The organism is Plantactinospora sp. CNZ320, from assembly GCF_002846275.1.
Genome location: NZ_PJMP01000001.1, coordinates 6436794 through 6494464, shown reverse-complemented (window position 1 = coordinate 6494464; position 57671 = coordinate 6436794). Strand labels below are relative to the sequence as shown.

The window sequence follows — 57671 nt, the reverse complement described above, 5'->3', positions numbered from 1 at the left end:
GCAACGGAATCGACTCCCCGCCGTCGGGCAGTTCGAAGTCGACACCGACGGCCATGGCGGTGGCCGCGACGGCCGTCACGGCGACGGCGGCGGCGGCCGCCGCGGCCAGACCCGGCAGGAACAGCCGGCCGCGTTGCCGGACATGGGTGCGCTGCGAAACGGTGGGGCCGGTGGAGGTCATGGGCATCCTTTCCATCTGTCGGGCGATTCCGGTGCGTCTGTCGGCAATTCCGGTAGCGGCTCAGGCTCGGCCGGGCCGGATGTTGTGGTTGAGGTGGAAGACGTTCCGCGGATCCCAGGCGGTCTTCAGGGCGGTCAGCCTGGCGAGCTTGCCGGCCGAATAGGCACGGCGTAACCCGCGTTCTCCCTCGTCTGCGGCGAGCGAGTTGACGTAGACGCCGTCGGCGTACGGGTCGAGCGCGGCTCCGGCAGCGCGCGCCGCCGCCATCCGGACGTCGTCTTCGGATGGCTCGGTCCAGCGGGAACCGGCACCGAACTCGAACGTGGTGTCACGGTGGCTGAACGCGGTGTCGGTATCCGCGACGTCGGCGATCGCGCCGCCGTACGCCTGTAGGCCGACGTCGGGCAGTTGACTGCCGGCGTGTAGCTCAGCCGCGCCCCGCAGCAGGAAGGCCTCGATCGCGGCGGTGGGAAACTGCCGCAGGTAGTGCGCTCTGGAGTACCGGCGGTAGGCGTGGCCGCCGGTGCTGTCGCCGCGTCGCTGGAGTTCGAGGTACGACGGAGTGGTGACCCGCTCGGCGACCGGGCGCCCGAGCGCACGCATCGCCGGCAGCAGCCACTGACCTTCGGCAGGGTCGCCGACCCAGACGAAGCCGACGGTGGCGACCGGGCCACCGGCCGCGCTGTGCACATCGGCGGTGAAGGTCGCCTGCCGAGGCGCGACGGCGTTGAGGTCCCGCCATCCTTCGAGTACCGGCACGGCGTCCTCGGCGCGGAAGTCGAACTCGGCGACCAGGGTCCGCGTTCCGGTGTGGTGCAGTTGGAATTCGAAGTCGGTGACGATGCCGAAGTTGCCGCCCCCGCCGCGCAGACCCCAGTAGAGGTCGGGGTTCTCGGTGCGGCTGGCGGTCACCACCTCCCCGTCGGCGGTGACCATCGTGTAGGAGACGACGTTGTCGCAGGCGAGCCCGTGTTGGCGGGCGAGCCAGCCCATGCCGCCGCCGAGGGTCAGGCCACCGACCCCGGTGTGCGAGACGTTGCCGGCGGTCGTGGCGAGGCCGTACCGCTGCGACGCCTGGTCGAGTGCGCCGAGCAGGGCGCCGCCCTGGACCCGGGCACGCCGCCGGATCGGGTCGACCCGAACGCCGTTCAACGGGGTCAGGTCGATCATCAGGCCGTTATCGGGTACGGCGAGGCCGGCCACGTTGTGCCCGCCGCAACGTACCCCGATCTCCAGGTCGAGTTCGCGGGCCAGGCGCACCGCGGTCACCACGTCGGTGACGCTGGCGGCCTGCACGATCATCCGGGGGCGGCGGTCGATCATGGCGTTCCAGACGGTGCGGGCCGCGTCGTAACCCGGGTCGCCCGGGGTGAGGAGGCGACCCTCGAACCGAGGGCTGGTCGCTGTCGTCATACCGCAGAGCCTGACGGAAATCGGTACAGCCGGTAAGGTCCGATCGCATGGGCCGAATCAGGACCAATTCGAGTACGGCGGAAGACCTGTTCATCGACGTCGACCGGTCCGCGGCCGAACCGCTGCACCGGCAGATCGCCGCCTCGATCCGAGGCGGCATCCGGGCTGGGCGGCTGCGGCTCGGGACGTCCCTGCCACCCACCCGCACCGTCGCGGCGGATCTGGGAGTGTCCCGCGGGGTCGTGGTAGAGGCCTACCAGCAACTCGTCGCCGAGGGCTACCTCACCAGTCGGGTGGGCGGCTACACCCAGGTTGCGGTCGAGCCGGTCCCGACGCCGACGGGTCGGCGCGGCGAGGATCGGCCGGCGGCCAGGATCGACTTCGGGTACGGCCGCACCGACGTGTCATCGTTCCCCCGGGCCGCCTGGCTGCGTTCGGTACGGACGGTCCTCACCACCACGCCGAACGAACGCTTCGCCTACCTCGACGGACGTGGCGTACCCGAACTGCACGCCGCGCTGGTCGACTACCTCAACCGGGTGCGTGGCACGTCGGCCCGCCCGGAGAACGTCGTGATCTGCAGTGGCTACGGCCAGGGCGTCGGGCTGCTGCTCCAGGTGCTCGCGGCGCGTGGCGCCCGCCGGCTGGCCGTCGAGGACCCGTCCGCGGACGACGACGCCCGCCCGGTCGCGGCCGCCGCCGGCCTGGACGTGGTCGGCGTCCCGGTCGGGCCGGACGGCATCCTCGTCGAGGAACTGGAACGCACCGACGCGGACGCCGTCGTGCTGACCCCCTCACACCAGTGGCCCACCGGCGGGGTGCTGTCGGCCACCGCGCGGGCCCGGGTGATCGGCTGGGCACAGCGGCGCGGCGCCGTGGTGATCGAGGACGACTACGACGCGGAGTACCGCTACGACCGCACGCCCGTCGGCGCGATGCAAGGGCTGGCGCCCGACACCGTCGTGTACTGCGGCACCGCGAGCAAGACCCTGGCGCCAGGGCTGCGCCTCGGCTGGCTGGTGGCGCCGGCACACCTGGTCGACGAGATCACCGCTGCCAAGGTACTTGCCGATCGCGGCTCTCCCGTCATCGACCAACTGACCTTCGCCGACTTCCTCAGCCGAGGCGAGTTCGACCGGCACCTGCGGCGCATGCGCCCGGTCTACCGCCGCCGCCGCGACGCGCTGCTGGCCGCGCTGCGCACCCGGCTGCCCGAACTGGAACCGGTCGGTGTCGCGGCCGGCCAGCACGTCGTGACCTGGCTCCCGCCCGACCTCGACGAGGGGGCGGTGGTGGCTGCCGCCGCCCGGCACGGACTGGCCGTGAAGGGCGTCGCCCGATACCGGCTGAGCAGCACCGGACCCGGCGGGCTGATCTTCGGCTACGCGACCCTCACCGAACGCGCCATCACGGAGGGAGTGGAGGCCCTTGCCGACGCGGTCGCAGAGGTTCGCGGCCGAGATGGGCCCAGGATGGCTTCGGTTCCGGACTCGGATACGGCCTCGGTTCCGGCCACGGCTTCGGTTCCGGCCTCGGCCACGAGCGTGGGCGAGCGCAGAGGCGCCGGCCGTGGCGGGTCAGGTGGGTGCTCGAGTCGCAGTCCGGCCGATTAAAGTCGCCCGGTGACCGCGTACGACGTCGCCGCCGGGCTACCGCCGATCGACCTGCTGCGGCAGCGTTGCAAGGCATTGGCCGTACTCGAACGCATCATCGATGCTGGCGATCCCTACCACGTCTACACCTCCACCTGGGGCACGGACGAGGCGGCGCTGATGAGCAACGGCAGTGGCGACGAATGGGCCGCCGTCTTCACCGCTGACGGCGCGTTCATCCGGATCTTCGATCACGAGTCGGCAATGTCGCCGTACCGCGATCCGGACCGCGAGTTGTGGCCGGGGCTGCTTGACGGCATCCCCCAGGTGTTGCGCCCGCAGGTGGCCGAACCCGCGTTCTGTGACGAGGCTGGGCGGTTGATCGCTACAGCGGTGCTGTGGCGGTTGGTCGGTGACGACCGCTGGTACGCCGGCGAGGGCATCACCTTCCCACCAGCCCGTCCGTACGGCGACACCGGGCCGGACGGGTCCGGAATGCTCGAGATCCTGCTCGACGACATCGTCGACCGGTTCGTCGAGTTCGCCGACGACTACTACGAGATCGAGGTGGACCGGGGGGCGGTCGAGCATGTCGTCGCCCACCGGCCGCTCACCGACCTTGTGGTTCAGGCCCTGAATCCTCAGCTCACCGCCGCCGACCTCAGGGACGATCTCGCCGCCATCGGTTACCCGATCGCCCCGTTCTGATCGATGGCCCTGTGCTGTCCAGGGCCGAGTCGCGCCAGACGTCCGGTGCCCGTACGGCAATGGACACGGACCCCGATGGCAAGTAGTTCATCGGTGATTCGCTTGGCGGCGCGTTCGTGTGGGTCATCGGATCGCCTGACCGACCCGGGGTGCGATGAATCGCAGCAGCGGCAGGGCGATGAGCAGTGCGACCGCGACCAGGAGGCCGCTGACCCACACCGGGCCGAGGTCGCCAGCATCGGCTCTGAGGGTCGCCGCGGCGACGACGGGCCCGCCGGCAGCACCGATGTTGAGCGCAGCGGTCGCATACGACCCGCCCATGGTCGGGGCGCCTGCTGCCTCATGGAGCACCCGGGCGATCAGGGTGCTGCCCAACGCGAAGGAAAGCGTGCCCTGCACGAACACGAGGAGCAGGAGCGCCCCTGGCTGGGCAGCCAGGGCCGCCAACGCGACCCAGCCGAGCAACAGCAACGGGCCACCGACTGCGATCACGATGCCGGGACGCCGATCGGAGAGCCGCCCCGCAAGGGTGACGCCGACGAAGGACCCGACACCAAACAGCACCAGCACAACCGAGACCCACAGCTCGCCCAGGCCGGCGGTGTCAGTCACGATCGGCGCCAGGAAGGTGAACGTGGCGAAGGTGGCAGCGTTGACCAGGGCACCGAGCAGCATGACCAGGAGCAGCCTGGGCATCGCGAGCTGGGCGATCTCGCCCCCGAGAGACGAGCCGGCCTGAGTGCCCTGAGGTGTCTTTCCGGCACGGGCCGGGATGCCCTTCAGGACGCCGAAGGCAGCGGGAAGGCAGAGCAGTGCGATCGCCCAGAAGGTTGAACGCCAGCTGAGCAACGACCCGAGCAGCGCGCCGCCGGGAACTCCGGCGATGGTGGCCACCGTCGTACCCGAGAGCAGCACCGCCAGTGCGCGCCCTCTCTGATCAGGTGCGACGAGCGTGGCGGCCGTGCTCAGTGCCACGGCCAGGAAGCCCGCGTTGGCCAGGGCGGCCAGCACACGGGTGACAAGCAGAACCGTGAAACTCGTCGTGAGTGCGCCCACGACGTGGGCCACGGCGAAGACCAGCACGAAGTTCAACAGGCTGGCCCGGGCCGGCCACCGGCGCGCAAGCGCCGCCATCAGCGGTGCGCCGACGATCATCCCCACAGCGAACGCCGAGGTCAGGAGCCCGGCGGCGCCGACCGACACGTCGAGGCTTGTGGCGATGTCCGGCACCAGGCCGGCGAGCATGAACTCCGAGGTGCCCATGGCGAAGATCGCCACGGCAAGCAGGTAGAGCGGGAGAGGCATCAAGAGCTCCGGGGTGAGCGAGAAGGAGAAGGAGACGTCTCGTCACCGCGGCCAGCGCCCCAAGGCGTACGCGCAGATGTTCCGGGCAGCGAAGGCTGCTGGGAGGCGAACTATGAAATCAGCGGTTCAGGGGGCTGACGGCGTGACCGAAAGCCCCCACCTTGGATGCCTCAGGGCTCGACATGACGCAAACACTACTCACACCCGCCGGTGATGAGGCAACCGGATTCCGGGGCGATCATCGTCAACCTCGTGCCCCGACACAGCTGGTCGAACCAGACGACCAGACGTACGCCGTCGTCGCCGAAGCGTTGCCCGAGCGCGCGCATCACCGCGAAGACGTGTTCCCAGCCGGCCTCCGGGCCGAGGACGTCCCGCCGCGTCCATGAGTCGTGTCGCAGTACGCGCGAAAACGGGCTGGCGTGTGGAACGCGGGCTGGGCGAATCTTGGGTGTGATCGTCATCCAGCGGGTTCGGGTGCGGTGGACGGCTGCGGCACGCGGCGCGCCGGCCGCCAATGTCCGTCGCGGCCTCGACCAGGCGGTGGCCCTGCCTCGGCCGCTGCCGGAAACCGACGTGGTCGTCCATGACGTCCTGGCTGACGAGGCGGTCAACTACGAACGCAATGCCCAGGTACTGGTCGGCGGTGTTGAGTTGGCCCGCGACGTCGGTCTCTGGCTGGAGTGTGACGAGGCGACGGTGACCGTCGACCGGCTACCCGGTGCGGCGGCCTATCCGCGCCCGTATGCGTCGACTCGCCTGTTCGCGCTGACTCCAGGGCAGGTCGGCCGCTTCCGGGCCAACTTCCGGTTCACCGGCTGTGCCTGCGCCCCGAGCTGGTACTACGAGGACTGGCTGGTGCACGTCAGCTACGGCCGGGTGCCCCACGACCACTTCGTACGCGGCCAGCCGGACCGCGACGCCGACCACCGCGTACACCTCTACGGCGGGACCGGGCGCCACTCACGCCCCACCCCTGAGCTGGACATCCACGGTGGGTGTCAAGCACCAGAACTTGCCGATCCGGGAAGCCGCAGCTTACGAATCATCCGCAGGATCCCATGATGAATCAGCACGCCGACGCCGGTGTTGGCTATGGCGAGCCCACTTGCGCCGAGCAGCTCGGGATTGAAACTCATCACGTCGGTAACCACGAGCAAGGCTGGCCATCCCAGAGCAGCGGCGGTGAGCGACGACCGCCACCAGCGGCCGAGCACAAGGCCGAACAGGATCAGGGTAGGAATCACGGCAAGCCCTCTCCGTCGCATCCATCGTATGCTCATCGGCGGTTCCGGGTGGCTGCGGTGCACCGTTCGCCATCACGTTACGTGACGCGCAGAATCGCGGCTCCGCATGGGTGATCTTCGATCACCTTCGCTCCGGCGGCTACCACCATGACGCCTGCTGTTACGAAATGTTCGAGGCACGACCGGAAGCGTGGTCGGCACGTGACGGCACCTCAGGCAGACCAGACAGACCGTTGCGCGGTGTCGCCACTGCGGAGGCGGTCCAATTCGGTGAGGTACATCGCCTGCATGCGCTCGAAGTGCCGGACCAGCAGCATGACCTCCTCGACGCTGTAGCCCTCGATGAGCTGTTCCGCGTGCTCGGCGAACCGCTCGTACGGTCGCTCCAACTCGGCGGTCCGCTCCGGCCGCAGGGTGACGATCACCCGCCGCCGGTCCGCCGGATCGCGTTCGGCCGTGACGTAGCCGGCCTGCTGGAGCCGGCGGAGCATGCTGGTCACCGCTCCGGTGGTGAGGTTGGTCCGCTCGGCGACCTGCCCCGCCGTGGCGGATCCGACGTCCGCCAGATAGTCCAGGCACTCCAGGTCGCTGACGGTGAGGCCCAGCCGCTCCGCGATGGCGTACCGGAAGACCATGGACAGCCGCGACATCTCCCGCCCGGCGCGCATGAGGTCGGCGATCGCGGACACCCGGGCCGACTCGTGGGACATGCCCGCAATCATGCCTCCGGTACGGTGACCCGGTGCAACCGAGGTAACACGCGGGTCAGCACCCAGTGCGGTGCGGCCGCTTCCCCGGTGAGGCGGCGCATCAGCCCGGCGGCGGTGTCGACGGCACGGAAGGCGTAGGGCACCATCTCGTCCTGGTAGCCGGCGATCGCCTCCTCCACCGACGTACCGTTCGACAGGGCCTCGACCAGCCTGCGGCCCAGCAGGGCCGCGTCGCGGAGCGCGGTGTTGCCACCGTGCGCGCCGAACGGCGGCATGACGTGCACGGCGTCGCCCATCATCGTCGCCCGGGGCACCGCCCACCGGCGCGGGCGCCGGCCGGCGGCGAAGAGGTTGAGTACGGTGGCGTCCAGCTCGGCCGTGTCGACCAGCCGCCGGATGAGTGGGTGGAAGTCGCCACTCATCCGGACGGCCAGTTCCCGCAGCGCCAGCAGGTTGCCACGGACGCCGGTGGGCACCTCCTCCTGCCGGAGCAGCAGTCCCCACATGACGTAGTCGTCGCCGGTGGGCGCATAGCTGCCCGGGGCCAGGCGCGCGAACGCCTCCTGCGGGCTTTCACCGAAGCGCATGGAGGTGAAGAAGAAGGCGCGGCCGGGCCGGTCGGCGATGGACAGAACCCCACTGGTACGCAGCGCTTCCGGGATGATGCTTTCGCCGTTGCGCCGCAGGGGTGAGCGGCCGTAGATGCCCGCCATCGGGGTGTTCGCCGGTTCCGCATCCGGCATGAGCTGCGCGCGCAACGCTGAGCCGACGCCGTCCGCGCCGACGACGACTGTTGCCGCGGCGGCCCCGCCGTCGGAGAACCGCAGCCGCAGCCCGGCCGGGCCGCCACTGTCCACCGCGACAGCCAACTTGCCGTAGTGGATGCGCCGCTCCAGCCCGGACTGCAGGATCGACCGCAGGGTCAGCCGGTCGACCTGGCGGGTCGCGTGCGGCTCGTCCTTGAAGTTGATGGTGAATGCGTCCCGCAGCCGGCTGTCGGTGAAGCGCAGGTGCCCGCCGGGCCGGTCACCGGTGGTCATCGCGAGGCGGTACAGCGGGCGGGGCAGGCTCTGGCGCAGCGCCTTCAGCCCGTACCGGTCGAGGATGATCCGGTAGCCCTGCCGCCGGACGAACGGCCCCGGGTCCCGCTCGTAGACGTGCACGTCGATGCCGGCACGCATCAGGTACTGGGCGAGGCAGAGGCCGGAGAGACCGGCCCCGGCGATGGCCACGGAGAAGTCTGTCGATTTGCCCATGCGGTTATCTTAATGACTAAGATGATTTGGGCAAGGCCGCGACTGCAACCAAAGTCTGACAGGTCGACCGAAATTCCCCGAGACCCGCCGAGATCCCTCGCCGACAGCCACCCTGCTTCGAGACAGACCGGCCAACAGGTCACGTACTCGTCGAAGGCGCGACGTCACACGCCTCAAGACGCAACCCGGGCGCGTACCGGTCGGCGAGTAGATCGGCGTAGAGGTCTGCCTCCGCCGGGTGCAGGTGGGGCAGTTCGGCCCGGACTGGACTCGGCTCCCGACCCCAGTGGCCGCGACGGGCCAGCAGTGTCGCCCGGTCCGGATCGCCGGGTAGTGCGCGCCCGGCGCGAGCAGGGACAGGCAGCCGGCATCCAGCTTCGCCGCAGTGTTGCCCCGAAGTTGTCAGATCCGAATATCGGGTTCCAGCTCATGGACGAACTCGCACAGTTGTCGATTGCCGTCCAGGAGTTCGGTGCCCGGACGTCGATGACGCTGGTGCCTGCGATACCCGAGCACGACACGGGCTCAGGGGCGGCAGGCTGGCAACGCGGCCAGGATGACCTCCACCAGTCGTGTCGTGGTGTCGGGGTCGAGGGGTTCCGCGGGTTGCCATGGGGTTCGGGGGCGCAGGTAGGCCAGCCCTACCAGGCAGTCGGTGGCCAATTCGACGTCGAGTTCGGCGGGAAGCTCGCCCCGCTGGACGGCGCGGTGCAGCAGCTGGGCGGCCGCAGCTCGGCGGGGCTGCTCGGCGATGGTGTGCATCGTCTCCGCCAGAGAGGGGTTGCGGGTGGCCTCGGCGGTCAGGTCGGTTAGGACGCGCATGACTCGCATGTCGGCTCGTAGGGCGGAGGTGTGGCGTACGAAGCCGGCGACGTCCTCGCGAAGCGTCCCGGTGTCCGGGAGCGGAACGGCCTGGTTGGCGAGGCCGGTGAGAGCGTCGAGCACCAGAGGTTCCTTGGACGCCCAGCGGCGATAGAGGGCGGCCTTGCCAACGCCGGCGCGACGAGCAAGGGCGTCCATGGACATCCGGGCGTAGCCGGTGTCGGCGAGTTCAGCCAGGGCCGCCTGCAGGATCGCTTCGGTGACCTTCTCGCGGAGCACGGCCGCGCCGGATGGGCGGCGCGGAGGGTGGATGGCGGCGTCGGGCATGCACGCATCCCTATCTGAGACGGAACAGTTGCGTTCCATCGTAGTCGGGTCTACCGTGGCGCGGACGGAACGGAACCATTCCGTCGTCACGAGGTCACATAGGTGGTGGTCCGGATGGCCGCGTCAACTGACGTCCTGGTGGTCGGGGCAGGCCCGGCGGGCCTCGCACTGGCCTGCGGACTGCGACTACAAGGAGTGGGGGTCCGGGTCGTGGACCAGGCACCAGGGCCGGCCACCACCTCGCGCGCCAACCTTCTGCACGCCCGCGGTGCCGAGGTACTCGACCGACTCGGCGCGCTGGGCGACCTGCCCGCCCGGTCCGCCCCAGGGCTCGTCCTCACCACCTACATCAGTGGTCGGCCCGCTATGACGATCCGTTTCGGCGACCCTGGTCTTGGCACCGCCCGCCCCGCGCTGGTGTTGCCGCAGGCCGATATCGAGGCCGAACTACGAAGCCGCCTCGCCGAGCTGGGCGGCACGGTGGAATGGGGTACCGCGCTGGTCGACGTCGCCCAGGACGACGGTGGGGTGACCGCCGTGCTCGGCGGCGGAGAGCAGATCCGCGCCGGGTGGCTGGCCGGCTGCGACGGCGCGCACAGCACGGTTCGCAAGCTCGCCGGCATCGGGTTTCCCGGTACACCGCTCACCGATCAGTGGTTACTGTGCGACGCGCACGCTGACTTCGACCTGAGTCGCGCCGGCGGGCATGACTGGGCCCACCAGGACGGGCCCCTGTTCGCGATGCCGATGCCTGCGGTCGACGGCGTTGACAACGTGTGGCGGCTGATGGCGTACCTGCCGGGCTCCACAGACGCCAAGCCCCGGCAGTCAGAAATTATGGAGTGGTTCCGCCAGCTACTGCCCGAGCGTGCAGGGCTCGCTGGTGGGCAGTTGCAGGATCCGATCTGGACCTCGGTCTACCGCGTCCATCGACGCCTCGCCACGAGCTACCGCAGCGGCCGAATCCTGTTGGCTGGGGACGCTTCCCATATCCACAGTCCGGCTGGCGGGCAGGGCATGGTCACCGGGATCGGCGATGCGGAGAACCTCGGGTGGAAGCTCGCGTTGGTGATCCATCGCCACGCCGTCCAGGCGTTGCTGGACACCTACGAGGCAGAGCGTCGCCCCCTCGCCGCCGAGGTGCTGCGCAACACCAGCGCCGTCGCCCGGCTACAGGTCGGCGATGGCCGGCTGGTGCGTCTGCTCACCAGATGGGTCCTGATGCCCTTCTCTGGCCGGCCGGCGGTGCAGCGCCGGGGCACCCTCGTCGCCTCACAGCTCGCGGTGAGCTATCGCCGCGGCCCGCTGGCCGGGCGCGGTGCCCGGTTCGGGGCACGTCCACGACCTGGCGATCGGGTGGCTGACCGTGCCTGCCGACGCGGCGACGGTACGGTCACCCGGCTGCACGCCGAACTTGGCGGGCGCTGGGCGCTTCTGGCCACCGGTGACCACGCGAAGGCGTGGCACGCGAAGGTCAGCGCACAGCTCGGCGAGCGCGTCGTGCCCCTCACACCGGCCGACTGGCACGTCGGACAGCACCGTGAGATCTGGCTGATCCGCCCTGACGCCCACCTCGCGTGGCGCGGCCGTCCAACGTCGGACGGCCTCCAGCGCTGGCTGCGGGGCGCGCTGGAGCATGGTCACGTGTGAACATCCATCTCAACGGATCGAGCACCTGATCGCGGCCGGACACCCACGGCTTTCTGCGGCGGTACGGGCTATCGACCGTGACTATCGCGAAGCGACCGCGTTCGGCGGGCATCGGGTGGTGGTCGGGGCGGGTAACTCCGCGGTGCAGATCGCCACGGAGTGGCCGGGGTCGCCCGGGTCAGCCTCGCCACCCGTGTTCCCGCGCGGTTCGCGCCGCACCCGCGTCATCCTAGATCAACACCAGGGACCCGGGCGGCGCCGCCGTACTACACGATTCTGCGCCCGACGCGACTATCGACTAGTGCCGATTTGTTGTGATCGTGGGATCCGCTTCGCCTCGGCGAACACTGCTGAAACGCCCGAAGAAGACTGATGCCGATCACCCGCAAAGCCGCAAGGGTGGAGCCGAGGGGACTCGAACCCCTGACCCCCACACTGCCAGTGAACCAGCCAGCCTGTTCGTGTCTGCCAGACCGTGTCGGTTCGTGCCGAACGTACAGGTCAATGACTCCCTGGGAGTTCGAACCATGTCGGCCTCAACCGGGCCTTTCCGAGCCGTCCGTGAAACGGTTGTGAGAAATCGCGGCAGCGGAGCGGGGTGGACGTCAGCCCACTCCGCAATCCGGCCCTCGCAGCGGAGGCATCCTGATCCCGCTGTGGCTCACTCTCAGCTTTGGCGGCCACCTGTCCCCCGATGCCGGGCCCGTGGCACGACGTCACCCATCAGATGCGTCCGCTCGACGGAGTGCCCGCTCGACCGTGCCGAACCGGATACGTTCCTGCTCCAGACGTAGCGCAGGGGCGTACCGGTCGGCAAGCAGGTCGGCGTAGAGGTCGGTCTCCGCCGGGTGCAGATGGGGCAGCTCGGCTCGGACCGGACTCGGCTCCCGACCCCAGTGGTCACGATGGGCGAGCAGTGTGGCCCGGTCCATCAGGATCGACCGGGCGTGCGGAAAGACCTGACGTAGCCGGTGCAGGATGGCGAAGCCGTGCGTGTCGAGGTCGCCCCAGTAGACCAGCTCACGGGAGTTCAGCCAGTTCAGCGGTGCCAGCCCGGACAGCGCGTACCCGCCGCCGAGGACCGCGACGGCATCGTCCACCGGCGGCAGCGCCAGATAGGTGATCTCGTTCTCCACCACGATGACCCGGGACGCCTCGACCGGACTGGCCGCCAACTCCTCCACCCGCACGGTCATCTCCCGGTATGGCCCCGGCGCCGGCGGTTTCCGGCCCAGCGCCCGCAGCCGGACGTACACCGGTTTGGTTCGGAAGCCGTACCGCTGCGCGAACCGGCCCGGCGGTTGGGAGTGGTCGATCCGACCCGGCTCGAGCTGACGGTCGAGCAGCCCGGCGAGCACTCCACGGTGTTGCTCGATGAACTTGGTATCGACGCCCGGCACGTCGACATGCCGCAGGTAGGTCTCCGGCCGCCCGTTGCGGTCGATCCAGAGCACGGTGTCGACCAGCCTGCCCCACCGATCCGCGTGCCCGAGCACCTGCATCGGATGGGCCACCATCCAGTCCAGTAATGCCGGTGCGCTCGCCTGGGTGGCCTCCAGCAGTCGTTCGTACGTCACCACGTGCGCATCGACCTGCAACAGTGCCCAGAGTTGCTGGGGAGTGTCGATCACTGCCCGGGCGGGCACACGGTTGGCGCCGATCAGTCGGCCGCCGACGGTACGCTGCTCAAGCCGTACGAGATCCGTGTCTACCTTCCGCCATCGGCCGATCCACTCCTGAGCCGCGCCGAAATTATCGGCCAGTTCGGCTGCGGTCGGGGCGCGCAGCGGTACGACGACCGGCTGCCACGGCGTACCTCGTCCCAGCGCGGTGAGGAACTCCCCCGTCTCCCACCGACGACGCAGCCTGTCGACCAGATCGTCGGGCCCGGTCCAGCGCGGTTTCCGTGAGGCAGCGCCCATGTCAGGCCTCGGACGCGGACGATGCGCCCAATTCGTGTGCCTGCCGCCGCTCGTGGTACTCCTGGATGGTCAGACTCTGCAGACGCGAGTAGTTGCCGTTCGGGTTGTCCACGAACCCGACCGATGCCACGTACGGCTCGATGACGTGGATCTTCTGCAGTGGGGTCACGATCAGCAGTTGCAGACCGATCCGCTGGAACAGGGCGAGCGCGAACCGGGTCGATGTCTCGGAGCCGCGCCCGAACGCCTCGTCGATCACCACGAACCGAAACGTGTTCGCGCCGCTGGCCGCCGAGTCGAGCTTGAACTGGTACGCCAGCGACGCGGCCAGGATGGTGTACGCCAGTTTCTCCTTCTGCCCGCCGGACTTGCCGCCCGAGTCGGTGTACGTCTCGTGCTCGGCGTCGTCCTCCCGCCACCGCTCCGAGGCGGAGAAGACGAACCAGTTGCGCACGTCGGTCACCCGCCGCGCCCAGATCCGGTCGACGTCGGTGAACCCCTCCCGGCCCTGGAAACGCTCGATGATCCGCTTGACCTGGAGGAACTTCTGTTCCGAGTACTGGTCCGAATCGTCGCCGCCGAGCGAGTTGTCGGTGCACGCCCGCAGGTCGCCGATGAAGTCGCGGATCTCCACGTTCGGCGTCGGGTTGCCGTCCAGCCGGATGTACCGGCCCGGGTTGTAGTCTATGCCGACCAGCGACTGGTTGATCGTCGTTATCCGCTCCCGGATCAGCTCCGCCTGCTTGTTCAGTTGCGAGTGGAAGCTCGCGATGTCCCGGATCGTATTCGTGTTCAGGTAGTTCTTGAACTCCGCCTCGAACCGGGGCAGGTCGTCGCGGATCAGTCGGTCCCGCATCGCCCGGTACTCCCCGGCGGACCCGATGGCGTTGTCCAACTCGGCGGCCTCCAACGGGTACCGGCGCCGGAAGTCCACCATCCGGCCGACGGCACGATTGCTGGCCGCGGTCTGCCGGCGAGCGGCCTCGTCCCGCTCCGACCGGAGTTGGTTCTCGATTTCGTCGCGGAGCCGGTCGTAGCCGGCCGGCTCTACGGGCACCGTGTCACCGGCCCGCTTGCCAAGCGTCTCGAAACACTCCAGCGCCGCGCCGTACCCTGGCTCCTCAAGCAGCCGTCGCGCGTCCCGCAGCCCCTGCTCGGCCCGGTCGAGCTGGCCCCGTACCTGGCCGATCCGGCTCTGCCTGGTGTCCCGCTCGTCTCCGAGTTCGGTGAGTTCCCTGGTGACCCGGTCCAAATCGGCGGTGAGCCGGGCGAGTTCCCCAGAGGCGGCCTCCAGGTCCCGCTTCTCCGAGCGCAGCCGTTCGATGCGCTGCACCGCCGAGCCCCAGTCCAACTCGGTGAAGTCTGTGAACTCGACGAGTTTGCCAAGCGTGCTGTGGCGTTCGGTAAGCCGGTTCAGCCGCTCGACGAGCGCGTCGCGGTCAGCGGTGGCCTGAGAACGCCGTTTGGCCAGCCGCTGTCCTTTTGCCAGCAGCGCGTCGATCTTCTGCTCGACGCTCCAACCGAGCACATAGCGGCTGCGGTCGTCGATGCGGGACCGGTCGTCCTTCTCGTGCCGGCCACCGGCATCCTTGACCTGGCCCGTCCGGGTCAGTGCCCGGTCGGCCCGGCGGAACTCGGCGATCGAGTCGACGCACTCGTAACCGGCACGCCGACGAAGTTCCCGCTCCAGCCAGGGGCGCAACGGCGAATCCGGACGCAGCTCAAGCTTGGCGAAGAGGGTCCGTCGCTCGTCGTAGCCGGGCTCGGGCTGGCGGGGCAGCGTCGCAGGCACCCGGTAGTAGACCAGCCGGCCATCGAGGTGCCGCCGGTCCACCCAGTCCGCGACCGCCGGGTAGTGCGCGTCCGGCACGAGCAGGGACAGGCCGAACCCACGCAGTACGCGTTCGGCCGCGCCCTCCCAGTCGGACTCCTCGGGACGTACCTGGATCAGCTCACCGGCGAACGGTAGTGCGGCCTCGGGCAGGTTCAGCTCGGCACAGATCCGCGCCCGGAGTTCGAGACTGCGACGGGAGATGTTGCTCCGCCGTTCCCGCAGGCTGTGCAGGTCGGCGTTGACCTCCTGTTCCTGGCTTGCGATCTCCTTCACCGCGACCGCGGCCTCGGTCAGTTCGTTCTGCCGGTCGGCGCGGTCCTGGTCGCATCGGGCCAGCTCGTCGGCGATCTCCCCTCGTCGGTCGGTGAACTGTGGCAACGCCTCGACCGGCGCCAGCCCCGCCTCGGCGAGCAGGCCGGCGTACCGTTCGAAGCGCCGCCGCCGCTCGTCCCGCGCCGCCTCCGTCTCGCTGATCTGTCGCTCCAACTCGGCGACCCGGTCACCACCGTGCCCGGCGCGCTCCAACGTCAGCCGGTCCCGTCGCTCGGTCAGCTCGGCGATCCGCCCCCTCACGGCCGCCAACGCGGCCTGCTCGGCCGCCAGCGTCGCGCCGTGGGCGGTGACCTCGGCCTGGAACAACTCCGCCTTGCCCCGGGCACAGAAGTACGGCAACGCCGAACGCTGGGCGTCCAGGGACGCGATCTGGGTCGCGTGCCCGTCGTACGCGTCGCACGCCTCCAGCAGGGGTTTCAGCTCGGCGAGTTGTTCGCGTGCCTTCACCACCGCCTCGTGCGCGCGGGTCAGGTCGTCGAAGTGGGCGACCAGCCGACGAATCCAGTCCGCGGCGTCGAACGGCTCCAGCATGTGGTTGCGGACGAAGTCGTTGAGGTCGCCGACCGCCTTCATCGACACCGTCTGGTGGAACAGGTCCATCGCCTGGTCGGAGGCGATGCCGAGGCGCCGCCGGAAGTCCTTGCCGTACTCCGGGAAGTGGTCGTAGATCTTGGCGCCGGACTGCCTCAGCCGCTTTCTCAGTTGGGCGATCTCGCTGCCGAAGTCGACGAAGTCGGTGGCGACGGCGAGTTCCGCGCCGGCGGTCACGAAGAACCGTTCCGGCTGTCCGGAGTTGCCGTCCCGGATCCAGAAGACCTGCGCCAGCGTGACAGTGGCGCCGGTCGCCGCGTTGCCGAAGACGCCGAGCAGCACCGAGTAGCTGTTGGCGCTACGCAACCCGACCGGCCGGGACGTCCCGGTCGCCTCGTTCCGCTCCGACTTGTAGTAGCCCAGCACGTACGAGCGCAGCGACCGTTCCCGGGTCTCGGCACCGGCGGCCCGGTTGTAGGAAATCTTGTGTGCCGGGAGCAACAGCGTGGTGATGGCGTCGACGACTGTCGACTTACCGGACCCGATGTCGCCGGTGAGCAGCGCGGTGGCGCCGTCCAACCGGAAGGTCCAGACCCGGCTGTCGAAGGTGCCCCAGTTGCGAAGCTCCAGCCGCAGCAGCCGGAATCCGGGCACTGCCGCGACGGCGTCGGCCGGGCTCCGGTCGGTCACCGCGCCCCCGCAGTGGTCCCTGACAGCTCGGCAGCGTACTCGGCGAGCCGGGCGTCGAAGTCGGCCAACCACTGCCCGTCAACGAAGGCCTTGATGATCCGCCGCACCTCGTAGCTCGCTTCCCCGTCGTCGAGCCGACGGAGGAACCCCAGCTCGACGACCTTGTTCAGGTGGGTGTCGATCTGGTCGATCAGCCGGGCTTCACCGACCGTGGTCGGCATGAACGTGGTGAGCAGATCGATCATCTGCTGGCGGGTGAGCACCAGCCGGGTGTCACTGTTGTTCGCGTCGAACTCGGCGAGTTTCTTGCGCAGTAGCGCCAGCAGCAGGCTGACGTGGAACGACAGTGACCGACGTGGGATCAGCCGGGGCACGGCGGGGCCATCCTCGTCGGCATCGTCCGGTCGGGAGCGCAGGAAGGCGTACCCCTCAGCCTCGTCGATCACCACGGTCAGTCCCAGTACTGCGACGTAGTCGCGCACCTGCGTCTGCAACTGCGTCAGGTGAAGCCACGGCACCGGGTGGGCGTCACGATAGACGACGCCCTTCATTAGGTGCGTGACGGCGACCGAGAGATTGGGCTCGGCGGGCCGGGAGGTTCGGGACACCTCACTCACCTCCGGGGAGGGACGATCTGCGCACAAAAGCCACCGCGGGCAGGATCGCCTCCCGCTGCCGGCCATCGATGTCGTGCCAGCGTACGTGCTCCTGCCGCCGCTCATCGAAGACCAACTCGAACGTGGGATCCTTGTCGAGCGACAGGTAGGTGACGAGTTCCGCCAATCCCTGCTCCAGGGGGTGTACGGCCAGCAGCTCGGGCAACGAGACCTGCGTGCCGCCACTGAGCGCTGCCCGTACGGCCTCCCGCAGCCGCGCCGGGTCGACGTGTACCTGCTCGAACAGGGCCGAGACGTCAACCTCCGGCGGGTCGGTGTCGACATCCGGATCGCTGTCAAGCAGCTGCTTCGCCCTGATCTGGTACAGCGGCCGTTCCATCGGAAGGACGATGTGCGGAGCCACGCCGTCGATCTCGTGCCCCAGGTCACCCGTCGGCTGGTCCCGCAGGGCAAGGGCATGAATCTCCACGCTGCGCAGGATGTCCATGACCCGTCGGTTCTCCAGCCAGACCTGGTCGTCGAGGAACCGTCGTAGCTGTTCGGAGAGCAACCGGACGGTGGCCTGGGTGCGCTCCGCCGCGTCCAGCCAGTCGTAGTGGACGCTCCGCATCCGCGGGTCCGGCTCGCCGATCGCCTCCAGCGACTGCACGCGGGCGAGCAGATCGCTGAATTCCTGCTGACGCCGGGGTGAAAGGAGAAAGTCGTAGAAGGCGTGGAAACTGCGACCCTGGTCGGACTCCGCGATGTCGTTACGATTCCCCACGACCTCGTCCAGCAGCTCGCCCTTCGACCCGTCCCAGGTGGCGATCCGCTCCCGCAGCTCCCGATCGAGGGTACGAAAGTTCGCCTCGACCTCCCGGAAGTCGCCCAGCAGCCCACGGGCGGTCGCCACGAACTGCTGGTACCGGTCGCGTTGCGCCGCCGGATCGAGCAGGTCGACCTCGCCGGCAGAGACCCGGGCGATCTCGGCGTCCAGCTCCGCACGTCGTTGCCGCAACTCCGCCAGCCGGACCTCCGGATCGGTCTCGGCGCCGAACGCCATCTGCCGCAGCAGCTCCAACGCAATGTTCAGCCGAGACTCAGTACCCACGAAGGAACGGGCGCGCAGCGACTGCACCCAGGCGAGCGCGCGCTCCACCGCAGGCGTGGCGTCGAAGTGCACCTGGTCCGAGCCGGGCGGATAGTACTTGCGCAGCCAGCCGACGTCGGGCTGTGCCCACTCGTCCAGGTACGCCTTTGCGGTACGCGGATACGTGCCCTCCCCGAAGCGTTCGTTGAGCGCGAAGAGCTCGTCCTCCAGCCGCGCCGTCAACTCGGGCGCGGATATCGAGCGGACGTTCTCGTCAACGAAGACTCGCCCCAGGAACGACAGCACCAGCGCGGCGTGGTCCGCCCGGAGCAGGCGCCAGGCTGGACTGTTTCGACGCAGCCAGTCAAGGCTGTCGAAGTCCATCCCGCTGCCCCTGTCCGCTCCGCACCTGGCGCCCGCCCAGATACTACGTGTCTGCCGCGTCGCCCAGTACTGCTGCGGCATCCACGCCCGCTGCGGCGTGGCGTTTCAGATCGCTAGGTGGTCAGGTCGTCAGTTCTCTCATCAGCATGCTCGCCATTCAGCAGCTCATCTCGCAGCGCCGCCAACGACCGCAGGCCCGCCGCTGTGTCGGCCAGCCAGTAGATCCAGCCGTTGGTACTGCCGCCGTGCGCGGCGTCGCTGGCCCCTGACGGCGAGTCGTACCCGGTCCCGTCGAACTCGATTCGCCCATCGGCCTGAACGACCGCCTCGGCGCCATCCGCTGGATTGATCAGGACCGCGCCAGCGGCAAGCAGGCCGGCGTCCAGCAGGTCGGCCACCCGCACGGCATAGTTGACCCGGGTGGCGCTCGGCGGGGCATCGGGGGTGCCGGCCTGCGGATACTCCGGGGCGTAGTGCTGGTCGGCGAGCCGCTCGAAGGCAGTCCGGGTCACCTCGGCCATGAGCCGGCGGCGCTTCGCGAGGAACGCTTCGTACGACAGCTCGGTCCAGTCCTCCGGCAGCGCGTGCCAGCGCATCTGCTTGGCCAGCTCAGCCGTCGGGATGCCCTTCTTGGCCACCTGACCAGGCCAGTACACGGCCGGCGGCTGGTCGGATATCTCAATGTTGTCGTACCACTCCACCAGCGCCATGTTGGCGATCTGGTTGATCTGCTTGGTGCCGGTGATCTTCTGCTTCCGCAGGTAGGCACGTGGGAAGAGGTGGTGGCGCTCGATCCCTTTCTTCGCCGTGACTGCCGGGTCGAGCCGGGCCCGCACGCTGACCGTGGCAAGCAGGGCACGGGCGTCCAGGATGTTCAGCGCCGCGATGTACGCCAGCAGCGCCGGGGATTTCGACGCCGAGCTAGACAACTCGTTCGGCAGGGTGATCTCCCAGAAGTCCGTGGTCAGGGTCCGGTCGACGATGGCCGACAAGACACCGACGAAGCCATCGGCGTCACCGGACTGCACCTCGGCGAGCTGGGCCAGGTCCCGTTCCACCTGTGTCTCGAACGAGCCGGAGTAGCGCGAGGTGGTGTGCGCCATGAAGAACCAGCGGGCGATCACCTCGCGGAGGCGGCCGATCGGGACGTTGTAGTCCACCCGACCGATGAGCCACATCGCGTACGCGAAGATGATCGCGTTATCGCTGGAGATCATCTTCTTGCCGCGGAAGCCAGCCCGCTCCAGACAGAGCAGGAACTCGTGCCAGTGCGTCAGGTTCAGCACATGCTGCTGCGCCTGCGCCAGCCGTTCGAACTGCTCCTGCCGCCGTTCCGGCGATGGCTTGCCGGTCTCCAGGTCGCGGCCACGCAGCAGGGAGTAGATGTTCTTTAGCACCGCCCGGCGGAACGCCACAGCCACGGACGCCCTCAGCATCTGGGGAGGCTGAGGCTGGATGTACCAGTTGAACGGCGACGGCCCACTCAACTCTGGCACCCGGCAGGCACGGCAGAATTCCTCCAGGTCCCGCCGGCCCTTCTCCCAGAAGACCGACATCAGGGTGAGGATGAAATCCGCCTGGATCAATGTGACGCCTTCGCTGTTGATCCGCACGAAGATCTCCGCCACCTGCTCCTCGTCCGCACTCGCGGACAGCTCCACGACCTTGAACGGATAATGATGCAGCTCGTAGAGCCGGTCGATCGCCTCGCGCAGCCGCTCCTCCTCAGCGTCGTCGATGTCGCGTCGAGCGCTGAGCGCCTTCAGGTAGGACTTGGTTGTCGCCCACTTGCCGCCCGGCTGCCAGAGTGCGCTGATGTCCGGGATGTACTCCGAGTCCTTCTCGATGGCGGCGTCAGTGACCGCGAACGTGGCATCGGTTGGGCGGAAGGCGATCCTGATGCGGGTCTCGGAGTAGTCGTCACGAAGCACCCTGCTGCCGGTCATCACGGCGAACAACGAGGTCAGGCGCTGCTGTCCATCGACGATCAACAGGTTCGGGACCGCCTTTGCCGTATCGACGCCGATCTGCCGTGCTCCCGCATCAGCTCCGGTCTCCCACAACAGCAGGTACCCGACCGGGAATCCTTTGTACATCGAGTCGAAAAGCGCCCGAACCTTCGCCGCCTGCCAGACGAACGGACGCTGAATGTCCGGCAGGGCTACCTTGCCCAACCCGATCGACTGCACCAGCAGCGAGACCGTGTAGGTGGCGTCCTTGTACAGCGTCTCGGCCATCAGCGGCTTCACCTGTCCCTGTCACACCGGTCGTTGTCTGCTAACGGCCCTGCCCTCGGGCTCCCGGTCCGTCACTCTATGCCACAGGTTCAGCACTGGCCCCTCCGCAGTACGGCTCTTCCCGATGCCCGTTCGTCCTGTCCATACCAGACAACCCGTCTGCTCGATGCTCGTGCCTCAGGGCTTCGGATGGTGGAGCAAACGAGCTGGGATTGCGACGTACGAGAGGTAAAGCAAGTCGCGGGCCGCGGGGCACGTTACGACATGCAGGCAGGGCTCCCGATGCAGGTTGTGCTCATGGCGACCGGGGCCTCGCGCACGTCGCCCAGATCCTCGTGCGCGTGGCGCAGCGCCTCTCGGTGCCTTGAACGCCACAGGCGGCTACCGCATCACCTCGGCGTCAACATTGAGTTCGCTGGCGACGCCACCACCCTCGATAACGACCCGCACCAGCCCCGGATCGCTGCCTATTACCATGGGTCTACCTTTCGACTCCCCGCGCAATGCCTCGCCATACCGTCAATGGAAGTTCAATTGGAGGTCGCGAATGGATATATCACCCGAGGCTCGATCGACAATCCGGACTCGTCCTGCCGGTCACGCATCCTGCTCGGCGCTCGGTCGAGGCATGGAATTCGCCGGCGCCACGCTGCTGGCCGCGTCGACCGCCGTCGCGATCAGCGCCGTCGTGCTGCTCGGCATCCGGTGGGTGTCCACGGACGACCTACGATCCGCCACCAGCCTGTTCCTCTGGGCCGGCCGGGGAATCTGCGTCGCCGCGCCACTGATGTTCGTCGGCAGGTACCTCCGTCACCAGGCCGCGCTGCTCAGAGACTTCACGTTGGTGTTGGACGACGCCGGGGCGCGCTGGTCCGGCGTTGTCACCGGGTCCGTGGCCTGGACGGAACTGGACCACGTCGTCGTCACGGCCCGACCGCGCAGGTCACGTCGGCTGATCTTCACGAGGCGGATGTCCGGACGGGCCGGTCCGACCGATGCGACCGTTCAAGCCTCTCCCGTGACACATCTCGTCCAACGCCTGGTCAACCCGTCCCGCTGGATCCTCGACGTACCCCTCGACCGCTTCGATCAGCCACCGGAGGCGCTGGTGCGGGCCATACGTTCAGCGTCCGGCGGCCGATTTCCCGATCTCTACCCGATCGAGCAGTTTCCCTGGACCGAGGAGACCCCATGAGATGGCAGGCCGCAGGGTCGGTACGGCACACGCCCTGCTCGTCCTCGACACCGAAGAAGCGATCATCCGAAATCTGATACTCGCCAACCGCACGCCCCTGACGGGCGACAGGGCATCAGCGTCGCCTCGCATCCGTGGTGTGCGCTCGTTCAATAAGGACTCGCGCATCTTCGGCCCGCCCTCCCAGACGCGCCGCCTCTCGAATCTGCTCCGGAGACATCAGCGCTGCGATGCGAACGACCTCATCCACTCCGCGTGTATCCCCTCTGTCCAACATGCGAAGAAACCAGCGAACCGCCTGTACCCGATCGACGGGCCCGCCAATACCGTTGCAATATGATTTCGCCAGGGCGTACATGGCTGGCACCGAACCGGCCTCGGCGCCCCGGAGATTCCACTCTCGAGCCTGTTCGTACAGGCCATCGGCGGCAAGGTACTCGGCGAACACCGCCGCACCCGCCCCAAGCCCCAACGTACCTGCCAGCTGAAATGACGCCCTGGCCCGAGCCTCATCCGCCGCTACAAGCTCTCCCTTGCGGAACAGCATGCCAAGGTTGTAGGCAGCGAACGCATCTCCATCCTGCGCAGCGGACGTCAAGAGTGCCACTGCCCGGTCGACCTCAAGCCTCTCGCCACTGCGGAGAAGCATGAACCCAAGACCTCTGCGCCCCGCGACATGTCCCTGCTTCGCCGCCATCTCAAAGTATCGGCGCGCCTCCGCCGGGCGCTTGAACTGCTCGGCGAACAAGCCTCCAGCCAACGCCTGCGCGTCGACGTCACCCCCGTCAGCCAGTCTCAGCAGTTCTGGGAGGCGTCGCTGCATCTCGGCACGAGCAGCGAGGTCACCGGCTGTCATCCGCCGGTGGATCCCCTCAAACTCGGCGACCCGTGAATCCTCTGACCTGGCAGCCATCGACACTGTCTCCACCCTTTTGTCGGCCTACCTGCGGGCACGTACAAACCGGTCAACCTTCGCCCGCTCGAGCAACTGCTGAACGAACTCAACCCTCCGCCGCCGACGGCTGCGGAAGCGGGGCAGCGTTCTTCTTGTCTGCCATGACGTGATCCTTCCTGGACATGATCAATTCCTGCCCAGCGGACCACAGCGGTCGACAACGGAAATGTACGCAGTCCCTGGGCGAAGCTCCGACGGTGGCCTGGTCGCCATCGGGATAGAGGTCGCCCCGTTTGCGATCCTCGCCCGCCGAGAGCACTCGGGCACAGCCCGCGTCATCCTAGATCAACACCAGGGACCCGGGCGGCACCGCCGTACTACACGATTCTGCGCCCGACGCGGCTTCTTCGGGCGTTTCAGCAGTGTTCGCCGAGGCGAAGCGGACCCCACGATCACAAGAAATCGACTAACCCAGGGACGCAGTTGGGAAACGGATCGTCTTTGCGATGCTCGCACCAGCGAAGCCGTCCGCTGCGCCAGAGAGGCCGCAGACCTGAGCCACCGAACAATCGGAAGTGGGCCCCCTGGCCAGGTTCGGCCGAGCTGTCACTGTTTCCTTGGACGTCTTCAACCCGTTGCCAGGCACGAGGGGCGGGCCACGGGGCGTGGCGGCTGCCATCTGGGTGGTTCGCGGTGGCTGCGCGACCCTGCCGGCGCAGTGATCGATGGTGATGATGGTGTGCTGTACTGCCAGGCATGAGGCAGCGGGCAGGTTGGTCATCGGTGTGGTGGTGCTGCTCATCGGGGTAGGCGGTCTGGCCGGCTGGCGGTGGTGGCGTAGCCTGCCGCCGTACGGGCCGGAGGTGCTGGCGGCGACCCTGTGAATCTAGTCGACCAGGCCACCGCGGACGCCGCATCCACCCCTGCTAGGCGGTAACGAGACCCCTGACGGAACGGGCCTTGGACTCGCATCGGTTGGCCCGTGCTGTGGATCAGGGCTGGGACGCCATGGTGAGCTTTGCGAGGTCGGGAGCATAGACGGTCATCCAGTGCGGATGCAGCCGGTAGTAGACGACGTCGTTGTCCCAGTCGAAGAGGTCGTCGCCGTAGAAGTCCTTCAAGTACGCAAGCACGTCCGGCCAGTCCCTGGCCCGGTCGCCGTTCTGGGGGTTGAGGATCTCCACCTTGCCGTGCGTGAAGACGCCGAGGTCCTCACCGCGCATGTGCGCGGCACTGACGGCGGGCCGCGCCGCGAGGTGGCGCGCCTTGGCGGCGTCGCGCGCCGTGCCGAAGTACCACTTGCCTCGCAGGAAGTGCCCGTCCACACCGCTGATCCGCGGCTCACCCTTCGCCGTCACGCTGGACAGAGCGAGGGTGCACATGCCGGTGAGGACCTGGGTGAGCTGCTCCGCGTTCAGTGTGCGCGCGGTGTTGATGATCGAGCGGAGATGGGAGGTGGAGCGAGCGAGGGAGGCGTCAAGAAGGGTTTGGAGCTTCTCGAGATCTTCTGGGGTTTCGCGCATGGCGTCCTCGTCTTTCCGCATCTGCATGTGCCGCCCGGTCCGCGCCAATCACCGGCGCCGACCGATGAAGCTATGCTCCACCTAAAACCTGACACCTTGCGTCATATTTCTCCAACTGGGTTGCGGACGCCAGCGGGCCGCACGACAGCCGGCGCGAGAGGCCGGCGGCGCGACGTGAACGGGCTCCCGACTGGCGACGCGCATGCTCTGCGGCAGATCCGGATGGGTGCCAGCGAACTCGGTTGCCGCTTTGTCGATGCCTGTGACACGGTGCAGATCCCCCACCCCCGCCCCGAGGCCCAGATGACGATCTACTTCTACGGTGCCGACGAGATTCCGTACGGCTGCTTCTCCAACTTCTCCGGCCACGGCTTCGACCTCGACGGCCACTGGTGGACGACCTCCGAGCACTATTTCCAGGCCCAGAAGTTCCCCGGTACCCGCCACGCCGAACTCATCCGGCGGACGGCGACCCCGCTGCGGGCCGCCGAGCTGGGCCGCGACCGGTCCCGGCCACTGCGCCGCGACTGGGAACGTGTCAAAGACGACGTGATGCGCCGGGCCGTGACGGCCAAGTTCACCGCCCACGCCGACATCCGCGTCATCCTGTTGGACACCGGCGACGAGGAGATCATCGAGGACACCAGCACCGACCACTACTGGGGACGCGGCCGGAGCGGCACCGGCAAGAACATGCTCGGACGGATCCTGATGCGCACCCGCACCCAACTACGCCTCGACCTCACCCAGAACGCCAACACCCAAGGCCGCCGACAGCGGCGACAGCACTGAGCGCAATCATCGCGAACGCGCTGTCCGCGGCATGAGCGGGCGTCTACCGCTGGAGGTACAAGAAGGCGCCACGATGACCCACTACACGAAGCGGCGCCTCCGGCCACACCACCCGACGTTGGTGCATCATGGTTCTCATGTTCGTGGACCAGCGGCGGTTTCCCTTCCTGGCCGACCTTCGGGCGCGGTGGGGGGCCATCCGGGATGAATGCCTTGCTCTCCCGCAGGAGACCTACCAGCCGTGGGTACAACGCGAGATGTACGGACAGGGCTGGAGTGTCTACGGACTTGTCGCTTTCGGAGAACGGATTGAGGACGCGCTCGAAGCATGCCCGGCCACCGCCTCCGCGTTAAGGAACGTCCCTCACCTGACGACCGCCGGATTCTCTCGGATGGCTCCTGGCACCCACATCAAGCCACATCAGGGATGGGTCACCACCGTCTACCGCGCACATCTCGGACTCGTCGTGCCGGACGACTGCGCGCTGCGAGTGGGCGACGAGACCCGACAGTGGCGCGAAGGCGAAACCTTCGTCTTCGACGACACCGTCACGCATGAGGCGTGGAACTACAGCACCAGCGACCGCGTCGTGCTTCTGTTCGACTTCGCCCGTCCCGGCTGCGAGGACATGGCGCAGGACGAACTGCCGGCCTCGGTGGCAGGCTTCGTACGGCGCGGCGGATGAGCCAGACCACACCAGAGCACTTCCACGGCCCCGTCTCATCCTGCCGTCCTGAAATCCCGCCGACCGTCGGGCGTGCGTACTCCAGCAGGAGATCCGTTTCAAGGCTTGGTGATGGCTTGTCGGGGGCGTAGTGGCTGATCTTGGCTACGGTGCGTCGTTACCCTGGACAAGGACGGCAGCATCTCCGGCGGCTTCCCCGTCAGCGGCGAGGGCGTCACCACCAACCCGCCGGCCTAACCACCGAACCCACCGGAGTCCCATGGAAGTCATCGATTTCTACCGGCTCAGCCGCCGGATCACCGACCAGCTCGCCCCGAAGATCAGCCCGAAGTACCGGCCGATCGTCTTGGAGTCCGGAGGCGCCGGGGCCTGGGACCTGGCGATCCCGACGCTCGTCGGCGCCCTGTCGGAGGAGGACGTTGTGATCACCACGGCGGAGAAGGACGCGCTGCGGGAGCTCATGGAGTTCCGCCGGGAACCTCTGACGTACCTGGAGCAGATCCGGACCTCGGACTGACGGCCGAAGCGTAGATCGGGCCCCTCGAACCCTGCATCGTGTCGACCAGCGGGCGTCCCAGACCTGGCCCGATCTCGGCGAGCATGTCGATGGCGACATTCACCGAACGGTAAATCTTGACACAGAGGGGAAGACGGACCAGGCGATGACGTCGCCGGCGCGGCGGGGGCTCGATGGTCAGGGCGTGGAACAGCCATCGGAGTTCGTAGACGGTGATCGGGATCAGGCCGTCCTGGGTGGTGGTCCAAGACCCTGCCTCCCGGCTCGCCCCTCCCGTCTGAGACGGACGTCGTCAAGCGGTGGGGCGTTGCCCGCGTCACCGCACGACGCGTGTTAGCCGCGCTGGAAGCAGAAAACCTGATCGAGACCGTCCACGGGCGAGGGCGGTTCGTGCGTGGTGCGGGAGGCACCTCAGACGAGCGCACGGGGGCGAAGTTCGAGGCGGTTGCCGCTGCTGTTCGACAGTCGATCGAAAGCGGCGCGTTTCCGCCCGGAGCCCCGCTACCGCCTCATGGTGCTACTCGCAGCCTTCGCGCAACTCCGATTCGGGGAACTGGTCGCGCTGCAACACCGAAACATCGACCTCGACACCATGGAGCTTCGAGTACGCCGAGCGACAGCCGAGATGGAAGATGGTACGCAGATCGATGACGACCCGAAGTCGGAAGCGGGCAAGCGACCGATCAGCCTGCCGAACGGACTACGGGCCGACATCGAATCGCACTTCAAGACCTACGCCCAGCCCGGGGCACACGGCCGGCTATTCCTCGTGTCGCAGGGTGGGATCCCGCGACGGAGGAACGTCAATCGGGTCTGGCACAAGGCGCTCAAGGACGCCGGCATTCCAGCGGACACAGGCCTGCACCTACACGACCTCCGGCACACGGGCAGCACGTGGTCAGCGCAGAGCGGAGCGACGCTGAAGGAATTGATGGCCCGGATCGGCCACTCAAGCACCCGGGCCGCGATGATCTATCAGCACGCGACTCGTGACTGCGATCACACCATCGCGGCGGCGCTGGACGCCCTGATCAAGGAGGCAAGAAGCACAGTCGTCGCCTGATCTGGCACAGATCTGGCACGTAGCGGAATTCGACGCCTTAAAACAGTGATAGCCCTGGTTCCTGGGATCGCTCCCGACCAGGGCTATCGCCATGTCTTACGCAAGGGTGGAGCCGAGGGGACTCGAACCCCTGACCCCCACACTGCCAGTGTGGTGCGCTACCAGCTGCGCCACGGCCCCTTGCTCTACTGCCTGCCCGGTCTCCCGGGCACCCGCGCAATAGTACACACCCTCGCGGCCCCGGTCATCCGAGGGGGCACCGTGCCGCCCGGCGGTCAGTTGAGCAGTACGTCCGGCGGGAAGTGCGCGACCGCCGCCATGATCCCGCCCTGCCGGCGCAGCACCATCGGCCACAGGTCGTCGGGGCGCTCCATGAACGCGTCGCCGGGCAGGGCGTCCAGGACGAACCAGGAGCCCCGGGCCACCTCCTCCTCGACCTGCCCCGGGGACCAGCCCGAGTAGCCGGCGAAGACGCGGATTCCGGTGACCGCGTCCCGGAGCCGGTCGGGGTCGACCGAGAGGTCCACCGTGCCGACCGCTCCGGTGACCTGGTGGATGCCCTTCACCCGCTGGTTCGGGGTACGCATCCGGGCCAGGCAGATCGCCGACTCCGGCTGTACCGGACCGCCCTCGAAGAGCACCGCCGGATCCCGGGCCAGCCCGCCCCAGGCACCGAGTACCTCGGAGACCGGCACCTCGGTCGCCCGGTTGAGCACCACGCCGAGTGCGCCGCCCGCCTCGTGCGCGACCAACAGCACCACGGTCCGGTCGAAATTCGGGTCCTTCAGTGCAGGGGTCGCGACCAGCAACTGCCCGGTCATCGACTCCATTGACCGTCCCCCGATCGCCTGCCCCTCGCCGTACACGCCAGCCACCGCTACTCGGCCGGCCCGAGGACCAGGAACCACTCCCCGGGCCGCCGCGCCTCGTCGTCGCTTTCGACCCGGCCCTTCACCGGCCTCGCCGGGTCCACAGGATCGATGGTGATCCTGCGCGCAGTAAACGCCATGCCACGCACCATAGCTTGCGGCACTGGCCCTGGTTAAGGTCTGTAGGGCTAGTCCACAGAGCGCTTTGGCGACAATCGGCAGCCCGGACAAGCGTTGAGCAGGAGAGGCGGGGGCATGGGTCCGCAGGCGGAACTCGCGGTGATCGGCGGATCCGGGCTCTACGCCCTGCTGGAGAACGCCACCGAGCACCGGGTCGAGACACCGTACGGGCCGCCGTCCGATCCGATAACTGTGGCGCAGGTGGCAGGCCGGGCGGTCGCCTTCCTACCCCGACACGGGCGCGATCACCGGTTCCCGCCGCACCTGATCCCGTACCGGGCGAACCTGTGGGCGTTGCGGTCGCTCGGCGTACGCCAGATTCTCGCCCCCTGTGCCGTCGGCGGGCTGCGCCCGGAACTCGGCCCGGGAACGTTCGTGGTGCCGGATCAGCTCGTCGACCGGACGAGTGGCCGGGCACAGACCTACTACGACAGCGGCGCGGTGCACGTCTCGTTCGCCGATCCGTACTGCCCTCGGGGCCGCCGCACGGCGCTGGATGCCACAGCCGCGCACGGGATCGAGGCACACGACGGCGGCACGATGGTGGTGGTGGAGGGGCCGAGGTTCTCCACCCGCGCCGAGTCCCGCTGGTACTCCGCGATGGGTGGCGCGGTCATCAACATGACCGGACATCCCGAGGCGGTCCTCGCCCGCGAACTCGCGCTCTGCTACACCGCCGTGGCGCTGGTCACCGATCTCGACGCCGGAGTGGAGGGTGGATCCGCGGTGACCCAGGAGGAGGTGTTCCGGGTCTTCGGCGAGAACACCGCACGGCTGCGCGAGGTGTTGCTCGACGCGGTCGGCCGGCTCTCCACCGACCGCGACTGCCCGTGCCCGCACAGCCTCGACGGCATCAGGTTGCCGGTCGAGCTGCCCTGAGGACAGAGCTGCCAGGGTACGGAACCAACCGGTCAGGTCTCGCCACCGATGTCCGTCTGGTAGGCCTCGTAGACCAGGTCGGCGCCGCGCTGCCGGTGCCGCGAGAGTTCCCGGAGCAGATCGGTGGCCCAGTTTCGCAGTTCGGTGACGCCGATCTCCGGCAGGTCGACCCGGCGTTGCAGGGCGGCCATCGTGTCGACCACCGCCGCGTGTTCCCGGATCAGCACGTGTACGCCCCGAGCCAGTCGCGGCGCGTGGTCCAGCAGCTCGGCGTAGAGACCGTCCGGTCCCTCGGTGCTCACGATGTGCTCGGCGAAGGCGCAGCGCAGCCCGCCGAGGCTGCTCCGGACCCGGGGCCGCCAGCCGGGGTCCCGGGCCGGGGCGGCGAGCGCCTGCTCCAGGACATGGATCTCGCCCAGCAGTGCCGCCCGGCGACGGCGGACCATCCGCAGCGCGGCCGACGCGCTCGGGCTCCCCGCGACAGACGACACGCTCGGGGTCCCCTCGACGGATGACGCGGTCGGGCTCCCCGCCACGGCTGACGCGGGCGGAACGGAGATCGATAGTTGTTGGTGCTGGTTCGGGTCGGTCGGCATGACCACCTCCCGCGGAGCGCGGCACCTGTTGTATCCCCGATGGTGCGGCTCAGCGCGTACGGATGTCGACCCTTGCGACCCGGCTCATCTGTCCCGTATGTCTCACTGACCCCAGCCACCCCACCAGCCCCGGCCACCATCACCAGTAACGGCTGCGCCCCGGTCCTGTCGTGGACCGGGGCGCAGCCGTTGTCGTGGAGGTGCCGGGAATCGAACCCGGGTCCTTCGTCGCCTTGCCAGGGCTTCTCCGAGCGCAGCTCGCTGTGCCTCTACTCGGCCCCTCCGATCACGCGAGCGAGTCGGTGTGACGGGCCCAGTCGCTGATTAATCTCGCCGCACGGACCCCGCGACCGGGTCCGGTTGGCCAGCCTCCTAGCTGATGCCGGCTAACTGGGTCGAAGGCACTCCCAGGCCGACAGACTCACTACTCGCCTCAGGCGGCGAGAGCGAAGTCAGCGCGATTGTACTTGGCGCTTATTGGTTTCCGACGAACGATTCTCGAGACGACGTCGGCTTCCTCGGCTCGCTTCCCCTGCCGCAACGTACGAAGTCGAAACCAGTCACCCCCTGTGTCCTACCGGCCCGGGTGGACCGGTGGAGTTTTTTCCGCACCGCCTCTCGGCGGCCACCCCAAGCCTAACGCCTCGCCCCGCAGACTTCATTCCAGATACCGGCCCGCCACACGGGCTGACCGGACAACCCGACCGTAACATCCGTCACAGCCGTCCCAGCGCCGCCAAGGCAGGCGCCTGACGAGCCGGGTCAGTCAGCCCATGCCCTTGCCACGCCGGCCGGCAACCTTGGCGATCTCCCGGTCGGCGTCCCGCTTGGCCAGATCCTGCCGCTTGTCGTACGACTTCTTGCCCTTGGCCAGGCCGATCTCGACCTTGGCCCAGCCGTCCGAGAAGTAGACCGAGAGCGGCACCAGGGTCAGGCCACTCTCCTTCAACTTCCCGATCAGCCGGCTGATCTCCTGACGGTTCAGCAGCAGTTTGCGGGTACGCCGGGGTTCGTGGTTGGTCCACGTCCCCTGGGCGTACTCCGGGATGTGCATGCCGTGCAGGTAGATCTCGCCGTCCCGCTCCTGCGCGAAGGCGTCGACCAGGGACGCCCGGCCGGCACGCAGCGACTTGACCTCGGTACCGGTCAGCGCCATGCCCGCCTCGTAGGTGTCGAGGATGGCGTAGTCGTGCCGCGCCTTGCGGTTGGAGGCGACGACCTTCCGCCCCTTCTCCCGTGGCATCGGCGCACACCCCTTCCTCGTCGTTCCCGTGCGTTGTCCTCGGCGTACCCGTGGACAACCGCGCAATGCTACCTCGCGACACAGGGCCCCTGGCTCGCGCTTTTCGCGCTGCGCCAGAGGCCCTGCGGTCGATCGACGGCCGCCGCGGCGGCGGAGAGCTAGACCCTCAGGTAGAACCGGAGCGTCACCCAGGCGGTGATGGCGCTGACCAGACCACCGACCCCGGCCATGAACGGGAACATCAGCAGCACCGTGCTCCACTCGATCGGCGTGAGCAGGTCGGTCAGGTCCCGCAGCGAGCCGTCGAGCAGGAAGATCTTGCCGAGCACGAGCGCGCCGAACCCGATGATCGCGCCAAGCATGCCGGCGACCACGGCCTCCAGCACGAACGGCGCCTGGATGAACCAGTTGGAGGCGCCGACCAGCTTCATCACCGCGACCTCACGACGCTTGCTGTACGCGGCCACCTGGATCGTGTTCGCGACCAGCAGCAGCGCGGCGATCGCCATCACCGAGGCGGAGACCAGTGCCATGTTCTGGATCGCGCCGAGGATGTTGAAGATCTGTTCGAGCAGCCGGCGCTGGTCGATGATGTCGTCGATCCCCTCGCGGTCCTTGTAGTTGTCGAGGATCTGCTCGTACTGCTCGGGGTTGACCAGGTTGACCCGGAACGACTCGGGAAGCTTCTCCGCCTGCACCGCCTCGACCAGGTCCGGCGAGTCCGCGAAGAGCTTCCTGAACCGCTCGTAGGCCTCCTGCTTGGACTCGTACTTGACCTCGCGGACGAGCGGGTCGCCCTCCAGGGCTGTCTGCAACTCGGTCCGCTGCGCCTCGGTCACCCCGGCATCGAGGAAGATCGACACCTCGATGTCCTTGTAGTACGCGTCTTTCATGGCGTCGACCTGGAGGTACATCAGGCCACTGGCGCCGAGCATGGTGAGTGAGACCGCCATCGTGATGATCATCGCGATGGTCATGGTCACGTTGCGCCACAGCCCGACCAACACCTCGGACAGGACGTATTTCAAGCGCATCGGGGGTTCCTTCCGGATCTCCGCAGGGGGTCGTTCATCGTCGATTCAGGGCCGGCGCCGGGCGGGACGGGGGTTGGCCGCGCCGTGCGTCGGGGGCACGGTCAGCCGTAGACGCCCCGGGCCTGGTCACGCACGATGCGACCACTCTCGATCTCGATGACGCGACGGCGCATCTGGTTGACGATGTTGGAGTCGTGGGTGACCATCACGACCGTGGTACCGGTGCGGTTGATCCGGTCCAGCAGGCGCATGATCTCGATCGAGGTGTCCGGGTCGAGGTTTCCGGTGGGCTCGTCGGCCAGCAGGATCAGCGGCCGGTTGACGAAGGCCCGTGCCACCGCGACACGCTGCTGCTCACCGCCGGAGAGTTCGTGCGGGTACCGGTGCTCCTTGCCACCGAGCCCGACCAGCTCCAGCACCTCGGGCACGACCCGGCGGGCGACCGCCTTGGTCTTGCCGATGACCTCCAGGGCGAACGCGACGTTCTCGTACGCGGTGCGGTTGGGCAGCAGCCGGAAGTCCTGGAAGACGCAACCGATCGAGCGCCGGAAGTTCGGAATCTTCCACGAGCGCATCGAGGTGACGTCCTTGTTGTTGACCATCACCCGACCCTTGTTCGGGGTCACCTCGTGCAGCAGCAGCTTGATGATTGTCGACTTGCCGGAACCGGAGGGACCGATGAAGAAGACGAACTCACCCTTCTCGATCGAGACCGACACGCTGTCGAGCGACGGCCGGGACGCCTTCGGGTACGTCTTCGTCACTTGCTCAAGCTGAATCACGGGTGGTGAGTCTACGCGTCGTAACGAAAAGGCCAAGTCCGCAGCCCGGCCTGTCCGAGCGACATTTGTCGTGAAACTGCACTGCGTTCGGCGTCCCTCACGCCCCGCACATGGAAACGATCACCGATCTCGACGCAACGCAGCGAGATGGACGCGAGTCGTGTTCACGCGGCGTCACCGGCGAGCTGGCGCTGCTTGCGCCACCGGATGCCAGCCTCGATAAATCCGTCCAAATCACCATCGAACACCGATGCCGGGTTGCCCGTCTCCTGCTCGGTACGCAGATCCTTCACCATCTGATACGGGTGCAGGACGTACGAGCGCATCTGGTCGCCCCACGACCCGGCGGCGTCGGTCTTCAGGCCCTCCAGTTTGGCCTGCTCCTCCTGACGCTTGCGCTCCAGCAGCCGGGCCTGGAGCACGCGCAGCGCGGACGCCTTGTTCTGGAGTTGGGACTTCTCGTTCTGGCAGGTGACCACGATCCCGGTGGGAATGTGCGTGATCCGCACCGCCGAGTCGGTGGTGTTCACGCTCTGCCCACCGGGACCCGACGAACGGTAGACGTCGAACCGTAGTTCGTTTTCCGGAATGTCGATATGGTCGGTCTGTTCGGTGACCGGCAGCACCTCGACCCCGGCGAAACTGGTCTGCCGTCGCCCCTGGTTGTCGAAGGGGCTGATCCGGACCAGCCGGTGCGTGCCGGCCTCGACACTGAGCGTCCCGTACGCGTACGGCACCTTGACCGCGAAGGTGGCCGACTTCAGGCCAGCCTCCTCGGCGTACGAGGTCTCGTAGACCTCGGTCGGGTAACCGTGCCGCTCGGCCCAGCGCAGGTACATCCGGAGCAGCATCTCCGCGAAGTCTGCCGCGTCCACCCCGCCCGCGCCGGCCCGGATCGCGACCAGCGCCTCCCGGGAGTCGTACTCCCCGGACAGCAGGGTACGAACCTCCATCTCCTGGATGGCCTTGGTCAGCCCGCCGATCTCCGTCTCGACCTCGCCGAGCACGCCCGCGTCGGCCTCCGCCTCGGCAAGCTCCAGCAGCACCCGGGCGTCGTCGAGCCGGGCGCGCAGGCTCTCCAGCTTGGCGATCTCTCCGTTGACGTACGAAAGCCTGGAGGTCACCTCCTGCGCGCGGGCCTGGTCGTCCCACAGGTCCGGCGCGGAGGCCGCCTCCTCCAGCTCCGCCTTGGCCTGACGCAGGCGATCAACATCGAGGACGGCCTCGATGTTGCGGAGCGTGGCGTCAAGATCCTTGAGTTGGTCGGCGTAATCGGCAGCGGTCACGACAGTCAAGAGTACTGGTCGCTCGCAGGACCGGGTCGCCGCCGGCAACGACGCGCTCCGGCGCGTCCGTCGCCCGGACCGGTCAGCCGGGCCGGGGACGGATCAGACGGGCGCGCTCTTCAGCCAGGACAGGGCCGCCTTGTGGTACGCCACGGCGAACTCCAGGGCAGCGGCACCGTACGAGTCGCCCGCCTTCTTGGCGTCCCGGGCCTGTTCCCGGGCTGCCGCGAGCGCCTCGGTGTGGTACTCGTTGGCGTTGGTCACCAGGTTGCGCAACTGGGTGGCCGAGTGCTGTGGGCCGAAGGCGACCCGGAGCGCGGTCGGGTTACGTACCGTGTCCCGCCCCGGCGTCTCGGTCAGCCAGCGGGAGAAGGTACGTTTGCCGGCCGCGGTGATCGCGTACGGCTGACTGGACCGGGGGCCGGGCTTGCCGAGCCGGACCAGTCCCTGCTCGGCCAGGGCCGGCAACTCCCGGTAGACCTGGCTCCGGGTCATCGACCAGTACGGCGCGAGGCGCCGCTCGGCGGCGGCCATCAACTGGCCGCCTGTCATCGGTCCTTCATGGAGCAGCCCGAGCAGGGCTGCCGCCGTGGGATTGATTGCAACATCCGCCATGCCCTCCACGCTGCCACTTTGTGGGCGCGGCGTCCAGGATTTGGCACAACCCGCTGGTTCCCGTCTCCACTGTGCACTGTTCTGGGACGACAGTCGGATGAGGACGATCGATGGATCGGGGTCACCCGGGCACGGCGGAGCCGCCCACCCGGCGGGCGTCCGCCGCCGTGGCGGGCCGCTTCCTGCGGTCGCGGCGGCCCGGCACCTGCGGTTACGGCGCACATGGTGCCAGACCACCGACCGCCCCAACGGCCCCGTACGGTCACGCCCGGCCCGATCCGTTCGGATCAAGCGTTCACTCCGGGTGACTTCCGTCCGGGCCAGCGCCGTCGCCGCCATCTCGACGGTGGACGGCACTCTGATCAGGGCAAGTGTCAATTTGGGAGGTTAGTAAACTTTCATCGCTTATGTAGGCTTTTGCCGGAAGGCCACCGTCGTCTGTGCCTCCGTCGTCCCGGCCAACGCCGACGGGGCCGGCCGTTGCGGGGTACCCGGGCAGGTCGGCTCCGGCCCGGAGCGCTCCGGCCGGAGGGTGGACTCGGCCGGCGGTGGCAGGCCGCCGAACGGTGGCCCGGGGCCCTCCGGCGCCGATCCGGCGAGACTCGGTACGACCGGCACGGCTCCCCGGTGCCGATCCGGCACCCTCCCCACCTCACTCAGTACGCTCGCCAGCACCGTCGCGGCGACGAGCGCACCGGCACCGGCCAGCGCGGCCGCCGCCGCGGGAGGCCGGCAGCGGCGGTCGCCGAACCGCCGCTCCCCGGGCGGCGTGCCGCCGGGCGTGCCGGCCGGCCCGGTCGGCAGCCGGCCCGGCGGGCGGCACACTGCGCTCCCGGCCACCGGACCGGCGGCCCGGGGCCACCAGGTGACCTGGTCGGCGGCGGGCCTGGGCAGCGCGGTCAGGCCGTCCAGGGCCGGCTCCATGCCCCGCAGCCGGGCGGCGGCCCGTACCGCGTCGGGGCGGTCGGCCGGATCCTCCGCCAGGCAGTCCTCGATGAACCGCCAGACCACCGGAGGCAGTCCGGGCGGCGGCACCGGACGGCAGGTGCGGTGCCGGTCGAGTACCTCGGCCGGCGATCCGCCCCGGTACGGGCTGCCCCCGTTCACCAGTTCGAAGAGCAGGATGCCGAGTGCGTAGACGTCGCTGGCCGGGGTGGGCCTGCCGCCGCCGACCACCTCCGGAGCCACGTACTCCGGGGTGGCCTGGGTGTCCGGCCAGGCCGGTCCGGCACCCACCCGGCGGGCCGCGCCGAAGTCGACCAGCCGGACCGGGCCGCCGTCTGCCGGCACGACCAGGTTACCCGGCTTCACGTCGCCGTGCACGATCCTCCGGGTGTGCAGGTACGCCAGCGCGCCGGCGAGTTGTGCCGACACCTCGGCCGCGACCGCAGGCGGGACCGGCCCGTCCCGGTGCAGTCTCCGCCGCAGGTCCTCCCCCTCGACCAGTTCCATCACCAGCACCCGCTCCGCGCCCTGCCCCAGTACGTCGCGCGGACGTACCAGGCAGGGGTGGTCGAGGCCGGCGACGAGTTCCGTCTCGGCGACGAACGCGGCCACCAGGTCCGGCCGGCCGGCGGCTCGCGGCCGCAGCGTCTTGACCGCCACCGGTCCGCCGGCGTGCAGGTCCACGGCCCGCCAGACAATCCCGGTCGCGCCCGAGGCGACCTCTCGGGTGATTCGGTAGCGGCCGCCGAGCACGCGATCGATCACGTGTCCTCCCCTGACCCGGGTCGCCGTCCGCCCCACCGCCACTGGTTGACGGACGGTCACCTTCCGCTGTCTGGAAGTGACGCTAGGTCGATCGGGTCGGGCGGCGAGCCGGGCGTGGCCGGGCTGGCACGAACCGGGGAGCCCGGGCGGGGAGTCAGCCCATGTGCGGGTACCGGTGGTCGGTCGGCGGGGCGAAGGTCTCCTTCACGGTGCGCGGCGACATCCACCGGGCCAGGTTGTGCCAGGAGCCGGCCTTGTCGTTGGTACCGCTGGCCCGGGCACCGCCGAACGGCTGCTGCCCGACCACCGCACCGGTCGGCTTGTCGTTGATGTAGAAGTTGCCGGCCGCGTACCGCAGGGTCCCGGTGGCCCAGTCGACCACCCGACGGTCGGTGGCGAAGATCGAGCCGGTCAAGGCGTACGGGGCGACCGACTCGGCCTGCCGCACGGTCTCCTCGAACCGGGCGTCCTCGTAGACGTGCACGCCGAGGATCGGCCCGAAGTACTCGGTGGTGAACGACTTGTGCCCGGGATCGTCGCACTCGAAGAGGGTCGGCCGGACGAACCAGCCGACCGAGTCGTCGGCGGTGCCGCCGGCCACGACCCGGCAGGCGGGGTCACTTCCGATCATGTCGAGTGCGGCGGTGTGCCTGGCGAACGCCTTGGCGTCGATCACCGCACCGCCGAAGTTGGTGAAGTCGGTGACGTCGCCGTACGCCAGCCCGTCGGCGGTGCCGGCCAGCCGGTCGCGCAGGCCGGCCTCCCAGAGCGAGCGGGGCACGTACGCCCGGGACGCGGCCGAGCACTTCTGCCCCTGGTACTCGTACGCCCCGCGGATCAGCGCGGTGTGCAGCGCGTCCACGTCGGCGCTCGGGTGCGCGACCACGAAGTCCTTGCCGCCGGTCTCGCCGACGAGTCGGGGGTACCCCCGGTAGTTCGCGATGTTCTCCCCGACGCCCTGCCACAGCTTCTGGAAGACCTTCGTCGACCCGGTGAAGTGGATGCCGGCCAGGTCGGGGTCGGCGAGGGTGACCTCGGAGACCGCGATGCCGTCCCCGGTGACCATGTTGATCACGCCGGGCGGCAGGCCGGCCGCCTCGAAGAGTCGCATCGTGTAGTGCGCGGCGAGCTGCTGGGTCGGTGCCGGCTTCCAGACCACCGTGTTGCCGACCAGCGCGGGCGCGGCCGGCAGGTTGCCGGCGATCGCCGTGAAGTTGAACGGCGTGACGGCGTAGACGAAGCCCTCCAGCGGCCGGTGGTCGAAGCGGTTCCACACCCCGCTCGACGACAGCGGCTGCTCGGCGAGGAGCTTGCGGGCGAAGGCGACGTTGAAGCGCAGGAAGTCGATCAGCTCACAGGCGGAGTCGATCTCGGCCTGGATCGCCGTCTTGGACTGGCCGAGCATCGTCGCCGCGTTCAGGGTGTCCCGCCAGGGTCCGGCTAGCAGGTCGGCGGCCCGGAGGAATACCGCAGCCCGGTCTGCAAAGGACAAATCACGCCACATCGGGGCGGCTTGCTTCGCAGCCGTCACCGCCGCCTGCGCATCCGCGTTGGTTGCGTTGTGGGTGACCCCCAGCACATGCTGGTGCCGGTGCGGCGCTACGACGTCGATCGCGGCGCCCGCGCCCATCCGTTGGGTACCGCCGATGGTCATCGGCAGTTCGAGCCGATCGGCGGCCATCTCGGTGAGCCGGCGTTGCAGGCTGGCCCGCTCCGCACTGCCGGGCGCGTAGTCGCGGACCGGTTCGTTGCGCGGCTCGGGTACGGAGAGCACGGCGTCCATGGGATTCTCCTGGGCGATCTCGACAGCGATGGCGAAACCGGACCCGCTGGCGCCGACCGGTCGGCCGGACACCTCGACCCCGAGCCCCGGGTGATGCCGGGAGTACGGGGGCGGGACCTGCGCCAATCCTTGCATGGGCGGCACCGCCGACCCGCCCGCCGGGGCACGACCGCCGGCGGCTCCGGACCGGCTCAGAGCCGTGGGGTACTTCCGGGTGACGCAGCCAGGTCCGCGGGATCCGTGCGGGGAAGCGGGCAGCTCCGCCCGCCCGCGGACCGGAACCGGGCCGCGCCGCTCCGGCCGTACCGGGACCTGCACCGGGTCACCGCTCCGGGCGGACCGGCGCCGGGTCGGCGCACCAGCCGGTCCGCGTACGCTGAGGGACCGGCGGCCCGGCCACACCGCCACAGCCCCGTCGCCGCCGCCGGCCACCTGCTGAGGGGGAGATGATGACAGACGAGCCCGGCACCACCACGGCCTCGGCTCCCGACCAACCGGTCGAGTCGGAGGCGCCGGCGACGGTCACCCCGTCCCCGGTGCCGGCGCCCGGCGCGCTCCTCCTCGGGCTGCTCGCCGTCGGCTGGCTGGCCGCGATGCTCTGGTCGGCCAGGGCCGAGATCTCCTCGGCCGGGCTCAGCTCGATGGCGACCGTCCAGACGGCGTACGCACTGCCCGGGCTGGTCTCGGCAAGCCTGCTCGGCGGGGCTGCGGTAAGCCTCGTCCTGGGCAACCTGATGACCCGGCTCGGAATCTGGCGCAGCACCCCCCGGTTCGCCGTGTCGCTGGCCATCGGCGTCTCCGTCGGGTTCCTCGCCGCGCTGGTGGTCACCCTCAGCTACGGCGACGGTTCGGCGATCATGGTCCTGGCCGGTACCGTCGCGGCGGCCGCCACTGTCGGTGCCATCGCCGGCGGGCTGCGCAACACGCTGGTGATGGCCGCCATCGTCGCCGCCGGGCTGGCCGTCTTCGCGGTCGGCTACGCACTGAACTACGTCAAGGACCCGTTGCTCGACCTCTACGGTTTCGGCGACACCGAGGCGTCGCAGCTCACCGCGTACCGCTGGTTCGGCCGGACCGTCTCGCTGGCCAGCGGCCTGGCCGCCGGTCTGCTGGTGTTCGGCTACCTCCGGACGGCCGGACGACGGGCCGTCGAGCGGGTCACCGGCACCGTGCCGCGGCTGCGCTGGCCGGCGTACCTGATCGCGGGTGCCGGGCCAGGTTTGCTGCTGCTCACCACGGAGATGCTCATCCGGACCGCCGGGGCGGAGGTGGTCAGGCTGGCCGGCGCGATCAGCCAGGCCGACCAGATCGTGCAGGACGACCTCGGCCGGTCCCGGGCCAACCACCTGCTGCTGGTGCTCTTCGTCGGCGCGCTCACCGCGCTGATCGCCTTCGGCCGTACGCTCCGGCCCTCCGGGGAGTCGGATGGGATGCCGCCTGAGCACCGTGACTCCGACCAGGACGGCGCCGCGGCGACGGACGGGAACGAGGACGACGCGCCGGACGCAGACCCGAAGGCGGAGTCCGACGGGCCTGCCGCACCGGCCACGGACGGCCATGAGGCCGATGACGGAAACGACCAGAAGCCGGCCGACCGTCCCGAGGCGGTGGCCGGACGCTGACCGGCCCGCCGACCGGCCCGCAGCCCTCCGGGGGCGAGCGCCTCGGGACACCGGTTCAGGTCGCCTCGATCATCGCGCGCCCCAGGTAGTCGCCGGCGCCGGTGCCGCCGGGCAGCAGGAAGTAGTAGCCGCCGCCGAACGGCAGGGTGTAGCGCTCCAGCGCCTCGCCGGCCAGCCGGCGCTGGATGGCGGCGAAGCCGCGCTCCACGTCCCGCTGGAAGCAGACGAAGATCTGCCCGACGTCCTCGCCACCGGCACCTGTCCCGGTACGCCGGTAGGAGTAGCCGCGCCGCAGGATGCGGTGCCGTTCGCTCTCCGGGGTACGCGGGTTCGCCCGGCGGATGTGCGCGTCCAGCGAGATCACCCGGCCGTCCGGGTCCGCCGCGAAGTCGGGCTCGTCCGCCTCGTGGTTCCGGCCGAGCGGCGCCCCGCCGACCTTCGCCCGGCCGAAAACGCGTTCCTGTTCGGCGACCGGTTCGGCGTCCCAGGTCGGCATCGCCAGCCGGATCAGCCGGACCACCTGGTAACTGCCGCCGACGCACCAGGCCGGCTCGTCGTCGCCCGGTTGCACCCAGACGAGCCGGTCCATCAGCCCCGCGTCGGTCGGGTCGGGGTTGCCGGCACCCTCCCGGAAACCGAAGAGGTTGCGCACCCCGGAGCCGCCCGGCGGATGGAAGCCCTCGACCCGCCAGCGTTCCCGCAAGCCCGGGACCGGCCGGCCGAGCAACACGGCCGGCGGCTCGGGGTCGTCCGCCGAGACCTGCACCAGCAGGTCGCCGTGGCACCAGTCCGGGTCGAGCACGTCGGCCCGGAACGCCGGCATCGGGGTGAGCAGCCGGGGTGCCGCCAGCCCGTACCGCTCGTCGAACAGGGACGCCCCGACCGCCACGGTCGCCGCGGCACCACCGACCCGGGCGGTGACGGCGTGGAGCACCTCGGCCAGCCCGGCCCGGTCCGGCGCCTCGACGTCGTACGCGACCAGCAGCGTGCTGGCCGGCGCCGGCCGGACGATCGTGGCCTGCCGGACCACGGCGGGCCCCGGGGCGGCCGGCGCCGGCGCGGCGGCCGGGGCACCGGAGCTGCCACAGCCGGCGACCCCGGTCAGGCCGGCCGCGCCGACGGTGCCGAGGAAGGCCCGCCGGCTGACCACGCCGGACGGTTCCGCCCGGGTCCCCAGCACCTCGACATCGGCACCCGGGACGCCGGTCGGGCCGACCACTTCCATCAGCGGGCCGGACTCGCCGGCGGGTCGATGACCTCCGGGGCGTAGAGGAACCGGTTCGGCGAGCCGCGCAGGCTGGCGGCGCTGATCGCCCCCGGGGTCGACCGGTTCACCAGTACGGCGGCCACCTGGGCCGGCGTGGCGGTGGGGTGTTCGGAGAGCACCAGGGCGGCGGCGCCGGCGACGTGCGGCGAGGCCATCGAGGTGCCCCGGAGTACCCGGGAGGCGAGGTCGGTGGCGTTGTGCGCCGACCGGATGCTCTCCCCCGGTGCGAAGAGGTCCACGCAGCTGCCCCAGTTGGACCCGGGCTGGTCACCGCCCCAGCCGGTGGCCCGGTCCCCGTTCGGGTTGCTCGCCGCCACCGTGATCGCGGCGGGCGCCCCGGCCGGACTGTAGCCGCAGGCGTCCTGGTCCCAGTTGCCCGCCGCCACCACGTAGGTGACGCCGGACGCGATAGAGGTCTGCACCGCGTTCTCCAACGGCGGGTACTCCTGGCCGCCGAGGCTCATGTTCGCCACGGCCGGACGCTGGGCGTTCTGCGTCACCCAGTCGACGCCCGCGATGATGTGGCTCATCTGACCGAGGTTGTTGCAGGCCAGCACCCGCACCGAGACCAGGGCGACCCGATTGGCCAGGCCGTACGTCGCGCCGCCGATCGTGCCCGCCACGTGGGTGCCGTGCCCCTGCTCGTTGCAGTCCTGGCCGTTCCAGCCGTCGCCGATCGGATCGAACCCGACCGTGGCCCGCCCGCCGAACTGGGCATGACTGGTCCGGATCCCGGTGTCGAGCACATACGCCGTCACCCCCGCCCCGGCACTGGTCGGGTAGGTGTAGGCGTCATCCAGCACCGACGACCGCTGGTCGACCCGGTCCAGGTGCCACAGCGGATACCACCGGGTGTCCTGACCGGAGACCAGGATGTCGGCGTCTACCCGGGCGACCCGGGGGTCCGCAGCCAGCCGACGGGCCTGCGCCTCGGTCGCGGTGAGTACGAAGCCGTGCAGCGCCCTCTGGTACGTCCGCTCCACCTTGCCGCCGTAGCGGTTCGCCACCGTGCCGGCGGCGGACTGGATCGGCACGCCGGCCGATGCCTTGAGCGTCACGATATAGCGACCCTCCACCACCGTCGCGCCGGCCGGCACCTGGATCGGCCCCTCGGCTGGAGGAGCGGCCCGCGCCACCTCGGCGCCGCCGAACAGCACCATCCCCGTCACGCTGGCGAGCACTCCCGCCAGCAACCGCCGTCCCCCGTCGGCTACGTCCACTGCCCGTCTCCTCACGCTCGCCGGTCACTGCGGCGCTCTGGTGCGCACCACTCGACAACGACCCTTTCCTGGCCTTCTGCCCATGCGGTTGTCACCAGAGTGCAGCTGGATCTCCTGACAACTCTCCCGAAAGAACCGTCCGCAATTGGTTCAACATCGACCTGAACGACCGATCATCGAGATCGTGGCCGAACCACCACTCGGTGTCCGATCTCTCGTCGAGTAGGACCAGGACGGCCTGCTCTGCGATCTCAACAAGTTCGTCAGTGGGAGGCGGGATGGGATTTGCCGGACCACAGACAACGGACCTGAAGTCCTCACCACCTTCCAACTCGCGGGCCACCAGGGCGGCTGCGGCAACGGCCTGGACGCCATCCTGGTCGTCGAAGCGATGCCCCTTCTCGACAACCACCTCAAGCGCGGACCTCAAGCAGGCAACCCGATCCTCCTCACCCAGTTCATCAAGTTGAAAGGAAAAGTTGGCCGCGTCGTCATCGTCGAATATCCGCTCGCCCCAGCCATCCATCGCATCACCCTACAATGTCGACATAATCCCCGGTCAGCGATCGGCTCTACTCTTCCGGCAAGCGGAAGAGGGGTCTCTGGTCGTACCGGCGAAGCCTGTTGTAGACGTTCCTGGTATTTGACTCGATCGGACTGCTTAGCTTGAGTCCAAATTTCTGCAGTTGATCCTTGATGATGTACTCCATGACCTTGAGATCGTCCACGCCGCCGCATACGTGAATGCAGATGGCATCCTCGCGAGCTCTTATTCGCCCCTTGCCCACATGGTGATAGAAGCGCGTGGTGAAGTTCGTCGTTTGTCCCACATACAGGTGGCCAGGCCTAGTGAGGTCATCGAAAATGTAAACGCCCTGATTCTTGTTGCAGTTGTGCACCAGGACCGGTGCGTCACCTGCCAGCACATAGTACGTGTGGAGGGCGTCCACGGTGAGGTTGTGCACCCGCTGCACCGCGCTGCGTTGCGCCACCGCGGTGACCTGGACATACGTCCCGGCAGCGGTACGGAGCAGATCACCGGCCGCAAGGTCCTTTGCGTCACGCCACTGCCGTGGGCCGGCCACCCAGAACGGATGCCCATCGGTGGCGGTCACCTGACCATCGGAGATACCGTCGCCATCGTCGTCGATCCAGACGTCGACCAGTTGTTTCCGGCCCTCTCCGACGATGGTCGCGGTGACCTTCCGGGTGGCGGTGCGACCTGTCTCCGGGTCGGTGGCCAACACTGTGTCACCGAGCTTGACGTCGGCGATCCGCTGCTGCGAACCGTCCGCCATCCGCACCCGGGTGTCCGGGGTGAAGCTGTTACCGCCCAAGCAGTTACCACCGGTCGACGCCGGCTTGGTGCCCATCGGGTCGGTCAGCGCGGTCGGGTGGTTGAAAACGTAGGCGTACGGGTTCGCGTCACCGGAGGCGATGCCGATCGGGTCCTCGCTGATAAACCGTTGCAGGCTCGGGCTGTAGTAACGGTTGCGGTAGTGGTAGAGCCCGGTGCCGTCGTCCTCCCGGCCGGTGTACCGGTACGGGTTGCCGCCGTCGTCGCCGGTCACGGTCGTCGCGCCGAACGGCTCGTACGCGTACGTCGCGCCGGCTCCGGCGTTGTCGACCAACCCGAGGGTGCTGCCCAGCGCGTCGGTCAGGTAGCGCTTCGTCGTGCCGCCGGACTCGCGCAGTTGCCAGCCGTCCACCCCGGCGCTGGTCATCGTCGCGGTGACCGCCCCGTTCACCTTCTCCTGCACCGGGTTCAGCCCGTCGTACAGGTAGTTGACCGTGGCACCGTTGACGGTCCGATCCAGCCGCCGACCATCGGTCGAGTAGCCGAAGCTGGCCGACAGCCCGGTCCGGGACAGCCCGGAGAGTTCGCCCCGGGCATTCCAGGTGTAGCTGGTGGTGCCGTCGGAGGTCAGGTTGCCGTCGGCGTCGTACCGGATGGCGGTGCCGGCGATCGTCTCGATCCGGTTCGCCGCGTCGTAGGTGGCCGGCCCGAACGGCGCCGACAACTGCGTCCGGGAGTACGCCCCGGTGGTCCGGACCGGTTGCCCGGCGGAGTCGTACTCGTAACCGAGGTCGCCCAGCACCGTCGTGCCGGCCCGGTAGGTGATCAGCCTGATCTGGCCCGCGTCGGTGTAGGCGTAGGTCTGGCTGACTCCGGAGCCCGGTGCGCCGACCCGCTCGGCACGGCCGACCACGTCACGGGTCACCGCGGTCACCACGGTCCCGCCCTGCTGGATCTCGGCGAGTTGTCCGTTGGCGTCGTACAGGTGCCGGGTCGGCGTCCGCCCGGCGATCGTCATGGTCCGGTCCCGGACCGTGGGACTGTACTGGTAGGACACCGTGCCGTGCGGAGTCGTTTCGCCGATGATCCGATCGAGGTCGTCGTAGTCGGTCGTGGCGACCCCGGCCACCGAGTCCTCGGTACGCCGCAGTCGGTTACCCGCGTCGTAGGTGTAGCTGACGGTTGCCTCGGCGCCGATCACGCTGGTCTTCAGCCGGTCCAACTCGTCGTGGTCCCGGTCGGTGAGGATGTCCCGGCGGCTGGTGTGCTTGTCCGGGTTGCCGTTCAGGTCGTAGGTGAAAGACTCGGACGCGCCCTTCGGATCGGTGATCGACTTGACCCGGTCCATGTTGTCGTAGTCGAAGACGGTCGAACCCTGGCGCGGGTCGATGATCTCCGTCTGGTTGCCGTTCGGGTCGAATTCGAAGCGGGTGGTGCGGCCCAGTCCGTCGGTCACCGAACGGAGCTGGTCGACGTTGTCGTAAGTGGTCTCGACGGCCGCGCCTCGGCCGTCCACCGTCCGGACCTGCCGGCCCAGGGCGTCGAACCCGGCCCGGCTGATTCGACCGAGCTGGTCGGTGACCCGCACCGGATCGGCACCGACGAAGTCGATGGTCACCGACTTCGTGGCCGGATCGGTGATCCTGGTGATCTGCCCGCTGCCGCTGACCGTGTACGTCGTCTTGCGGTTCATCGGGTCGGTGACGCTCTTCAGCGCGCCACGCGAATCGATCTCGTAGATCGTCGACTTGTTGTAGGAGTCGGTGCTCTTGGTCAGCTCGGCGTACGGGCCGTTGAACTCGAACGTCTCGGTGCGGGCCGCTGCCGTGTCGGCCAGTGTGACGACCCTGTCGACCTGGCCCCTGGCGTTGTAGCCGAAGGTGGTACGCCGGTTCAGCGCGTCGACCGTCGCCTTCCTGCGGATCCCGTCGGCCTCGTACTCGTGCGCGGTGGCCTGCGCCAGTGGCGTGCCGTACGCCCGGGTGTCGGTGAGCACCGAACCCTGGGCGTTGAAGGTGAACCGCCGGACGTGCCCGCGCGGGTCGGTCATCCTCGTCTCGGTGATCACGTTGTTGACGGCGGTGTAGTCGAACTTGGTGATGCCGCCGTCGGCCGCCTTCTGGGTGAAGACCCGGCCGGCGCTGTCGTACTCGTTGTCCAGGTAGGTGATCTCCCGGGGGTCGGTGATGGTGTCCAACCGCCCGCTGCTGTCCCAGGTGTACGCGGTGACCCCCTGCTCCGCGTTGGTCACGAAGCGGAGCCGGTTCGTCGAGTCGTAGGTGTAACTGACCTTGCGACCGAGGTTGTCCTCGATGCCGACCACCTTGGGCGGGCTGGCCGCGTCGTAGCTGAACTTGACCCAGCGGCCGCTCGGCGAGGTGATCTGGGTGATCGCGCCGTTCTGCCGCACCTTGCCGTCGGTGCCCGGCGCGGCGGTGGCCCGGGTGATCGTGGTGGTGTTGCCGTACTTGTCGCGGATCTCCTGCACCGGCGCCTCGTCGCCGAGCACGTAGACGGTGCCGTCCCGCAGTTTCACGTCCCAGCCGTCGCCGTTCCAGGCCACCGTGGAGCCGGCGTACCTGGTCGGGGTCGGGTCGGCGGCGAAGATCGCCCCGGCGTAGTCGTTGCCCGGCGAGGTCCGCTGATAGTGGATCTTGCTGCCGTCCGGCTGGATGAAGTCGAACTGCTGGAAGTCGAAGTTGCCGATCTGCCCCGGCGACCACGGGAACATGCCGTACTCGAAGTTCATCCCGACACCGAAGGCGCGGACGTCCTGGTCACCCTGCTGGTAGGTGCGCTTGATCTCGATCGGCATCAGGTCGTCGACCACCAGGTCGACCTGCTCGTCCACCAGCAGGCCGGTGGCCGGGTCGACCGGGTCGGCCACCCGCATCCCGTTGGCCCGGGGCGCCAGCAGGGGCGGGTTCATCCCGGGTACCGCGGTCATCGCGCCGGTCAGCCGGTAGAACCTGACCTCCGGGTCCGGGATGATCTGCTTGCCGTCCCCGGAGACCCGGCCCAGGCCGTAGACGTGCCAACCCTTGCCGTCCGGGTCGTAGTTCCAGAACTGGGTCCGGGTGCCCGGCGCTTCCCTGGTGTAGTTCGGGTAGATGATCCGGGCGCCCTCCGGGAAGAGCACCCCGCCGCCCGGCTGCACTGTGAAGTAGACCGGGACCTTGGTCGGCGGCAGCGGGAACGGCGGCCGGTCGATCGGGATCGGGGTCAGGTTCAGCTCGGTGGCGACCTTGCCGTCGGCGTCCCTGATCACCGTGCCGGCCGGGACGTGCACCTCCAGCCCGGGGATCGCCCGGGTGGTGAGCACCACCTCCCGGGTGGTCGGGCTGGCCACCGACACCGTGTTCGCGGTGTCCAGCCTGGGCAGGAAGACCGTGTACGGGAGTACCAGCACCTCGCCCCGGGTCAGCTCGACCCCGATGTCGAAGACGCCGTACCGCCGCTGGGCGCTGCTCGCCGAGCGGCCGTCGACGCGCAGTGACAGATGCCCGCCGGGTACGCCGGCCAGCGCGAAGAGCCCCTGCGCGTCGGTGGTGGTCGACTTCCCGGCGGCGCTGACCGTCACGTTTGCCAGCGGCTGGTCGGTGGTGTCCAGTACCCGGCCGACCACTCCGGTCAGCCCGATCGGGAACTGGAGCGCACGCTCCCGGGGCGGCACCGGCTTGCGGCGGGTCGTCCAGTCCGCGCCGCCCAGGTTCCGCTCGTCCGGCGCCCAGCCGGCGTCCACGCAGCCGGGGACCGGGTTGACCGCCGCCTCCGGCTCCGGCTCACCGGCCCGCTGGCCGAGTGCGGGTGCGGTCGGCGCGGTCACCCGGGCCGGCTCGGTGTCGCAGGCGGGTCGGACCGGCTCGGCCGGTTCCGCCGTCTTCCGGCCGGTTGGGGCGGTCCGGGGTTTGACGGTGATGTCGAACTCGCCGGTGGCGCCCTGCGGCGGGTCCATCACCAGGGTGTGCGTGCCGGTGGCGGTCAGGGTCGGCAGGATCTCCCGGTCGCGGCTCATCCACCACCGGGTGGCCAGGGCCCGGCCGTCCGGGCCGTACAGGGTGAAGTAGAACCGGTTGTTGCCGGTCAGCGCCCAGCGGGTGACCTGGATGTCGAGCCGTTCGCTGGCGTTGCCGACGAAGGTGAGCCGGCCGTTCTGCGCCGGTCGGAGGATGCTCACCGTCAGCGCCGGACCGCCGACCGTGGCCAGCCCGGCGTCCGACTCGGTGGAGAGATAGAGCGTCAGGTCCCCGGTCTCCCGGTTGAGCGCGCTGACCTCGATCCGGTGCTCGCCGGCCACCGTGAACGCCGGCAGGTCCTGACCCCAGAGCGGGTCGACGTTGCCGCTCCAGAAGTAGCCGCCGGTAGGCGTCGTCACCCGGACGGAGAGGCCGGCGAGCGCGGTGCTGCTGCCCAGGCTGAGCCGCTGCCCCAGCTGCGCGTTGATCCGCCCGACCACCTTCTGGCCGGGCAGGTTGATCGGCGCCGGTATCGCGGTGTCCAGGGTGATCAGGCCGAGGTCGACCGGTTCGGCCGCGTACACGTTGACGGCGCCGGTACCGGAGGCCTCCGGATCGACCTGCAACCGGTACCGGCCGGTGTCCGGCAGCGACGTCACGTCGATGGTCCGGCCGACGCCGAGGCTGACCAGGTTGCCGTTCGGCCGGTAGAGCCGGAGCGTCACCTCGCCCGGCACCGAGTTGTTGATCGTGCCGAGGGCCAGTGGTCGGCCCTGTACGCCGTCGATGTCCAGCCAGGCGTCGCGGCCGGGTCGGTCGATGGTCACCGTCTTGCGGGTGTTCACCGCGAGCGGGCCGCCCTCGATCGCGCTGGAGAGCCAGGTCCGGATCGTGCCGACCGCCTGCCAGCCGGTGATCAGCAGCGAGTGCTGGCCGTTCTTGCGCAACGTCGGCAGGTTGCGCGCCTCCGGATAGCCGCCGCTGAGCAGCTCCCGCTGCACCTCGTCCGGCTCGATCAGCAGCGCCCCCGGGTACGCCGGACGGTCGTTCTGCTGAAGGGTGTTCTCGGAGTAGCCGAGTTGCAGTACCTGCCCGGTGGTACCGGCGAACGGCAGCCGTACCGACTGGCCGGGCCGGTCGATCCGGATCCGGGCGTCGGCGCCGTTGATTCCGAGCGTCGGGCCGTTGATCACGGCGGAGAGCCAGACCTTGCCGAAGCCCAGTTCGTTCGGTCCGAAGGTGACGGCGAGCCGGTGCGTACCGGTGAGCGTCGCCTTGAAGATCATCGTCGGGATGTACTGCGAGAGCGGGTAGTCCCAGGTCTGCGACCGGTTGTTCGGGTCGGTGATGGTGACCACGAACCGGTTGCCCGGCTCGCTCAGCTCGGTCAGGCCGAGGCTCAGCCACTCGCCGGCGGTCGCGGTGAACGGGAAGACCGTGGTCTGCTGCGGCACCGTGATCTGGAACGGCACCCCGGCGCCGTCCTTGGTCAGTGAGAGCCCGGCCAGGGTGTTCGAGGCGGTGACCCGCAGCGTGCCGCCGGCGTCGTCGTTCGGCTTGATCACCATGGCGTACGTGCCGGTGGTGGGCAGCGCGGGCAGGTCCTGGGTGAGCCGGCCACCGGCCCAGACGTCGATCGGGTCGCCGAGCGAACCGCGCCCGAAGTTCCCGCCGTACGGGGTGAACAGCCACAGCGCCGAGCGGACCGGCACGGTGTTGTTGTCCACTGTGATGTTGAGCCGCTCACCGGCGGTACCGTCGAGGAGCAGCAGCGCGGCCTTGCCGGCCGGGATGGTGGCGGTGACCGCCGGCCGACCGGCGGCGACCGTCCCGGCGGAGGCCAGGTTGCCCATCACGAATCCGCGCGGCGCGACCAGGAAGTCGGTGGCGCTCTGCGCGGTGCCGCCCGGGGTACGCACCGAGACCCGACCGGACGAGGCGGCCGCCGGGATCCGGACGGTCAGGCTCGTCGGCGTCGCCGCCTGTACCTGGGCGACAGTGCGGTGGAACATCACCACGTTGCGGGCCCGGTCCGGGTCGAAGCCGGTGCCGGTGATGGTGACCAGCTCGTTGCGGTTGCCCCGGTCCGTGGAAAGGGCGGTGATGGTCGGCACCGGAGTGCCGGCCTCCACCCGGAACGGTCGCGGGCTCTGCGCCGAACGGCCGTCCACGGTGACCGCGACGACTCCGTCGGTCGCACCGGCCGGCACCGCCACGGTGAGCCGGTTCGCGGTGGCGGCGGTGACCGGTGCGGCGACGCCGTCGACGGTCACCGTGTTGGCGGCGGCGGTGGCGGAGAAGCCCACGCCGCTGATCTCCACGGTGGTCCCGACCGGTCCGCGCTCGGGCACCAGCGCGAACACCGCGAGCGCGTCCGTGGCGAGACGCTTGGTCTCCAGCAGGTTCCCGGACTCGTCGTACGAGTACGTCGCCGCCCCGGTGGCCGGATCGGCGACCCCGACGAGCTGCCCGGCGGCGTCGTAGAAGTGTTCCCGCGGACCGGCCGCGGCGGGTGCGGCGGCGGATGCCGGCCGTTCGGACCGCTCCACGGGCAGGTCCGGCCGTTTGGCAGCGGCCGACCCGGTGGGCAGGCCGGAGACGACGACCATCGCCGCGATCGAGGCTGCGATCACTCGTGCGGGCACACGGACAAGAGGCTTCACGCGCATTGATCCCCCCGTAGATCATTTGCGGCGACAGCGGTCGGTGGCGGAATATTTCGCCACGACATTGACGGAAGGGAGTGTATTCGGCGCACACAGTGATCGGAACCCGTATATGTCAGTACGGCGGGACCGGCACCGCGCCGCACCGCCCCAGCCGGCCAGGCCTCGGGTGGACGCCCCCACCCGGGCTGGACAGCCCGAACGCCGTCCCACCACAATGGAAGCCGGAAACATGAATGTCGGTTGTCCAGAAATACCGATTTAACAATCTCCGACCGCACTCCCGCCCGGTCGCGGGCGCCGGGGCCGCCACTGCCGCCAGACCGTCGCATAGACTGTCGTCGTGGTCAGAATTCTCAGATCGGCTGCGGCCGGCTTCGCCGCGTTGGGACTCGCACTCACCGTGGCTGCCTGCTCGGGCGACGCCGTCGACCGGGACGACGTGGTGGCGAAGATCCGCACCGACCCGCGCATGGCGGGTACCCCGGACAAGGCGGTCGACTGCCTGGCCGACTGGTACATGGAGAGCGCCTCGGTGGAGCAGCGCGAGGCGTTCGTGGCGGGCAGGACAAGCACGAATCCGGACGAGATCGCAGCCGTCGACGGCGCCGTGCTCAACTGCCTCAAACTGGCGGCCGGCACGCCCTGAACCGGCGCCCCCTGAACTGGCGTCCCCTGGACCGACACGCCCTGAACCGGCGTCCCCGGATACCGGCTCCGGGTCGCAGGTCCCGGGTCAGCCGGTGACGCCGGAGAGGGCGTCGAGTTCCGAGGGGTCGTACCACTCCAGCTCGTGATCCTCAGCGCTGTCCACTGTGAACTGCGCGTCCGGGTCACCGGCCAGCGCCTGCTCGACCGCCTCGACCGCCGCCTCGACGTCCTCGGTGGCGTCGTCGCCGTCCACGTGGATCGCGGCGACCGCGTCGATCCCGATCCGCCCGCCCAGCCGTACGGTGCTGGAGCCGAGTTCCGGGTCGGCACGACGTACTGACCCCGGGGGCAGGTCGACGGCGACGACGACCCGACGCCGGTGCGCCTGCGGGTCGGCCCGGAGCAGCCGCAACGCCTCCTGGGCGGCTCGGGTGAAGGCGACGTACTCCAACTCCTCCTCGTCGCCCTCGGCGTACCACTCGCGCAGCTCGGGGGTGACCGCGTGCCCCTGGGCTGCCATGATCCAGCCCTCCTGGCGCAACTCGGCGAGCATCGGCAGGGTGGCCGGGACGTACACCCGGACGAGCTGCTCTGTCACCGTAGGTCTCCCCCGCTCGACGCCGACCCGCGACGGCGCCCCGGGTCCGGGACACGGCGTCGCGTCACTCACCCGCGACGGTAGTACACCGGCGGCGTGCGCAGCGGCAGCGGACCCGGGATCGGGTCGGGTGGCACCGCCGGGTGCCGCCCCGGAGCGGTCAGCGGGACACCGCAGCCGCTCGCACCGGAGCGGTCAGCGGATCGGCGGCCCGGGTCACCAGGCCCTCCTCGGCTACCCGGACCGGGAAGCCCTCCCGGATCCAGTACTCGATGCCGCCGATCATCTCCTTGACCCGGTAGCCCCGGCTGCTCAGCGCGAACGCCGCCTTGGTGGCGCCGTCGCAGCCCGGCCCCCAGCAGTAGGTGACCACCGGGACCTCCGGGTCGAGCAGCCGGGCCGCGCGCATCGGGATCATCCGGGTGGGCAGGTGGATCGCGCCGGGGATGTGGCCCTGCCGCCAGGCGGCGAGATCGCGGGTGTCGAGCAGGACGAAACCGGGGTCGCCGGTGTCGAGCGCGGCCTGCACGTCGGAGACGTCCGTCTGCACGGCGAGCTTGGCGGCGTACCAGGCGGCGGCCTGGTCGGGCGCGGCCGGCGGCACCGCCAGCACCGGGTTCGAGGTCGTGGTCATGCCGAAACGGTACGGCCGCAGCCGTCCCGCCAGAAGACAGATTCCCCCGCGCTGGGCTCGGAACGCCGTCGAAACGCCGGTATCGTGCGTTGGTGACCGCTGATTCCCCGAGACTCGACGCGACCGACTGGCGAATCCTCGCGGAGCTCCAGCGGGACGGCCGGGCCAGCTTCGCCGAGCTCGCCCGGATGGTGTCGATGTCGCCGAGCGCGGTCACCGAACGGGTACGCCGACTCGAGGAGGCCGGGGTGGTCGCCGGCTACCGGGCGGTGGTGGTGCCGGAGCGGATCGGGCTGGACATCCTCGCCTTCGTCCGGCTCCGCTATCCGACCGGCAACTACCGGCCGTTCCACGCGCTGCTCGACAGCACTCCGGAGATCGTGGAGGCGCACCACGTCACCGGCGAGGACTGTTTCGTGCTCAAGGTCGTGGCCCGGTCGATGCGCCACCTGGAGCAGGTGGCGGGCCGGATCGCCGGTCTCGGTGCGGTCACCACAAGCGTGGTCTACTCCAGCCCGCTGCCGGGGCGGGACATGACGCCGGAGGCGACGACACCGCAGTCGATGGCAAACTAAGGCGGCCACCGACTATCGGAGGTTCTGCTGTGGAACCCAGGTTCCTGCTCCTGTCCGACGTCGCCGCCGAGCTGAACGTCTCGGACTCGCAGGTCTACCACATGGTGCGCAGCGGTGAACTTCCGGCGATCAAGATCGGTGGGCGGGGCCAGTGGCGGGTGGAGCGTGCTCGCCTGGAGGACTACATCGAGCGCAAGTACGCCGAGACCGCCGAGTGGGTGGCCGAGAATCCGCTCGTGGAGCGCCCTCCCGAGGAGTAGCCGAGCGCCTCCCGAGGAGTAGCCGCCGGTCGCTTCCGGAGGGCTGTCGGACCGTTGGGCTAACGTCCGTCTCCGACCCGGCCGCCATTGCCGTGTCCAGTGCTGCCGCGCTCTCGCGGAGTCTCGTCGTGCCCAGCCGCTGGGTTGATGGGTCGTGATCGCTACCGCCGGGCCCAGCCGCCGGACCGGCCACGGCGGACACAATTCTGACAATTGACGCAACTGTCGAGATGGAGTCATTGACGACCGAGAGTATATGGACTAGGAATTACTCCGTCGGAGGCAAACGAAAGCAAACGCAAGATCAAGAAGGGAGTGAGAATGCCCCTCGCCCGCACCCGGCCGCCCAGCCGGCCCACCGTGCGTCTGCGCCCCGTGCCGCCCCTTGATCCACCCTTCGACGACGAATACGTCCCGGAAACCTGGATCGACCCGATACCCACACCTCGAATCGACCCGGCCCACCCGGCTCGGCTCGACCCGGTCCACCCGGCCCACTCGGCTGGGCTCGATCCGGTCCACCCCACTCGGTTCGACTCGGCCCACTCGGCTGGGCTCGACCCGGCCCACCCGGCTCGGCTCGACCCGACCCGCTCACCTCGGGTCGGTCCGGCCCAGTCACCTCGGTTCGCCCCGGTCCCGCTGCCTCGGGTCGGTCCGGCAACGGCGTCCCGGGTCGATCCACCTACGGTCGAACAGCTCCGTTCGGCCGCCGTCGGGAGCCGCCGTCCCGGCCGGACAACCCGCCCGGTCGCCGTACCGAAAATCTCCAGCTCATCCGCCGCAGAGCCGCCGGCCGGGTCGGATCTCCATCCCGGCTCGCTCGCGTTCCCCGGTGCGAGCGCGACCCGGCCGGACGCCGTGCCACCGGTCGCGGACGCGCTCGCCGGCGCGACCCCCGAGGCGAAACGGGCGGCGAAACGCTTCCTGGACACCTGCCTGGAAATCGTCAACGGCTACCGACCAGCCGGGCACGTGCGGGCGCTGGCCAGTCCGTCCGACGCGGCCGGGATGGTCGCGCAGCTCGCCTCGGCCGCGAGCCGGATCTCCGGCCGGCGCCGGCCCGGACAGCCGGTCCGCACCGTGCGGCTGCGCCGGCTCAGGATCTGCGAACCCCGCCCCGGCGTCGTCGAGGCGGCCGCCGTGGTCGGGGTCGCCGGACGCACCTGGGCGATGGCGTTCCGGATCGAGCGGCGTCGGGGAAGCTGGGTCGGTACCTCGGTCGCCCTGCTCTGACCGGCCGTCCCGAACTGTCCACCCACTGAGGCGCCGGGCTATGGGAGCGGAAAGGGAAAGTCCCGCCGCTCTCCGTGCTGTCAGGCACCGGTGCCGGAGACAGTGGTGCCCGGAGACAGCGGTGCCCCCGACCGCCGAGACGGAGGTCGGGGGCACCGCGACGATAAGACGCCGCCAGGGACCGTGCGGATCAGGCGCCGCCGGGCGCCCCGTGGCAGCGCTTGTACTTACGACCCGAGCCGCACGGGCAGGGGGCGTTCCGGGACGGGGCGTTGGCACCGACCGCCTGGCCCTGAGGCGCCCGTCGGGTCGTCGACGGCGGAGGCGGGCCACCGACACCGAGCGCCGGGGCCTGCGGGCGCTCGACCGCCACCCCGCCGGTCGCCGGAGCCTCACCGTCGATGGTCGGTGCGGAGTACTGGAGACCCTGGGTCCGGGGTGCCCGGCCCAGGCCCTTGGCGCGGATCTCCACGGGTGAGTCCGTCGGCACCGGCATCGGGGCCGGCCCGGCGTCGGCCTCGGCCGGGGCGGGCTTCGCCTCCTCGACCTGGACCTCCAGGTTGTAGAGGAAGCCGACCGTCTCCTCCTTGATCCCGTCCATCATCGTGGCGAACATGTCGAAGCCCTCGCGCTGGTATTCCACCACCGGGTCACGCTGGGCGTAGGCGCGCAGGCTGATGCCCTCCTGGAGGTAGTCCATCTCGTAGAGGTGCTCGCGCCACTTGCGGTCGATGACCTGGAGCAGCACCATCCGCTCCAACTGCCGCATCGCCTCGCTGCCGAGCTCCTCCTCGCGCCGCTGGTACGCCGCGAAGGCGTCCTGCTTGAGCTGCTCCAGCAGGAAGTCGGCGTCGAGGCTGGTCCGCTCGCCGCCGGACTCCTCGACGATGTCGTCGATGGTGACACCGATCGGGTAGAGCTGCTTGAGGCTGGTCCAGAGCTGATCGAGGTCCCAGTCCTCGGCGTAGCCGTCCGAGGTCGCACCCGTGACGTACGCGGTGATCACGTCGTCGATCATGTGCCGGATCTGGTCGTTCAGATCCTCGCCGTCGAGCACCCGCTTGCGCTCGGCGTAGACCACCTGGCGCTGCTTGTTCATCACCTCGTCGTACTTGAGGACGTTCTTGCGGATCTCGGCGTTCTGGCCCTCGATCTGGGCCTGGGCGCTCTTGATCTGCCGGGTCACCATCTTGGACTCGATGGGGACGTCCTCCGGAATGTTGAACCGCTCCATCACGGCCTCGACCGCGCCGGCCCGGAACCGCTTCATCAACTCGTCCTGGAGCGAGAGATAGAAGCGGGACTCGCCGGGGTCACCCTGCCGGCCGGAGCGGCCCCGTAGCTGGTTGTCGATCCGCCGGGACTCGTGCCGTTCGGTGCCGAGCACGTAGAGGCCGCCGACCGAGGAAACCTCCTCGGCCTCGGCGTCGCAGGCCTCCTTCCACCGGGGAAGGATCTCCTCGAGCGCCTTGGCGTAGTCGTCGCCGTGTTCGACCGGGTCCAGCCCGCGTTGCCGCAGCTCGGTGTTGGCCAGGTATTCCGGGTTGCCGCCGAGCAGGATGTCGGTGCCCCGGCCGGCCATGTTGGTGGCCACCGTGACCCCGCCCTTGCGCCCGGCCTGGGCGATGATCTCCGCCTCCTTGGCGTGGAACTTCGCGTTCAGGACGGCGTGCGGGATCCCCCGACGGCGCAGGAGTTGGGAGAGCACCTCGGAGTTCTCCACCGACACCGTGCCGACCAGCACCGGCTGGCCGAGGGCGTGCCGCTCGGCGATGTCCTCGACGACCGCGTTGAACTTGGCCCGCTCGGTCTTGTAGATCACGTCCGGCCGGTCGATCCGGACCATCGGGCGGTGCGTCGGGATCGTGACGACGCCGACCTTGTAGACCTTGTTGAACTCGCCGGCCTCGGTCTGGGCCGTACCGGTCATGCCGGAGAGCTTGTTGTAGAGCCGGAAGTAGTTCTGCAGGGTGATCGTGGCAAGAGTCTGGTTCTCCTGCTTGATCTCCACGCCTTCCTTGGCCTCGATCGCCTGGTGCATTCCCTCGTTGTAGCGGCGGCCGTGCAGGATCCGGCCGGTGAACTCGTCGACGATCAGGACCTCGCCCTCGTTGACGATGTAGTCCTTGTCGCGCTTGTAGAGCTCCTTGGCCTTGATCGCGTTGTTCAGGTAGCCGACCAGCGGGGTGTTCACCGACTCGTAGAGGTTGTCGATGCCGAGCCGGTCCTCCACCTTGGCGACGCCGCGCTCGGTCACCGCGATGGTCCGCTTGGCGTAGTCGACCTCGTAGTCGCCCTCGCCGTCCTTGCCGGGCTGGAGCCTGGCCACCACCCCGGCGAACTCGGAGTACCACCGCGCGGAGTGCTCGGCCGGGCCGGAGATGATCAGCGGGGTCCGGGCCTCGTCGATCAGGATCGAGTCGACCTCGTCGACGATCGCGAAGTTGTGCCCGCGCTGGACCAGGTCATCCTTGCTCCAGGCCATGTTGTCCCGGAGGTAGTCGAACCCGAACTCGTTGTTGGTGCCGTAGGTGATGTCGGCCTGGTACGCGGCCCGGTGCTCGGTGGCCGGCCGGTTGGGCAGGATCACCCCGACGGTCAGGCCGAGGAACTCGTGCACCCGCCCCATCCAGGCCGCGTCCCGCTCGGCGAGGTAGTCGTTCACCGTGACGATGTGCACACCCTTGCCAGAGAGCGCGTTGAGATAGGCCGGCAGCACCGAGGTCAGGGTCTTGCCCTCACCGGTCTTCATCTCGGCGATGTTGCCGAAGTGCAGGGCCGCGCCACCCATGATCTGCACGTCGTAGTGCCGCTGGCCGAGCACCCGCGACGCCGCCTCGCGCACCGTGGCGAACGCCTCGGGCAGCAGGTCGTCGAGGGTCTCGCCGTCGGCCAACCGCTCCCGGAACTGGTCGGTGAGCGCCCGCAGTTCCTCGTCGGTGAGGTTGACGTAGTCGTCCTCGATCGAGTTGACGGCGTTGGCGATCGCCTTGAGGCGACGCACCATGCGCCCCTCGCCCGCGCGTAGGACCTTTTCCAGAATCGACACGGATCAACGCTCCCCTAGACAGTCTGCCGAACCATCGTAGGCGCATCACCGGCCCTGTCGTCAGTCGCGCCGCCCCTCCCGTTCAGCAGACCGGACATTCTGTCCGATACTAGCCTTGAGGGCCGGTAAATCCGGTTACGCCCAGCGCGAACCCTCCGGCACGA

The 57671-nt window shown here is 69.2% G+C and carries 47 protein-coding genes, 1 tRNA gene, 1 other RNA gene and 1 pseudogene (1 of these 50 only partly in view); 17 read left to right on the top strand and 33 right to left on the bottom strand.

Features of this window, described 5'->3' with window-relative positions; all coding sequences use genetic code 11:
• Together CLT71_RS29130 and CLT71_RS29125 are read right to left on the bottom strand one after the other, a co-directional pair.
• Positions 1 to 181, bottom strand: partial view of a DUF6069 family protein gene (locus CLT71_RS29130; RefSeq protein ID WP_101369913.1) — the beginning only. It extends 245 nt beyond the left edge of the window; only the first 181 of its 426 coding nucleotides appear in the window; its start codon is at positions 179 to 181; its stop codon lies beyond the left edge, outside the window.
• A 60-nt stretch (positions 182 to 241) separates the two neighbouring features.
• Positions 242 to 1594 carry an FAD-binding oxidoreductase gene (locus CLT71_RS29125; protein WP_101369912.1) on the bottom strand — a complete coding sequence of 451 codons (1353 nt, stop codon included), beginning with the start codon at positions 1592 to 1594 and terminating at the stop codon, positions 242 to 244.
• 47 nt (positions 1595 to 1641) lie between these two features.
• On the opposite strand from CLT71_RS29125, the gene pdxR reads away from it, so the two are divergent.
• Both pdxR and CLT71_RS29115 read left to right on the top strand, forming a co-directional pair.
• On the top strand, positions 1642 to 3207 hold the full coding sequence (gene pdxR, locus CLT71_RS29120; protein ID WP_486483513.1) for an aminotransferase-like domain-containing protein: 1566 nt from the start codon (positions 1642 to 1644) through the stop codon (positions 3205 to 3207).
• A 9-nt stretch (positions 3208 to 3216) separates the two neighbouring features.
• The gene (locus CLT71_RS29115; protein ID WP_101369911.1) at positions 3217 to 3894 is read left to right on the top strand and encodes a hypothetical protein; all 678 of its coding nucleotides are present in this window, start codon (positions 3217 to 3219) and stop codon (positions 3892 to 3894) included.
• Between the two features lie 123 nt (positions 3895 to 4017).
• Here CLT71_RS29115 and CLT71_RS29110 read toward each other — a convergent pair whose 3' ends face one another.
• Positions 4018 to 5199, bottom strand: coding sequence for a Cmx/CmrA family chloramphenicol efflux MFS transporter (locus CLT71_RS29110; RefSeq protein ID WP_101369910.1), 1182 nt, complete (start codon positions 5197 to 5199; stop codon positions 4018 to 4020).
• 453 nt (positions 5200 to 5652) lie between these two features.
• Here CLT71_RS29110 and CLT71_RS29105 point away from each other — a divergent pair, with 453 nt between their 5' ends.
• Positions 5653 to 6264: a hypothetical protein gene (locus CLT71_RS29105; protein WP_199187757.1), complete on the top strand. Its 612-nt coding sequence runs from the start codon at positions 5653 to 5655 to the stop codon at positions 6262 to 6264.
• Here the strand turns inward: CLT71_RS29105 and CLT71_RS29100 are convergent.
• From CLT71_RS29100 to CLT71_RS29085, 4 genes are all read right to left on the bottom strand, one after another.
• Positions 6201 to 6446, bottom strand: coding sequence for a hypothetical protein (locus CLT71_RS29100; RefSeq protein WP_101369909.1), 246 nt, complete (start codon positions 6444 to 6446; stop codon positions 6201 to 6203). The two genes, CLT71_RS29105 and CLT71_RS29100, sit on opposite strands and share 64 nt — an antisense overlap.
• A 212-nt stretch (positions 6447 to 6658) precedes the next feature.
• A complete protein-coding gene (locus CLT71_RS29095) occupies positions 6659 to 7156 on the bottom strand; it encodes a MarR family winged helix-turn-helix transcriptional regulator (RefSeq protein ID WP_486483512.1) in 498 nt (165 codons plus the stop codon).
• 8 nt (positions 7157 to 7164) lie between these two features.
• Entirely contained in the window at positions 7165 to 8412 is a 1248-nt protein-coding gene (locus CLT71_RS29090) for an FAD-dependent oxidoreductase (protein WP_101369907.1), read from the bottom strand.
• Positions 8413 to 8937: 525 nt separating this feature from the next.
• Positions 8938 to 9561, bottom strand: coding sequence for a TetR/AcrR family transcriptional regulator (locus CLT71_RS29085; protein ID WP_199187756.1), 624 nt, complete (start codon positions 9559 to 9561; stop codon positions 8938 to 8940).
• Positions 9562 to 9675: 114 nt separating this feature from the next.
• Here CLT71_RS29085 and CLT71_RS29080 point away from each other — a divergent pair, with 114 nt between their 5' ends.
• Positions 9676 to 11211: an FAD-dependent monooxygenase gene (locus CLT71_RS29080; protein ID WP_101371890.1), complete on the top strand. Its 1536-nt coding sequence runs from the start codon at positions 9676 to 9678 to the stop codon at positions 11209 to 11211.
• 716 nt (positions 11212 to 11927) lie between these two features.
• Here the strand turns inward: CLT71_RS29080 and CLT71_RS29075 are convergent.
• The 5 genes from CLT71_RS29075 to CLT71_RS29055 all read right to left on the bottom strand — a co-directional run bounded on the left by CLT71_RS29075 (position 11928) and on the right by CLT71_RS29055 (position 20828).
• Positions 11928 to 13133 carry a Wadjet anti-phage system protein JetD domain-containing protein gene (locus CLT71_RS29075; protein ID WP_101369905.1) on the bottom strand — a complete coding sequence of 402 codons (1206 nt, stop codon included), beginning with the start codon at positions 13131 to 13133 and terminating at the stop codon, positions 11928 to 11930.
• 1 nt (position 13134) lies between these two features.
• Positions 13135 to 16521: an SbcC/MukB-like Walker B domain-containing protein gene (locus CLT71_RS29070; RefSeq protein ID WP_101369904.1), complete on the bottom strand. Its 3387-nt coding sequence runs from the start codon at positions 16519 to 16521 to the stop codon at positions 13135 to 13137.
• Positions 16518 to 17129 (bottom strand): DUF4194 domain-containing protein, encoded by a 612-nt coding sequence (locus CLT71_RS29065; protein WP_199187755.1) that lies wholly within the window; start codon positions 17127 to 17129, stop codon positions 16518 to 16520. Before CLT71_RS29065 ends, CLT71_RS29070 begins: the two co-directional genes overlap by 4 nt.
• Before the next feature lies 1 nt (position 17130).
• Positions 17131 to 18591, bottom strand: a complete 1461-nt coding sequence (locus tag CLT71_RS29060; protein WP_101369903.1) for a DUF3375 domain-containing protein — start codon at positions 18589 to 18591, stop codon at positions 17131 to 17133.
• 113 nt (positions 18592 to 18704) lie between these two features.
• Entirely contained in the window at positions 18705 to 20828 is a 2124-nt protein-coding gene (locus CLT71_RS29055) for a GmrSD restriction endonuclease domain-containing protein (RefSeq protein WP_101371888.1), read from the bottom strand.
• 628 nt (positions 20829 to 21456) lie between these two features.
• On the opposite strand from CLT71_RS29055, the gene CLT71_RS29050 reads away from it, so the two are divergent.
• The gene (locus tag CLT71_RS29050; RefSeq protein ID WP_101369902.1) at positions 21457 to 22023 is read left to right on the top strand and encodes a hypothetical protein; all 567 of its coding nucleotides are present in this window, start codon (positions 21457 to 21459) and stop codon (positions 22021 to 22023) included.
• 115 nt (positions 22024 to 22138) lie between these two features.
• Here the strand turns inward: CLT71_RS29050 and CLT71_RS37175 are convergent, their stop codons facing one another.
• Positions 22139 to 22570, bottom strand: coding sequence for an SEL1-like repeat protein (locus tag CLT71_RS37175; protein WP_158242328.1), 432 nt, complete (start codon positions 22568 to 22570; stop codon positions 22139 to 22141).
• A gap of 129 nt (positions 22571 to 22699) precedes the next feature.
• On the opposite strand from CLT71_RS37175, the gene CLT71_RS37170 reads away from it, so the two are divergent.
• Entirely contained in the window at positions 22700 to 22915 is a 216-nt protein-coding gene (locus tag CLT71_RS37170) for a hypothetical protein (RefSeq protein ID WP_158242327.1), read from the top strand.
• A 995-nt stretch (positions 22916 to 23910) separates the two neighbouring features.
• Here the strand turns inward: CLT71_RS37170 and CLT71_RS29040 are convergent.
• Positions 23911 to 24468 carry a pyridoxamine 5'-phosphate oxidase family protein gene (locus CLT71_RS29040; RefSeq protein WP_486483511.1) on the bottom strand — a complete coding sequence of 186 codons (558 nt, stop codon included), beginning with the start codon at positions 24466 to 24468 and terminating at the stop codon, positions 23911 to 23913.
• Between the two features lie 243 nt (positions 24469 to 24711).
• On the opposite strand from CLT71_RS29040, the gene ybiA reads away from it, so the two are divergent.
• The 5 genes and pseudogenes from ybiA (at position 24712) to CLT71_RS29010 (ending at position 27499) form a co-directional block, all read left to right on the top strand.
• Positions 24712 to 25233, top strand: coding sequence for a riboflavin biosynthesis intermediates N-glycosidase (gene ybiA / locus CLT71_RS29035; protein ID WP_486483510.1), 522 nt, complete (start codon positions 24712 to 24714; stop codon positions 25231 to 25233).
• A gap of 137 nt (positions 25234 to 25370) precedes the next feature.
• Positions 25371 to 25919: an aspartyl/asparaginyl beta-hydroxylase domain-containing protein gene (locus tag CLT71_RS29030; protein ID WP_101371885.1), complete on the top strand. Its 549-nt coding sequence runs from the start codon at positions 25371 to 25373 to the stop codon at positions 25917 to 25919.
• A 259-nt stretch (positions 25920 to 26178) separates the two neighbouring features.
• Positions 26179 to 26436 (top strand): hypothetical protein, encoded by a 258-nt coding sequence (locus CLT71_RS36665; RefSeq protein ID WP_143743652.1) that lies wholly within the window; start codon positions 26179 to 26181, stop codon positions 26434 to 26436.
• A 252-nt stretch (positions 26437 to 26688) separates the two neighbouring features.
• Positions 26689 to 26817: pseudogene (locus CLT71_RS36660) on the top strand (GntR family transcriptional regulator); the annotation flags it as partial.
• Positions 26818 to 26881: 64 nt separating this feature from the next.
• Positions 26882 to 27499, top strand: coding sequence for a site-specific integrase (locus tag CLT71_RS29010; protein ID WP_486483509.1), 618 nt, complete (start codon positions 26882 to 26884; stop codon positions 27497 to 27499).
• A gap of 107 nt (positions 27500 to 27606) precedes the next feature.
• Here the strand turns inward: CLT71_RS29010 and CLT71_RS29005 are convergent.
• The 3 genes from CLT71_RS29005 to CLT71_RS38275 form a co-directional block, all read right to left on the bottom strand.
• Positions 27607 to 27679, bottom strand: a tRNA-Ala gene (locus CLT71_RS29005).
• A gap of 95 nt (positions 27680 to 27774) precedes the next feature.
• A complete protein-coding gene (locus tag CLT71_RS29000) occupies positions 27775 to 28365 on the bottom strand; it encodes a YqgE/AlgH family protein (RefSeq protein ID WP_486483732.1) in 591 nt (196 codons plus the stop codon).
• A gap of 11 nt (positions 28366 to 28376) precedes the next feature.
• Positions 28377 to 28508, bottom strand: coding sequence for a hypothetical protein (locus tag CLT71_RS38275; RefSeq protein WP_486483508.1), 132 nt, complete (start codon positions 28506 to 28508; stop codon positions 28377 to 28379).
• A gap of 115 nt (positions 28509 to 28623) precedes the next feature.
• Between CLT71_RS38275 and CLT71_RS28995 the strand changes: the two genes are divergently transcribed.
• The gene (locus tag CLT71_RS28995) at positions 28624 to 29427 is read left to right on the top strand and encodes an S-methyl-5'-thioadenosine phosphorylase (RefSeq protein ID WP_101369896.1); all 804 of its coding nucleotides are present in this window, start codon (positions 28624 to 28626) and stop codon (positions 29425 to 29427) included.
• A gap of 32 nt (positions 29428 to 29459) precedes the next feature.
• On the opposite strand, the gene CLT71_RS28990 is transcribed toward CLT71_RS28995, so the two are convergent.
• From CLT71_RS28990 to pruA, 9 genes are all read right to left on the bottom strand, one after another.
• A complete protein-coding gene (locus CLT71_RS28990; protein ID WP_143743651.1) occupies positions 29460 to 29918 on the bottom strand; it encodes a hypothetical protein in 459 nt (152 codons plus the stop codon).
• A 297-nt stretch (positions 29919 to 30215) separates the two neighbouring features.
• Positions 30216 to 30591, bottom strand: a transfer-messenger RNA (tmRNA) gene (ssrA, locus tag CLT71_RS28985).
• A gap of 198 nt (positions 30592 to 30789) precedes the next feature.
• Entirely contained in the window at positions 30790 to 31266 is a 477-nt protein-coding gene (smpB, locus tag CLT71_RS28980; protein ID WP_101369894.1) for an SsrA-binding protein SmpB, read from the bottom strand.
• Between the two features lie 158 nt (positions 31267 to 31424).
• Positions 31425 to 32300, bottom strand: coding sequence for a permease-like cell division protein FtsX (gene ftsX, locus CLT71_RS28975; protein WP_101369893.1), 876 nt, complete (start codon positions 32298 to 32300; stop codon positions 31425 to 31427).
• A 101-nt stretch (positions 32301 to 32401) separates the two neighbouring features.
• Positions 32402 to 33082 (bottom strand): cell division ATP-binding protein FtsE, encoded by a 681-nt coding sequence (gene ftsE / locus CLT71_RS28970; protein ID WP_101369892.1) that lies wholly within the window; start codon positions 33080 to 33082, stop codon positions 32402 to 32404.
• 164 nt (positions 33083 to 33246) lie between these two features.
• A complete protein-coding gene (gene prfB / locus CLT71_RS28965) occupies positions 33247 to 34368 on the bottom strand; it encodes a peptide chain release factor 2 (RefSeq protein WP_101369891.1) in 1122 nt (373 codons plus the stop codon).
• A gap of 102 nt (positions 34369 to 34470) precedes the next feature.
• Positions 34471 to 34983 (bottom strand): PadR family transcriptional regulator, encoded by a 513-nt coding sequence (locus CLT71_RS28960; protein WP_101369890.1) that lies wholly within the window; start codon positions 34981 to 34983, stop codon positions 34471 to 34473.
• A gap of 405 nt (positions 34984 to 35388) precedes the next feature.
• Positions 35389 to 36693, bottom strand: a complete 1305-nt coding sequence (locus CLT71_RS28955; protein WP_158242326.1) for a serine/threonine-protein kinase — start codon at positions 36691 to 36693, stop codon at positions 35389 to 35391.
• A 154-nt stretch (positions 36694 to 36847) separates the two neighbouring features.
• Entirely contained in the window at positions 36848 to 38476 is a 1629-nt protein-coding gene (gene pruA / locus CLT71_RS28950) for an L-glutamate gamma-semialdehyde dehydrogenase (RefSeq protein WP_101371884.1), read from the bottom strand.
• Positions 38477 to 38925: 449 nt separating this feature from the next.
• Between pruA and CLT71_RS28945 the strand changes: the two genes are divergently transcribed.
• A complete protein-coding gene (locus CLT71_RS28945; protein ID WP_199187754.1) occupies positions 38926 to 40098 on the top strand; it encodes an ICP22 family protein in 1173 nt (390 codons plus the stop codon).
• 55 nt (positions 40099 to 40153) lie between these two features.
• On the opposite strand, the gene CLT71_RS28940 is transcribed toward CLT71_RS28945, so the two are convergent.
• From CLT71_RS28940 to CLT71_RS28925, 4 genes are all read right to left on the bottom strand, one after another.
• Complete coding sequence (locus CLT71_RS28940) at positions 40154 to 41323, bottom strand: Dyp-type peroxidase (protein ID WP_101369888.1); 1170 nt, start codon at positions 41321 to 41323, stop codon at positions 40154 to 40156.
• A complete protein-coding gene (locus tag CLT71_RS28935) occupies positions 41323 to 42585 on the bottom strand; it encodes a S8 family serine peptidase (protein WP_101369887.1) in 1263 nt (420 codons plus the stop codon). The genes CLT71_RS28940 and CLT71_RS28935 overlap by 1 nt, the downstream gene beginning before the upstream one ends.
• A gap of 91 nt (positions 42586 to 42676) precedes the next feature.
• On the bottom strand, positions 42677 to 43111 hold the full coding sequence (locus CLT71_RS28930) for a DUF4259 domain-containing protein (protein ID WP_101369886.1): 435 nt from the start codon (positions 43109 to 43111) through the stop codon (positions 42677 to 42679).
• 46 nt (positions 43112 to 43157) lie between these two features.
• Positions 43158 to 50483, bottom strand: a complete 7326-nt coding sequence (locus tag CLT71_RS28925) for an RHS repeat-associated core domain-containing protein (RefSeq protein WP_143743650.1) — start codon at positions 50481 to 50483, stop codon at positions 43158 to 43160.
• A 364-nt stretch (positions 50484 to 50847) separates the two neighbouring features.
• Here CLT71_RS28925 and CLT71_RS28920 point away from each other — a divergent pair, with 364 nt between their 5' ends.
• Entirely contained in the window at positions 50848 to 51153 is a 306-nt protein-coding gene (locus CLT71_RS28920; protein ID WP_143743649.1) for a hypothetical protein, read from the top strand.
• A gap of 87 nt (positions 51154 to 51240) precedes the next feature.
• Here CLT71_RS28920 and CLT71_RS28915 read toward each other — a convergent pair whose 3' ends face one another.
• Both CLT71_RS28915 and CLT71_RS28910 read right to left on the bottom strand, forming a co-directional pair.
• Complete coding sequence (locus CLT71_RS28915) at positions 51241 to 51753, bottom strand: DUF6912 family protein (protein WP_101369883.1); 513 nt, start codon at positions 51751 to 51753, stop codon at positions 51241 to 51243.
• A 160-nt stretch (positions 51754 to 51913) separates the two neighbouring features.
• On the bottom strand, positions 51914 to 52387 hold the full coding sequence (locus CLT71_RS28910) for a rhodanese-like domain-containing protein (RefSeq protein WP_101369882.1): 474 nt from the start codon (positions 52385 to 52387) through the stop codon (positions 51914 to 51916).
• Positions 52388 to 52479: 92 nt separating this feature from the next.
• On the opposite strand from CLT71_RS28910, the gene CLT71_RS28905 reads away from it, so the two are divergent.
• From CLT71_RS28905 to CLT71_RS36655, 3 genes are all read left to right on the top strand, one after another.
• Positions 52480 to 52962: an Lrp/AsnC family transcriptional regulator gene (locus CLT71_RS28905; protein ID WP_101369881.1), complete on the top strand. Its 483-nt coding sequence runs from the start codon at positions 52480 to 52482 to the stop codon at positions 52960 to 52962.
• A 29-nt stretch (positions 52963 to 52991) separates the two neighbouring features.
• On the top strand, positions 52992 to 53222 hold the full coding sequence (locus CLT71_RS28900) for a helix-turn-helix domain-containing protein (protein ID WP_101369880.1): 231 nt from the start codon (positions 52992 to 52994) through the stop codon (positions 53220 to 53222).
• A gap of 861 nt (positions 53223 to 54083) precedes the next feature.
• Positions 54084 to 54458 carry an Rv3235 family protein gene (locus tag CLT71_RS36655; protein WP_143743648.1) on the top strand — a complete coding sequence of 125 codons (375 nt, stop codon included), beginning with the start codon at positions 54084 to 54086 and terminating at the stop codon, positions 54456 to 54458.
• A 190-nt stretch (positions 54459 to 54648) separates the two neighbouring features.
• Here the strand turns inward: CLT71_RS36655 and secA are convergent, their stop codons facing one another.
• Positions 54649 to 57507 carry a preprotein translocase subunit SecA gene (gene secA, locus CLT71_RS28890; RefSeq protein WP_101369878.1) on the bottom strand — a complete coding sequence of 953 codons (2859 nt, stop codon included), beginning with the start codon at positions 57505 to 57507 and terminating at the stop codon, positions 54649 to 54651.
• Positions 57508 to 57671 lie beyond the last annotated feature (164 nt).

What these genes read in the sequence shown, in the direction of transcription:
- CLT71_RS29090 (WP_101369907.1), bottom strand. Translation starts at nt 8,412, where the DNA reads ATGGGCAAATCGACAGACTTCTCCGTGGCCATCGCCGGGGCCGGTCTC.
- smpB (WP_101369894.1), bottom strand. Translation starts at nt 31,266, where the DNA reads ATGCCACGGGAGAAGGGGCGGAAGGTCGTCGCCTCCAACCGCAAGGCG.
- CLT71_RS29050 (WP_101369902.1), top strand. Translation starts at nt 21,457, where the DNA reads ATGGAATTCGCCGGCGCCACGCTGCTGGCCGCGTCGACCGCCGTCGCG.
- CLT71_RS29040 (WP_486483511.1), bottom strand. Translation starts at nt 24,468, where the DNA reads ATGCAGATGCGGAAAGACGAGGACGCCATGCGCGAAACCCCAGAAGAT.
- pdxR (WP_486483513.1), top strand. Translation starts at nt 1,642, where the DNA reads ATGGGCCGAATCAGGACCAATTCGAGTACGGCGGAAGACCTGTTCATC.
- CLT71_RS29125 (WP_101369912.1), bottom strand. Translation starts at nt 1,594, where the DNA reads ATGACGACAGCGACCAGCCCTCGGTTCGAGGGTCGCCTCCTCACCCCG.
- CLT71_RS29030 (WP_101371885.1), top strand. Translation starts at nt 25,371, where the DNA reads ATGTTCGTGGACCAGCGGCGGTTTCCCTTCCTGGCCGACCTTCGGGCG.
- CLT71_RS29085 (WP_199187756.1), bottom strand. Translation starts at nt 9,561, where the DNA reads ATGCCCGACGCCGCCATCCACCCTCCGCGCCGCCCATCCGGCGCGGCC.
- CLT71_RS29055 (WP_101371888.1), bottom strand. Translation starts at nt 20,828, where the DNA reads ATGGCCGAGACGCTGTACAAGGACGCCACCTACACGGTCTCGCTGCTG.
- ftsX (WP_101369893.1), bottom strand. Translation starts at nt 32,300, where the DNA reads ATGCGCTTGAAATACGTCCTGTCCGAGGTGTTGGTCGGGCTGTGGCGC.
- CLT71_RS38275 (WP_486483508.1), bottom strand. Translation starts at nt 28,508, where the DNA reads ATGGCGTTTACTGCGCGCAGGATCACCATCGATCCTGTGGACCCGGCG.
- CLT71_RS28940 (WP_101369888.1), bottom strand. Translation starts at nt 41,323, where the DNA reads ATGGAAGTGGTCGGCCCGACCGGCGTCCCGGGTGCCGATGTCGAGGTG.
- CLT71_RS29095 (WP_486483512.1), bottom strand. Translation starts at nt 7,156, where the DNA reads ATGTCCCACGAGTCGGCCCGGGTGTCCGCGATCGCCGACCTCATGCGC.
- CLT71_RS37175 (WP_158242328.1), bottom strand. Translation starts at nt 22,570, where the DNA reads ATGCTGTTCCGCAAGGGAGAGCTTGTAGCGGCGGATGAGGCTCGGGCC.
- CLT71_RS28995 (WP_101369896.1), top strand. Translation starts at nt 28,624, where the DNA reads ATGGGTCCGCAGGCGGAACTCGCGGTGATCGGCGGATCCGGGCTCTAC.
- CLT71_RS29080 (WP_101371890.1), top strand. Translation starts at nt 9,676, where the DNA reads ATGGCCGCGTCAACTGACGTCCTGGTGGTCGGGGCAGGCCCGGCGGGC.
- CLT71_RS29075 (WP_101369905.1), bottom strand. Translation starts at nt 13,133, where the DNA reads ATGGGCGCTGCCTCACGGAAACCGCGCTGGACCGGGCCCGACGATCTG.
- CLT71_RS36665 (WP_143743652.1), top strand. Translation starts at nt 26,179, where the DNA reads ATGGAAGTCATCGATTTCTACCGGCTCAGCCGCCGGATCACCGACCAG.
- CLT71_RS28930 (WP_101369886.1), bottom strand. Translation starts at nt 43,111, where the DNA reads ATGGATGGCTGGGGCGAGCGGATATTCGACGATGACGACGCGGCCAAC.
- CLT71_RS28910 (WP_101369882.1), bottom strand. Translation starts at nt 52,387, where the DNA reads ATGACCACGACCTCGAACCCGGTGCTGGCGGTGCCGCCGGCCGCGCCC.
- CLT71_RS29060 (WP_101369903.1), bottom strand. Translation starts at nt 18,591, where the DNA reads ATGGACTTCGACAGCCTTGACTGGCTGCGTCGAAACAGTCCAGCCTGG.
- CLT71_RS28945 (WP_199187754.1), top strand. Translation starts at nt 38,926, where the DNA reads ATGACAGACGAGCCCGGCACCACCACGGCCTCGGCTCCCGACCAACCG.
- CLT71_RS29110 (WP_101369910.1), bottom strand. Translation starts at nt 5,199, where the DNA reads ATGCCTCTCCCGCTCTACCTGCTTGCCGTGGCGATCTTCGCCATGGGC.
- CLT71_RS37170 (WP_158242327.1), top strand. Translation starts at nt 22,700, where the DNA reads ATGTCCCTGCTTCGCCGCCATCTCAAAGTATCGGCGCGCCTCCGCCGG.
- pruA (WP_101371884.1), bottom strand. Translation starts at nt 38,476, where the DNA reads ATGGACGCCGTGCTCTCCGTACCCGAGCCGCGCAACGAACCGGTCCGC.
- CLT71_RS28960 (WP_101369890.1), bottom strand. Translation starts at nt 34,983, where the DNA reads ATGGCGGATGTTGCAATCAATCCCACGGCGGCAGCCCTGCTCGGGCTG.